Origin of the sequence: Salinarimonas sp. NSM (assembly GCF_052380005.1) — a bacterium.
Taxonomy (GTDB): Bacteria; Pseudomonadota; Alphaproteobacteria; order Rhizobiales; family Beijerinckiaceae; genus Salinarimonas.
On sequence record NZ_JBQTCJ010000031.1, the window covers coordinates 1 to 53,340 of the forward strand.

Genomic DNA, 53,340 nt, shown 5'->3' on the forward strand with positions numbered 1-53,340 from the left:
GCCCGCGCCCGCCGAGGAGCCCGCGCCCGCCGAGGAGCCCGCGCCCGCCGAGGAGGCCCTTCAGGAGGAGCCCACCTCCGCGGATTCCGTAGCGGAGGAGCCGGCCGCGGAGGAGCCGACCGCAGAGGAGCCGACCGCGGAGGAGCCGGCCGCGCAGTCGCTGACGGTCGAGGAGCCCGCGTCCGCGGCGCCTGCGGCGACGGAGCCCGCCCCGGCGACCGCACCCGCACCGGCACCTGCGCCCACCGCCGCTCCGGCTCCTGCCCCCGCCCCCACCGCCGCGCCGCCGCCCGCCGCACCCGCTGCGACCGGTCCCGCCCCCGTGCTGCCGGCGGAGCCGACGGCCCCCAGCGCCGAAGGCCTCGGTGCGCTGTTCGGCATCCTCGAGCAGGGGGCGCGCGGGCTCGCCGACGTGCGACGCCAGCGCGAGGAGCGCGTCATCGACGGGCGCACCGTCATCGTCGAGCCCGGGGCGCGCACCATCGTGCGCGAAGGCGACCGGATCATCATCTACAATGACGAGCGAGAACGTCTCGATCGCTACTATGACGACGTGCGCGTGATCGAGCGCGGCGAGCGGCGCATCCTGATCGCGGAGCGCCCCGGTGGCTGGCAGGTGATCACCGAGACGGACGGCCGGGGGAACCTGCTGCGCCGCATCCGCCGCGCACCCGACGGCACCGAGACGGTGCTCATCGACAACCGGCCCGACCGTTTCGCCGACGACGCCGTCTGGCTGCGCGACGAGGAGCTGCGCGGCGATCGGCGGCGGGCTCGGCTTCGCCCGAACGAGCAGCCGTTCCTCGAGGACGAGTGGTCGCTGGCTCTCCCGCCACCGCCGGTCTCGATCCCGCAAGACGAGTACGTCGTCACGTTGGAAGAGGTGGACGCCGGGCTCGTCGGCCCGCCGCCGGAGGTGATCACCGCCTTCAGCGCGCCGCCGGTGGCGCCGCCGCCGCGGACCTACAGCCTCGACGAGGTGCGCTACAATTCCAACCTGCGCGACTACATGCGCCGGGTCGACCTCGACGTCGTCACCTTCGCCACCGGTGCCTGGCGCCTGTCGCAGGATCAGGTGGCGGCGCTCGCCCCCGTCGCGCGGGCCATGCGCCAGGTGCTGGCGCAGGACATGAACGAGATCTTCCTCGTCGAGGGCCACACTGACGCCGTCGGGCCGCAGATCGACAACCTGTCGCTCTCCGACCGCCGCGCCGAGAGCGTCGCCTTCGTCCTCTCGGAAGCCTACGGCATCCCGCCCGAGAATCTCGTCACGCAGGGCTACGGGGAGGAGTTCCTGAAGGTGGCGACGGAGAGCGCCGAGGAGCGCAACCGCCGCGTGGCGATCCGGCGGATCACCCCGCTGATCGAGCAGGCGGCGCGCTGACGCCGGCGCGCCGACGGAGCAGGCAGAGCGACGGGGGAGCGCCGACGACGGCGCTTCCCCGCGCACGCGAGACCTGCGATCCTGACGCGCGCACACCCCCGCTCGCGAGAGGACGCCCGCCCATGCCCCACGATCCCGGCCCCGCCTTCCGCGCCCTGCACCGCCCGGGCGACCCCTTCGTGCTCGCCAACGCCTGGGATCTCGGCTCGGCCCGGATGCTGGCGGCGCTCGGCGCGCAGGCGCTCGGCACCTCGTCGGCGGCCTACGCCTTCACGCTCGGACGCCCGGACATGGGCCACGTCTCCCGCGACGAGATGCTCGCGCACGCGCAGGACCTCGTGTCGGCGACGCCCCTGCCGGTCTCGGCGGACCTCGAGAACGGCTACGGTGACGCACCGGAAGACGTAGCGCGCACCGTGCGGCTCGCCTGCGAGGCGGGGCTCGCCGGGCTCTCGATCGAGGACGTCGCGCCGCCCGCGGGCGAAGCCTACCCGTTCGACCTCGCGGTGGAGCGCATTCGCGCCGGTGCGGCGGCGGCGCGGGCCTGTCCGCGCGACATCGTGCTGCTCGCCCGGGCGGACGGCGTGATGACCGGGGCCTACGATTTCGCCGAGGGCATCCGGCGCCTCCAGGCCTTCGCGGATGCGGGGGCTGACGGCGTCTACCTTCCGGCGCCAGCGTCCCTGGACGACGTGGCGCGCATCTGCGCGAGCGTCGCCGTGCCGGTGAACGCGCTCGCGGCGGGGGGCTTCACCCGGCACACCCGTGCGGACTTCGCCGCGGCGGGCGTGGCGCGGATCTCGCTCGGCTCGGCGCTGGCGCGCGCGACGCACCGGCTGATCAAGGACGCGGCCGAGGCCATGCTCGGGCCGGCGGGGGATTTCTCCCCGCTGTCGCGGAGCATCGCGGGCACGCAGGTCGACGCGCTGCTCGCCTCCGGAGGCCGCGTCAGGTCGGCTTCGTGATCGACGGCAGCCCGCGGCGGGTCGCGCCCGCCTCCTCGCGCACCGGCTGCTTACCTTGGATGAGGTCGCGGATCTCCTGCCCGGTCAGCGTCTCGTACTCGATCAGCGCACGGGCCATGGTCTCGAGCTGGTCGCGCTTCTCCGTGAGGATCCTCCGCGCCTCGGAGAGGCCGTTCTCGACGAAGCGGCGCACCTCCGTGTCGATCTTGCGCGCGGTCGCCTCGGAGACGTGCTGCTGCCGGCCCACCTGCATGCCGAGGAAGACCTCGTCCTGGTTGTCGCCGTAGGAGACCGTGCCGAGCTCCTCCGAGAAGCCCCAGCGGGTCACCATCATCTTGGCGAGCCGCGTCGCCTGGTCGATGTCGGACTGGGCGCCCGACGTCACCTTGTCGCGTCCGAAGATCATCTCCTCGGCCACGCGCCCGCCCATCATGATGGCGAGGCGCGATGTCATCTGCTCGAAGGACATCGACAGCTTGTCGTGCTCGGGCAGCTGCATGACCATGCCCAGCGCGCGCCCGCGCGGGATGATGGTGGCCTTGTGCACCGGGTCGGTCGCCGGGACGTTGAGCGCCACCACCGCATGACCGGCCTCGTGATAGGCGGTGAGCTTCTTCTCGTCCTCGGTCATGACGAGGGTACGGCGCTCCGCGCCCATCATGACCTTGTCCTTGGCGTCCTCGAACTCCTGCATCGTCACGATGCGCTTGCCGCGCCGCGCGGCGAGCAGCGCCGCCTCGTTGACGAGGTTCATCAGGTCGGCGCCCGAGAAGCCCGGCGTGCCCCGCGCGATCACCTTGGTGTCGACGTCGGGCGCGAGCGGGACCTTGCGCACGTGCACCCGCAGGATCTTCTCGCGGCCGGTCACGTCGGGGTTCGGCACGACGATCTGCCGGTCGAAGCGGCCCGGCCGCAGCAGCGCGGGATCGAGCACGTCCGGGCGGTTCGTCGCGGCGATGATGATGACACCCTCGTTCGCCTCGAAGCCGTCCATCTCGACGAGGAGCTGGTTCAGGGTCTGCTCGCGCTCGTCGTTGCCGCCGCCGAGCCCGGCGCCACGGTGACGGCCGACCGCGTCGATCTCGTCGATGAAGATGATGCACGGCGAGTTCTTCTTCGCCTGCTCGAACATGTCGCGCACGCGGCTCGCGCCGACGCCGACGAACATCTCGACGAAGTCCGAGCCCGAGATCGTGAAGAACGGCACGTTCGCCTCGCCCGCGACGGCGCGGGCGGTCAAGGTCTTGCCGGTGCCGGGCGAGCCGACGAGCAGCACGCCGCGCGGGATGCGCCCGCCGAGCCGCTGGAACTTCTGGGGATCGCGCAGGAACTCGACGATCTCCTGGAGATCCTCCTTGGCCTCGTCGATGCCCGCGACGTCGTCGAACGTCACCTTGCCGTGCGCCTCGGTGAGGAGCTTGGCCTTCGACTTGCCGACGGACGTGAGCCCGCCCGCGCCGCCGGCGCCGCCCCCACGCATGCGCCGGAGCAGGAAGAAGAACAGGAAGACGAGCAGCAGGATCGGCAGGAGGGCGCCGATGAGCGAGCCCGCGCCCTCGCTCGGCGGCGGCTCGGCGACGATCTCGACCCCGTTCGCGCGCAGCGCGCCGACGATGTCCGCCCCCTCTGGGACGAAGGATTCGAGCTGGCGGCCCGAGAGCGTCACCGCCTGCACCTCCTGCCCGCGGATGCGCACCGACGTCACCTCGCCGGTCTCCACCGCGGAGACGAACTCCGAGTAGGAGACCTCGGCCGCGTGGGACCGCGACGGCGCGAGCGCGAAAGCAGCCGCGACGAGCGCGGCGGCGAGGAGGGCGACGACGACGCGTCCGCCGGGGATCTTCGATCTGTTCATGCTGCCTTCGTATCCGGGCGCGCCGCCCGGGGGAAGGCGGCATCCAAGTCGTTCCTCGTCGTCTCGCACGTGGTGCCGCGCCGCGGGGGCGTCAAGGCGCGGCTGCCGCGACCAAGACGCACCGGGACGCACCGGGACACGTGCCGAGCCGGGCGTGCGCGCCTCAGCGCGGTCCACGCGGGCGCCGCCGCTGGGCGTACCAGATGGCGACGACGGCGAGCACCACGATGACGACGACCCACCACCACGACTCCAGGCCACCCGTCGTCGGCCCCGGCGCCGCGATGCCCGGATCGTCGGACGTCACGGTCTGGGAGAGCGCGACGGCGGCCCCGGTCATGATCGTGGCGAAGGCGACGAGCGCCTGCAACATCCGGGTCTGCACGGAGCACGCCGCGTGCGTGTCGCCGCTGGAGCGGTTCTCTGCGTCTCGCATCGGGCATCCCTCCCGTGGCGGCGCGCCGCGTGTCGGCGCCTCGCGAGCCCAACGCACCGGGAGGCGATTTCGATGCACCGGCCCGAGGCCGGCGTCTATGCACGGCGCCTTCGCGGGGCCGGCCCCGTCGAGGCCCGCACCACGAGCTCGGTGGCGAGCGGGCCGCTCGCCGATGTCTCGCGCCCGGCGAGCGTCGCCAGCATCGCTTCCGCCGCGACACGGCCGAGATCGCGGCGGGGCTGGCGCACCGTGGTGAGCGCCGGGCGGCACATGGAGGCGAACTCGATGTCGTCGAAACCCGCGACCGAGACGTCCCCCGGCACGGCGAGCCCCGCCTCCTGGAGCGCGCCGACGAGGCCGATCGCCATCGTGTCGTTCGAGGCGAACACCGCCGTCGGGGGCCCCGGGTCTCGCGCGCGGGCGTCGAGGAGCCGCGACGCCGCCGCGACGCCCGCCTCGAGCGTGTAGTCGCCGGGCCAGACGAGATCGGCGTCGTGGGCGATCCCCGCGTCGCGCAGGCCCTCCTCGTATCCGGCGGCGCGCTCGATCTCGAGCACGTTGCCCTCCGGCCCCGCGAGATGGGCGATGCGCCGATGCCCGAGCCCGACGAGATGCGCGACGACGCGCCGCGCGGCCGCGCGGTTGTCGATGACGATCTGCGGGATCGCCGCGTCGGGGATGGCCTCGCACAGTGCGATCGTCGGCATGTCCTGCGCCTCGGGCCCGAGGCGGCGGCCGTTGAGCAGGACGACCCCGTCGACCTGACGGCGCGCGAAGGCGGCGAGCGCGCCGGCGCGCGGCGAGGCGGGCCCGAGATCGGCGATGATCATGCCGTAGCCCGCCGCCGCCAGAGTCTCCTCGATGCCGCGCAGGATGCGCGAGAAGAACACGTTCTCGAGGTCGGGCAGCACGACGAGGACCATGCGCGTCTTCTGCGAGCGCAGCGTGCGCGCCGCCGGGTTCGGCACCCAGCCGAGCCGCGCGACGGCCTCCTCCACCCGCGCGCGCGTCGCCGGTGCGACCCGCTCGGGATGTGCGAGCACGCGCGAGACGGTGGCGGTCGAGACGTCGGCGAGGCGCGCGACGTCGGTGATGCGCACCGGCGCGAGCGCGGGCGAGCCCGGCTCCACCGGTCCCCCGGTCCTCGCCCGCACCGTCGTGCCGCGCTCGTCCATCCCGCCCGCCGCCTCCGGGATCTCTTCGCCTCGTTCAGCGTTTGACAGACGCGCCGACCCGGTGCAAGATCGATGTAATCGATTACACGACCTCGCCAACGAGGCGTCTCCGGGAGGAAGCAGCATGCGATAAGGCACCACGGCCGCCTGACATCCCCCTTCGCGATCGCCGCGGCCCGCGGGCGCACCCCGCCCGGAGGCCGCTCCGCCGTCACGGACCGGGGGGAAGACATGGCGCCCATCCTCAGCGCACGCGACATCTCCAAGTCCTTCGGCCCCGTCGAGGTCCTCGGCGGCATCGACCTCGACCTCGAGCCCGGCCGCGTCCACGCGGTCATCGGCGAGAACGGGGCGGGCAAGTCGACGCTCATGCGCATCCTGTCGGGCCACCTGGCGGCGATGCGCGGGCGGCTCGTTCTCGACGGCGATGAGGTGCGCTTCTCCGACCCCGTCGCGGCGGAGCGGGCGGGCATCGTCCTCGTCCACCAGGAGATCCTGCTCGCGCCCGACCTGACGGTGGCGCAGAACCTCTTCCTGGGACGCGAGCCCCGCCGCGGCCTCTTCGCGGACGACGCCGCCATGGAGCGCCGCGCCGCCGCGGCGCTGGCCGAGCTCGGTGCCGACATCGCGCCCGATACGCCCGTGCGCCGGCTCTCGATCGCGGAGCGCCAGCTCGCGCAGATCGCCCGCGCGCTGGTCGAGCCCTACCGCGTCGTCATCCTGGACGAGCCGACGGCGGTGCTCACCCCGATCGAGTCCGAGGCGCTGTTCTCCGCCATCGACCGCCTGCGCGGGACAGGCGTCGCCATCCTCTACATCTCCCACCGCCTCCCCGAGGTGAAGCGCATATCCGACACGGTCACCGTCCTGCGCGACGGGCGGCACGTGACGACCCGCCCGGCGGCGGAGCTCGAGCCGCTCGACATGGCGCGCCTCATGGTCGGCCGCGAGCTGACGCAGCTCTTTCCCGAGAAGGCCCCGCCCGCGCCCGACGCGCCCGTCCTCCTCGACGTCGAGCGCGTGAGCGTCCCCGGCTTCGCCGAGGACGTCTACTTCCAGGTGCGGGCAGGGGAGATCCTGGGCTTCGGCGGGCTGATCGGTGCGGGGCGCACCGAGCTGCTCGAGGGCGTCATGGGCCTGCGCAAGCGCACGGGCACGGTGCGGATCGACGGACGCGCGCTCCACGCCCGCGGCGCCGGCGAGGCGCTCGACGCCGGGCTCGCCTACCTGTCCGAGGATCGCAAGGGCAAGGGGCTGCTGCTCGATCAGAGCCTGGCTGCGAACCTCACGCTCGCCGCCCTCGCCCGCTTCACGAAGGGCGCCTTCATCGACGCGGGCGCGGAGCGCGCGGCGCTCGACCGCGCCTTCGCGGAGTTCGACATCCGCGCCGGCTCGCGCGAGCTGCGCGCGGGCGAGCTGTCGGGCGGAAACCAGCAGAAGCTGCTCATCGCCAAGATGATGCTCACCGAGCCGCGTATCGTGGTCTTCGACGAGCCGACTCGCGGCATCGACATCGGCACCAAGCAGCAGATCTACGCCTTCGTCGCGGCCCTCGCGGCGGAGGGCGAGGCGGTCGTGGTGATCTCCTCGGAGATGCCCGAGCTGATCGGGCTCGCGCACCGGGTGATCGTGATGCGCCACGGCCGGATCGCCGGGGAGGTCGCCGGCGCGCGGCTCACCGAGGAGGACATCGTCACGCTCGCCACGGGCGTCGGCACGGGCATCGGGAAGGGGGCGGCCGCGGCCGCGTGATGCGCATGGAAGCGACGAGGACGGACGAGACGAGGCCGCACGAGACGACGTCGGTCGGGCCGGGAACGAAAGGCGGGTCGCCGGCGCGCAAGCCGGCGCGGCGCCGGCGCATCGACATGCGGGCGCTCTCGCCCTTCATCGCGCTCGCTGTGCTGCTCGTGCTCGGCGCCCTCACGAGCCCGGTCTTCCTCAGCGTGGAGAACCTCACCAACGTGGCGACCCGCGCCTCCTTCATCGCCATCATCGCGGTGGGCGCGACCTTCGTCATCGCCGCGGGCGGGCTCGATCTCTCGGTCGGCTCGATGGCGGCGCTCACCGCGGGCGTCATGATCCTCGCCATGAACGCGGTTGGCGGCGCCGACGTCTCCACCATCGCGGTGGGCATGGCGGTGGCGCTCGGCGTCGCGCTCGCCTGCGGGCTGTTCAACGGGCTCGTCGTCACCTTCGGGCGCATCGAGCCCTTCATCGTCACGCTCGGCGGCATGGGCATCTACCGCGCGCTCGTCGTGTTCCTCGCCGCCGGCGGCACGATCACGATGACGGACTGGGACCTGCGCGAGACCTACCGCCCGATCTATTTCGGCGACGTGCTCGGCGTGCCGATCCCCGTGATCGTCTTCCTCGTCGTCGCGGCGATCGCGGCCGTCGTCCTCTACAAGACGCCCTTCGGCCGGCACGTCGTCGCCATCGGCTCGAACGAGGACGTGGCACGCTTCTCCGGCGTGCCGATCCGGAGGGTGCGCACGCTCACCTACGTCATCCAGGGCCTGTGCGTCGGCATCGCCATCCTGGTCTACGTGCCGCGGCTGGGCTCGGCCACGCCGACGACGGGGCTCCTGTGGGAATTGCAGGCGATCACCGCCGTCGTCATCGGCGGCACCGCGCTCAAGGGCGGCACGCCCTTCGTGTGGGGCACGGTCGTCGGCGCGCTCATCCTCGAGCTCGTCGCCAACATCATGGTGCTCTCGGACTTCGTCTCCGAATACCTCGTCGGGGCGGTCCAGGGCGCGATCATCATCATCGCCATGCTGGTGCAGCGCTCGCTCCAGCGCGGCCGGTGAGACGCCCTGCCGGCGCGAGCCCGCCGGCCGGGCGGCACGACCCGAGGCTCGAAAGAAAGAACGGGAGAACGCTCACGATGAGGAAGCTCGCGATCACGGCCATCGCCGCGACCGGCGTCGCCTTCGGCGGCGCGGCAGCGGCACAGGACCAGACCTACAAGATCGGCGTCTCGATCCCCGCCGCGACCCACGGCTGGACCGGCGGCGTCGTCTTCCATGCCGAGGAGGCGGCGCAGATGCTCGAGAAGGCCTACCCGGGCCTCGACGTCGTGGTCCAGACCTCGCCGGACGCCCCGTCCCAGGCGAGCGCCATCGAGGACCTCGCCGCGCAGGGCATCGACGCCCTCGTCATCCTGCCCTTCAACTCCGACGAGCTGACCGGGCCCGTCGGGGCGCTCGCCGGCCGCGATGCCGATTTGTTCGTCACCGTGGTCGACCGCGGCCTCGCCGACCCGTCGATCCAGGATCTCTACGTCGCCGGCGACAACCCGGGCTTCGGGCGGGTCGCGGGAGAGTACTTCGTCGAGAACCTCGACGACGGCGCCCAGGTCGTGGTGCTGCGCGGCATCCCCACCGTCATCGACGACGAGCGCAACGAGGCCTTCCGCGCCGCGCTCGAGGGCTCGGGCGTCGAGATCGTGGACAGCCAGTACGCCAACTGGAACCGCGACGACGCCTTCCGGGTGATGCAGGACTTCCTGTCCAAGCACGACCGGATCGACGCCGTCTGGGCCTCGGACGACGACATGGCGCTCGGCGTCATCGAGGCGATCCGCCAAGCGGAGCGTGAGGACATCCAGTTCGTCGTCGGCGGCGCCGGCATGAAGCAGATGGTCCAGCGCGTCATGGAGGGCGACCCGATGATCCCCGTCGACGTGTCCTATCCGCCGTCGATGATCGCCACCGCCATGGCGGTGACCGCCGGCTCGTTCTACTCGCAGGCCCCGGTGCGCGGCACCTACGTTCTCGACGCAGAGCTGATCACCCGGGAGAACGCCGAGCGGTTCCTCTTCGAGGATTCGCCGTTCTGAGGGTAAGCTGAGCCATGAGGGCGTCGGGGGTGGTCGCGCGGCGGAAGCCGCTCGCTCTTCCCCGGCGCCCCACACCCCCGACCCCTCTCCACGAGGGAGAGGGGAGACCGTCGCGCTCGACGTCGACGCTGCGAGCGAGCCTTCGATTGAAAGCCACGACGGCGGACGCACACGCCGACCGACTCCCCTCTCCCTGGTGGAGAGGGGCTGGGGGTGTGGGGCGTGCAGGATAGAACGCGCGGTCGATGCCGGTCACCATTGTCCCGGCACGAAGAGAACGACAGGGAGGACGACCATGAAGACGATGAAGGGCCCGGGCCTGTTCCTCGCCCAGTTCGCGGGCGACGAGGCGCCGTTCGACTCGCTCGACGCGATCTGCCGCTGGGCGGCATCGATCGGCTACAAGGGCGTGCAGATCCCCACCTTCGACCCGCGCCTGTTCGACCTGGAGAAGGCGGCGACGTCGGACGCCTACGTCGACGAGGTGAAGGGCATCGTCGCCGCCCACGGTCTCGCGATCACCGAGCTGTCGACCCACATGCAGGGCCAGCTCGTCGCCGTGCATCCGGCCTATACGGACGCCTTCGACGGCTTCGCGCCCCCGGCGGTGCGCGGCAACCCGGCGGCCCGCACCGAATGGGCGGTTCGCCAGATGAGGCTCGCGGCCGAGGCCTCGCGACGGCTCGGGCTCTCGGCGTCGGTGAGCTTCTCGGGCGCGCTCGCCTGGCCCTACGTCTATCCCTGGCCGCAGCGCCCCGCCGGGCTGATCGAGACCGCCTTCGAGGAGCTGGCGCGCCGCTGGCGGCCGATCCTCGACGCCTACGAGGACGCGGGCTGCGACGTCTGCTTCGAGCTCCATCCCGGCGAGGACCTGCACGACGGCACGAGCTTCGAGCGGTTCCTCGAGGCGGTGGGCGGGCACGCCCGCGCCTGCATCAACTACGACCCGAGCCATTTCCTGCTGCAGGGGCTCGACTACGTCGCCTTCATCGACATCTACCACGAGCGCATCAAGGCCTTCCACGCCAAGGACGCGGAGCTCAACCCGACGGGCCGCCAGGGCGTCTACGGCGGCTATGCCGGCTGGGTCGAGCGTGCCGGCCGCTTCCGCTCGCTGGGCGACGGGCAGATCGATTTCGGGCAGATCTTCTCCAAGCTCGCGCAGTACGACTACGACAGCTGGGCCGTGCTGGAATGGGAGTGCGCCTTGAAGCACCCCGAGGACGGCGCGCGCGAGGGGGCGCAGTTCATCGACGCGCACATCATCCGCGTCACGCAGAAGGCCTTCGACGACTTCGCCGGCGGCGGCACGGACCAGGCCGCCAACCGCCGCATGCTCGGGCTCGGGGAGGCGTGAGATGACGATCGAATCCTCCGGGCAAGACGGATCTTCCGGCACCCGTTCCCGCCGGCTGCGGCTCGGCATGGTGGGCGGCGGGCGCGGCGCGTTCATCGGCGCCGTGCACCGCATCGCCGCGCGCCTCGACGACCGCTGGACCCTCCTCGCCGGCGCGCTCTCCTCCTCCCCGGAGAAGGCGCGGGCGTCGGGCGCGGACCTGCTGCTGCCCCCCGACCGCGTCTACGACGACGCGGCCGCGATGGCGACGGCGGAGGCCGCGCGCGAGGACCGCATCGACGCGGTCGCCATCGTGACGCCGAACCACGCGCATTTCGAGCCGGCGAAGCGCTTCCTCGAGGCGGGCTTCCACGTCATCTGCGACAAGCCGCTGACGACGGGGCTCGAGGAGGCGCGCGAGCTCGCGCGGCTGGCCGGGGAGAAGGGCGTGATCTTCGCGGTCACGCACAACTACACCGGCTATCCCTTGGTGCGCGAGGCGCGCGCGCTGGTACGCTCGGGCGCGCTCGGCGCGATCCGCGTCGTGCAGGTGGAATACGCGCAGGACTGGCTCGCCACCCGCCTCGAGGAGGAGGGCCAGAAGCAGGCCGCTTGGCGCACGGATCCCGCGAGGTCGGGGCCCGCGGGCGCGGTGGGCGACATCGGCTCGCACGCGTTCAACCTCGCGGAGTTCGTCGCGGGTGTGAGGGTGGAGCGGCTCTGCGCCGACCTCACCGCCTTCGCGCCGGGGCGCCGCCTCGACGACAACGCCCACATGCTGCTGCGCTTCGCGGGCGGCGCGCGCGGGGCGCTGTGGTGCTCGCAGGTGGCGGTGGGCGAGGAGAACGCGCTCACGCTGCGCGTCTACGGCGAGACGGGCTCGCTCTCCTGGGCGCAGGAGAACCCCAACATTCTCGTGCACACGCCGCTGGGCGAGCCGCCCCGGCTGATCCGCCGCAACGGCGCCGGCGCGAGCGCGGTCTCCCAGCGCGTCAGCCGCACGCCGTCGGGCCACCCGGAAGGCTATCTCGAGGGCTTCGCCAACCTCTATTCCGACATCGCCGACCAGATCGAGGCCCGCCTCGCCGGTGCGAGCGCGCCCGAGGCGGCCCTCGACGTGCCGACCGTCGACGACGGCGTGCGCGGCGTCGCGTTCATCGAGGCCGCCGTGCGCTCGGCGCGGGCGGACGCCCGCTGGGAGACGATCGAGGGCGGCTGACGCGCACGGTCGACGCGGCCGGGGACGGCCTCAGGCCAGGAACCCCTCGAAGACCATCTGGTCGGCGTGCTCGGTCGCGAGGGTCCGGGCCGCCTCGTCGCGCACGGTCCAGGCTGTGACCGGGATGCCGAGGCGGCGCAGCAGGAAGGGCGGCCCCTCGACGAGGTCCGCCACCTGCCACGACAGGAAATGCGGGCGGGTATCGTCGAAATGCAGCAGGTTGGCGAGCGCATGCTTGCGCTCGGGCGACAGGAAGGCCCAGTCCGGATGGACCCAGCGGGTCTCCGCGACGATCCCGCGCGGAACCCGCGGCGCGACGCGGCGAACTTCGGCCACGACGTCCGGATCGAAGCTCTCGACCACGTACGGCCCGTCGTAGCCCGCCAGCACCTCGAGCGTGCGATGCGTCAGCCGCATGTCTGCGTCGAAGCGGCTCTTGATCTCGACGACGAGCCCGACGCGCCCCGCCACCAGCGCGAGGAACTCGGCGAGCGTCGGCGGCCCCTCGCCGTCGGCGGCGCCGACGAGCGGCATCGCCGCGAGCGCCGCCGCGTGCATGTCGTGGACGCTCCCATCGCCGCCGACGAGGCGGGCGAGGTCGTGGTCGTGGAAGACCACCGCCTCGCCGTCGGCGGTGAGCTGGACGTCGAGCTCGATCGCGTAGCCGCGGGCGATCGCCGCGCGGGCGGCGGCGCGGGAGTTCTCGATCACGCCCGCGGCGCGGTCGTGCAGCCCGCGATGGGCGATGGGGCGCGCGACGAGCCAGCCCGGCGCGGCCTCCAAGGGGGAGGCGCGACCGGCGCTCATGCGTGCGACCGGACCTCGAACATGCCCTCGACCTCGACCGCCGCGTCCATCGGCAGCTCGGCCACGCCGATGGTCGAGCGGGCGTGGCGACCGGCCTCGCCCATGGCCTCGACCATCATGTCGGAGGCGCCGTTCATCACCTGGGCGATGGCGGCGAAGTCGGGCCTGGCGTTGATGAAGCCGCCGAGCCGAACGCAGCGCACGACCTCGTCGAGATCCCCCACCGCCGCCTTGAGCTGGGCGATGAGGTTGAGCGCGCACAGCCGCGCCGCCGCCTGGCCCGCCTCGAGCGACACCTCGCCGCCGAGCTTGCCGAGATGCTCGGGGGCGATCTTGCCGTCCGGCCCGAGGCAGATCTGCCCGGAGACGATGACCAGGCTGCCCGTCCGGACGGCGGGAACATAGTTGGCGACCGGCGCCGCCGCCTGCGGCAGCGACAGGCCCTTCTCGGCCAGGCGGTCCTCGATCCGGCTCATGCGGCTCTCCTCGGCTGTCCCGCGCGCGGGCTCGCGCGCTCGTGTCCGCGCCGATCTGTCACGATCGCGCGGGCGCGCGCAAGGGGCCGGACGGGCGTCCGGGACGACGGGCGCGCATTGCGCGGCGCGCCCGCGGCTTCTACACAGGGGGACGAGTTGCGGGGCTCCGCGAGAGGTCTGGGCATGCGAAGGATCGGTTGCGTCATCGGCGTATCGATGGGCTTGTGTCTCGCGCTGCCGGCAACGGCGGCCACGGCCGTCCCCCTCGCGCAGCACCGCGCGGTCTACGACCTCACGCTGGCACCGGGCGCAGACGGCGTCGAGGCCGCGCGCGGGCGCATCGCGATCGAGTTCTTCGGCTCGGCCTGCGAGGGCTGGACGACCCGCGTACGTCAGGTGACCGCGCTCGACCTCGGGGAGGGCCAGACCCGCACGCTCGATTCGAACAGTGCCACGTTCGAGGAGCCCGACGGCGCGCTCCTCCACTTCCGCTCTGAATCGCGAGCGAACGGGCAACCGCTGAACGCGGTCGACGGCACGGCACGCCGGGTCGCGGGCGACACGCGCATCGTGATCGAGGCGCCGGAGCCCGAGACGATCGTCGAGCCCGGCGCGCCGCTGTTCCCCACGCAGCACATCGCGCGGCTGATCGGCGAGGCGCAGATCGGCGCACCGCTGTTCGCGGCGCGCGTCTTCGACGGCACCGGCGACGGGCGCACCATCTACGACACGCTCGCCGTGATCGGGCCGCCGCTCGCAGCGGCGGAGGCGGACGAGGGGGCCGGCCCGGACGACGTCGGCCCGGAGGCGGCGCTCGGCGACATGGAGCGATGGCCGGTGCGCCTGTCCTATTTCGAGCCCGGCCCGGGCGAGCGCACGCCGGACTACGCGATCGGCTTCACGCTCTTCGCCAACGGCGTCTCCAGCGACCTCAGCCTGGAGTTCGACGGCTTCACGCTGCGCGGCGAGCTCGCCGCGCTCGAGCTGTTCGACCCGCAGGAGTGCCGGTTGTAGAGCATCATCCCGGCGCGTGGAGGCCGGTTGCGGAGGACTGATCGGACGAGGCGAGACGCTGGAGCGCCCGAGCTGATCCCGTCCAGTCGAATGGCGCTCGGTGCGCTACGGCCCGTCGAAGTCCGGCGTGTGAACGACGTGAATCTTGTTGCCTTGCGGGTCGCGAAAATAGGCGCCGTAGTACTCCGGTCCGTAGTGCGGCCGCGCGCCGGGCGGGCCCTCGTCCGTGCCGCCGGTGTCCATCGCCGCCGCGTAGGCCGCGTCCACCGCCGCCCGGCTCGGGGCGATGAAGGAAACCTGGACGCCGTTCCCGGCACGGGACGCTCGGCCGTCGAAAGGACCCTGTGCCCAGAATTGCGGCCAGCTCGTTCCCGTCCGCGTCCAGCATGCACCGGGCCGATTGGTCTCGGACGCTTCGAGGTCGGTGTGGTAGCGGGCGAGGCCGAGCGGCGCGAACACCGCGTCGTAGAAGGCGATGGCGCGCCGAACGTCGTCGGTGCCGACCATCACGTGGCTGAAGATGTCGGTCATGCCATCTGCCTCAGGGTCTCGCGGGCGATGACGAGGCGCTGGATCTCGCTCGTGCCCTCGTAGATGCGGGTGATCCGCGCGTCGCGCGCATGGCGCTCGACGGGATAGTCGCGGCAATAGCCGGCGCCGCCGTGGAGCTGGATCGCCGTGTCGGTGCAGCGATGCGCGGCCTCCGAGGCGAACAGCTTCGCCATCGAGGCCTCCTTGGCGAAGGGCTCGCCCTCGTCCTTGAGGTGCGCCGCCTGCAGGATCAGGAGCCGTGCGGCGGCGAGATCGACCTCGCGGTCGGCGATCATCCATTGCGGGCCCTGCATGTCGGCGATGCGCTGGCCGAACTGGCTGCGCTCGACGCAATAGGCCTTGGCCGCGTCCATCGCCGCGCGCGCGATGCCGAGCGAGAGCGCCGCGACACCGATGCGCCCGCCCGCGAGCTCGCCCACCGCGACGCGGAACCCGTCGTTCTCGCGCCCCATCAGGGCGGAGCCCGGGACGCGGCAGCCCTCCAGATGCACGACGTTCGTCGGCGAGCCGTGCTGGCCCATCTTCTCCTCCGCCCGCCCGACGACGAGCCCGGGCGTACCGGCCTCGACGAGGAAGCAGGAGATGCCCTTGCCGGGCCGCGCGTTCGGATCGGTGACCGCCCAGACGACGAAGATGCCGGCGTACTCGGCCGACGTGATGTAGATCTTCTGCCCGTCGATCACCCAATCGTCCCCGTCGCGGCGCGCGCGGGTGCGCATGGCGGAGGGGTCCGAGCCCGCCTGCGCCTCGGTGAGGCAGAAGGCGCCGGCGGGGTAGGTGCCGTCGGCGAGGCGCGGCAGATGGCGGGCCTTCTGCTCGGGCGAGCCCACCGCCTGGATGACCTCGCCGACCATGTTGGTGACCGAGGTCGAGACCGCGGTGGAGGCGCAGGCGTAGGCGAGCTCCTCGATCGCCAGCGCGAAGGCCACCGTCCCGGCCTGCGAGCCGCCGTGCTCGGCCGAGACGTTGAGCGCGGAGAAGCCGTTCTGCGCGAGCAGGTTCAGGTTCTCCAGCAGCCGCGCGCGCCCCTCCCCGCGGTCGAGCGCCTCGGCGTTCGGCGCGAGCCGATCGCGCGCGATCCGCCGCGCTGCCTCGCGGATCATCTCCTCTTCTTCGGTGAGCGCGAAGTGCATGGGCGACCTCCCGGGTCTCTGGTTTCGCGGGAGATTAGGGAGGACGGAGGCGGGGGGCAATGCGGTCGAGCGACACGACCTTGCCGCGCATGAAGATGCACTTTCTTCCCGAGCGCGCATCGACGAGGCTATAGGAAAATTGCTATAGACAGGAAGGGGAGATGCGCAGCATCGAGTGGGTCGGCTCGTCGCGGCGGGACCTCATGGCGTTGCCGCTCGAAGTTCGGCGGGAATTCGGCCATGCGCTATGGCTCGCACAATCCGGCGAGATGCCTCGAGCGGCGAAGCCGCTCTCCGTCTTCGGCGGCGCGCAGGTCGTCGAAATCGTCGAGGACGAGGGAGGCGACACGTTTCGTGCCATCTACACGGTGCGTTTCGCCGGCGTCGTCTATGTGTTGCACGTCTTCCAGAAGAAATCCCGACGGGGCGTCGCGACGCCCAAGCACGAGATGGACGTCGTGAAGGCGCGGCTGAAGCTGGCCGCGGCGCATCATCATCGAACCCATGATGGAGATGGGTCATGAAGGACGACGAAAACGAAGGCGGCTTCACCGAGACCGTCGAGCGCGGGAGCGGCAACGTCTTTGCGGATCTGGGTTTCGACAACCCCGAGGAGGAGCTGCTCAAGGCACGCATCGTCGCTCATCTTGGCGCGCTGCTGGAGGAGCGTGGTGTCACCCAGACGCAGGCCGCGGATCTCCTCGGCCTGCGACAGCCGGACGTCTCGCGCCTGCTCAGGGGCCGCACCGGAGGCTACACGATCGAGCGGCTTCTTCGTCTCGTGCGCTTGCTGGGCGAGGACGTGACGATCACCGTCGCCAAGCCGGGCGAGCCGCGGACGCGCGGACGCCTCGATCTCGCGATCGGCTAGCTCGACTCCCGCCGATCGGTCCCAAGTCTCCAACCACCGCCCGCTCAGAACCAGTACGGCACCCCGTAATACCCATACACGTTGCGCCCGTATTCCGGGTCGGCCCACGGCGTCTCGTCGCGGCCGTAGCTGGGGGCGGTCTCGAGGTCCTTGGCGTCGAGGTCGACGACGTAGCCGCCCAGCCGGGCGTCGTAGTCGAGCTTGTCCCAGGGCAGCGGGTGGTACCGCTCGCCGATGCCGAGGAAGCCGCCGAAGGACATCACCGCGTAGGCGACCTTGCCCGAGTACTTGTCGACCATGAAGTTGAAGACCGAGCCGAGATGCTCGCCGGCCTCGTTGTAGACCGCCGTGCCCTCGACCTTGTCGGACGCGATCAGGCGCTCGGTCTCGTTCTTGGGGACGTCGCCGCGGGGGCCTGTGACGCTCGTGCCCGCCATGTCGGTCTCCTCTCGCCTCGGGCCTGGAGCCCATCGAGCGGAGGGAACGGCGGGTCGCGGGCGGGGTTCCGACGCCCGCCTTGCCGGCGGCCTCACGCCTGGCCTCAGGCCTGGCCCATCAGCGCCTGCACGTGGGCGGCCACCGATCGGGCCAGCCCCTCGAGGTCGTAGCCACCCTCGAGCAGCGAGACGACGCGGCCCTTGGCCCGGCGCTCGGCGATGTCCATGAGCTTGAGCGTCGCCCACTGGAAGTCGGCCTCGGTGAGCATGACGTTGCCGAGCGGATCGCGCCAATGCGCGTCGAAGCCCGCCGAGATCACGATCAGGTCGGGCCGGAACGCGTCGATGCGGGGCAGCACGCGGGTCTCAAGCGCCTCGCGGAACACGTCCGAGCCGTCGCCGGCGGAGAGCGGCGCGTTGACGATCGTGTCGTGCTCGCCCCGCTCGGAGAGCGCCCCGGTGCCGGGGTAGAGCGGCATCTCGTGGGTGGAGGCGTAGAGGACGGACGGGTCGTCCCAGAAGATGTCCTGCGTGCCGTTGCCGTGGTGCACGTCCCAATCGATGATCGCGACGCGCTCGGCGCCGTGCCGCGCCTGCGCCCGGCGTGCGGCGATCGCGGCGTTGTTGAAGAAGCAGAAGCCCATCGCCCGGGCGCGCTCGGCGTGGTGGCCCGGCGGGCGCATGGCGGCGAAGGCGTTGGTGACCGTGCCGGCCATCACCTCGTCGACCGCCTGGACCGCGGCGCCGGCGCTGCGCAGCGCCGCCTCCAGCGTCCCCGGCGAGAGCACGGTGTCCGAATCGATGGCGACGAGCCCCTCGCGGGGCGAGGCCTGGACGATCGCGTCCACGTAGCGTCGCGGGTGGACGAGGGCGATCGTCTCGTGCTCGGCGCAGGGCGCCTGCTCGCGCACGAGGGTCATGAAGCGCTCGTCCTCGAGCGCGCGCTCGACCACGCGGATCCGGTCCGGCCGCTCGGGATGCCCGAGCGGCGTCTCATGGTCGAGGGCGGCGGGATGGCACACGTAGAGGGTCGGCATGAGCGGCGATGTCCTCGGGCGAGCGGCCTGTTCGGCTCTTGTCGCCGGCATCGTCGCAGCCGCCCCGAAGGCTGTCCATCCCCCGCGGGTTATTCCGCATGGCCGCCGGGCGGAATAGGCCGGCGGCGCGCTGCGGGCGACCTCCTCAGGCCGTGAACGCGCGACCGAACCGGTCGAGGTCCTCCGGGAGCGTCGGCTTCGCCGCCGCCTTCGTCTCGCAGGCCTGCTTCGTCAGCAGGACTCCCTTGAGCGCAGGGAGCGCGATCGGCTTGAAGGCGGTGCCGCGGGCGGGCGCGGCGGGACGAGGTCGGGGGTCGGCTTGGTCGGGCATGATCGGTCCGTTGCTTGCGCGGCGTGCTGTCGGCCGCAGGTCGACGTCTGGCGTGCGAACCGTCCCAGCCTGTGGCGCGATTGTGGCGACGGCTGGGCCGGGCCCGCGTGCATGCCGATCCAGGGTCGACGTGCCTTTTCTGCAACGAGTTCCCCATGGCGCCACCGTGCAATCGGCGGCGCCTCCCGGCATCAGGGGCGCGCCGCCGCGGCCTTGGTCCCGCGGTGCTCGGCCACGTGCGCGGCGAGGTCGACGGCGATCTTGAGGGCGACGAGCAGCGCCAGCGCCAGGATCGGGGCACCGGAGGCCTCGACGGCGAAACCGCCGAAGATGATCGTGACGTGCAGGACCACGACGCGCCCGTAGGGCGCGGCCATCAGGCCGCCGAGCGTCGCGCGGTCCATCTCGCCGCCGACCACGAAGTTGACCATGAAGGAGAGCCCGTGGCTCGCCGCGAGCGCCGCGAGCGGCAGCGCGAGGCCCGGCGCCAGGAGGAGCGCGAAGCCCTCGATGGGCGAGGCACCGGGCGGTCCGAACAGCGTCACGAGGAAGATCCCGTGCACCACGGTGAAGATGCCGTAGTGAAGGGCGAAGAACCCCGCCAAGGCGAGGCCGCCCCGCTCCCCGCGCAGCGACACCAGCGCCATGCGCGCGATGTTGAGCAGGCCGATGACGACGTTCTCCGCCCAGAACAGCATCAGCACGTCGAACACCCGCCAGCCGCCCGCGAGCACGCCGGCGAGCGGAATGAGGTTGGCGAGGACGAGCGCCGCCGAGGAGATCAGGAGCGGGCGGCGCGTTGGGCTCTGCATGCGGGTCTTCCGCTCGGGCGACACGTGTGCCGGCGCGCGGGCGACGGCACACCGCATTTCACCCGCGATCGTCCCGCCTGTCGACGCCCCGCGCCGCGAAAGCGGGGGACGACGTGCGGATCAGCCCTCCGCGAGGTAGCGCTTGGCGAGCACCTTGCCCTCCTCCACCGCCGGCTGGTCGAACGGATCGACGCCGAGCGCCCAGCCGGTGAGGATCGTCTCCAGCATGAAGTGCATGAGGAGGTGGCCCATCGCGCGCTCGTCGAGCGGGTCGACATGGATCGTGCGCACCGGACGGTGGTTGGCCGCGAGCGTGTCCGCCGTGGCGCGGCCCTGCGCCGCGACGAGGTCGCCGATGGTCTTCCCGGCGAAGCCGGGCTGGCCGCCGCGCTCGGCGAGGCCGGCGTCGATGCGCGGTCCCTTCCCAGCCGTTCCGGTCGTGATGACCGTGAAGACCTTGTCATTGGGGCCGCCGAGATAGAGCTGGAGCTGGCTGTGCTGGTCGACCGGGCCGATCGCGGCCACCGGCTGCGAGCCCTTGCCGTCCTTGCCGAGGCTCTCCGCCCAGAGCTGCACCCACCACCGGGTGAAGCGCTCGAGCCGATCGGCGTAGGCCATGACCACCGAGATCGGCTTGGCCTCGAGCGCGAAGGCGATGGCGAAGGCCGCGCCCTCGCCGATCGGGCTGTCGGCCCCGCCCTGCGCGTCCATGACCGGAGCCAGCGCATCGGCGGCGCCGGCGCGGATCGCGGCGATGTCGAGGCCCATCACCGCCGCGGGCAGGAGGCCCACGTTGGTGAGGACGGAATAGCGACCGCCGATGCCGGTGTGGTGGGCCAGGATCGGCGCGCCGACGGGTTCCAGCAGGTCGCGCAGGGCGTTCTTGCCGCCCGCCGGCCGCGGCTCGGAGATGCCCGTGAAGCGCTCGCCCGCGTCGAGGCCGGCAGCCTCGAGGGCGGCGAGCACGGCCATCGTCTGCATCAGCGTCTCGCCGGTGCCTCCGGACTTGGAGATCGCGACGAAGCGCGTCGTCTCGAGCGGCAGCGCCTCGATCAGGCGGCCGAACGTGACGGGGTCGAGGTTGTCCATGAAGTGGATGCGCGGACCCTCGGCGAGACGCCCGACGCCCGGCACCGCGAAGTCCTTCAGCTGCGCCAGCGTCTGCGCGCCGAGCGAGGAGCCGCCGGTGCCGAGGAAGACGACGTCGCTCGCGCCCTCGCGGATGCGGGCGGCGGCCGCGCGGATCTCGTCGAGGTCGCCGGTCTCGCCGGGGATGCCGAGCAGCGGGAGGGCGCCGGAGGCGGCCTCCTCGCGCAGGCGCTTCATCCCGGTCGCCGCCAGCGTCTTGCCCGCCTCGATCGCCGTCTCCGGCACGCCGGCCCCGCCGATGCGCCGGCCGAGCGCGAGGTCGATCGCGTGCTTGAAAGCCATTGCCGTCTCCCTGTTGCCTGTGCGCCGACAGATACGCCGGACGCGGGCCGCGCACCAGCCCCGCGGGCCGATCGCGCGCGGCGATCTCGCGCGTCAACGCGCGAGGCGCGCATCGGGGTGCAAGGAGACGTCGCGGGGCGGCGCAGCGGGGACGACGCTTCAGTTCGGCGCGCCCGCCGTCATGTCGACCACCTGCACGAGGTGATCCGAGTTCCCCTCCGGGTCGAGGCTGCGAAATCGGTCGACGCGCAGGGCGTTGGCGACGAGGAACCAGTCGTTCCGCCACAGCTTCGGCAGCTGGCCGCCGACCCGCCAGGTGGCGGGATAGAGGATGCCGCTCGTCGCGGCCGCGTCGCGGGTCACCGCGAGAAGGCCGCGGTTGTCGCCCATGGCCGGGCTCGTGTTGAAGTCCCCCGCGATGACGAGCGGGTTCGGGTTGCCCGCGACGTCCGCGGTGAGCACGTCGAACTCGTCCTTGCGGATATAGTGGCGCCGGCGGATCTCGGTGTAGAAGCGCGCGCCGAACCAGTCGTCCTCGATGATCAGCTGCACCGGCATGTGGACATTGTAGGTCGACATCACCCCGTCGCCCGCCCGTACGTCGACCCGCAGGGCGTAGGGCGGGGGCGGCAGGAAGATGTCCGAGTCGCTGTCGGGGTTGACGACGGCCCGCTCCACGATGGGCAGGCGCGAGAGCGTCAGCAGCGTGCCGGCCTTGGCCCATTCGTACTCCGGGAACACCGCCTCCAGGTCGGAGAAATCGTCGACGGGGATGGCGAGGTCGCCGTCGCGCAGCATGTGCTCCTGGAGCAGGTAGACGTCGGCGTCGAGCCCGCGCAGGTAGGCGAGCATCGCGTCCCTGTCGCGCGGATCGGTGAGGGTGCCGTCGCGCATCTGGCCCCAATAGTCCGTGTTCATCTGCACGACGCGGATCGAGGCCGGGGACGCGACCGCCACGTCGCGCGGGAGCAGCGCCTGGTAGTTGATCCCCGTCGACTGGTGCGACACCGCGAAGGCCGCGAGCGCCATGACGATCACCGGCAGCCGGCGGCGCCGCAGGAACAGGCCCGCGACGAGCAGGAGCGCGGGGATCGCCGCGAACAGGATCGGCGGAGCCATCCCGGGGATCACCCAGAGCCAGAAGCGCCCGGTCAGCGCCTCGTGGAGGACGGCCCACAGGAGCCAGAGGCCCGACAGGACCAGGATCGCGTTGGGGACGATGCGGTTCGACATGTCGTGGTTCCGTTTCTCGAGCGACGAGGGGCGCGCTCAGAACACCCGGGTCAGAACACCTTCTTGGCGAAGGCGAGCGCACCCTGCTTCCAGGGCTGACCGCTGGTGCGCCCGCTCTTCGCGCTCTCGTGACCGGCCACCGCCTTCTGGGCGCGCCACCAGCGGAAGGTCTTCAGGATCGCGTCGCGGCTCGAGTGCCGCGGCGCGAAGCCGAGCACCCGCTGCGCGCGGTCCGTGCTCACGTAGGCGTCGCGGCTGAGCTTGTAGATCAGCCGCTTGTAGACCGGCGAGACCCGCAGGATCTCGAGCAGCCTGAGCGCCCCGATCGCCGGCCCGGTCGGGAGCGCGACGATGCGCTTGCCGTGGCCGGCCGCGTCGAGCACGGCCTGGAAGTCGTCGTGCACCGTCGTGAACTCGGTGGCCGCGATGTTGAAGGCGTCGTTCACCACCGCGTCGGGCAGCGTCATCGCCGCGAGCGTGGCGTCGACGAGGTCCTCGACGTCGAGCATCTGGCTGCGGAAGTGCCCGCCGCCGATGAGCGGGAAGTGGTGGCCCTCGTCCGCCCACTCGAACAGCATCGCGAAGATGCCCAGCCGATGAGGGCCGAGGAAGGTCTTCGGCCGCAGGATCGGCACGCACATGCCGTCTCGGCGATGGCCCTCGACGATCAGCTCGGCGTCGATCTTGGCGATGTTGTAGGGATCGACCCGCTCGCGCGGATAGGCCTCGGTCGTCGGCACCACGTCCGGCAGGCCGTAGACCGCCGAGGACGAGACGTGGATCACCCGGGCGATCCCCGCCTGCGCGCAGGCGGCCATCACCGTGCGCGTGCCGCCCACCGAGATCGAGCGGATGTCCGCGGGCCTGTAGCTCGGCAAGGCGGCCGCGCCGTGCACGACGACGTCGGCGCCGGCGATCGCCGCGCGCACGGTGTCCTCGTGGCGGATGTCGCCGATGATCTGCCGGCAATTCTTCATCTCCGGCATGGATGCGAGATCGAGGCTCGTCACGAGATGGCCGTCGGCGACGAGCCGCTCGATCAGGTTCCGGCCGAGGACGCCGGCGCCCCCGGTGATGGTCACGCGCATGGTCTCACCTGTTCGTGTTCGTGCGCCCGTGCGGGCGGGAGGCGATGCGGGGCGGGCGGCTCATCGCCGCTCCCCCAGGGGAACCGGCGCCGCGCGGTCCTCGCGCAGCATGGCGGCCTTGGAGAGGCGTGCGAGCAGCATCGCGTAGCGATCGATGCAGCCGTCCGCGCCGTAGAGGCCGCGCGCGAGCTCGGCGAGGCGCTCCTTCTCGGCCGCGGGGAAGGCGCGCATCTCGACGAGCGCGGCGGCGATCGCCGGCACGTCGCGCGGGCGCGTCAGGCGGCCGAAACCCGTCTGGAGGACGGGCACCCGCCCCCCGGCGAGATCCGAGCCGACCACGGGCAGCCCGCACATCATGGCCTCCGCCTGGACGATGCCGAAGGATTCCGCCACCGAGGTGAGCGCGAACGTGTCGAGCGAGGCATAGAGGTCGCGCGTTCCCGCCCGGTCGAGCGGACCGAGGAAGCGGACGCGGTCGTCTCCGTCGGCGAGCGCGCGCAGCTGCGCGATGTTGCTGCCGCCGGCCACCGTGTCGTGCTCGCCGGCGAGCAGCAGGCGATCCTCCGGCGCCGCCACCCGCCGGAAGGCCTGGATGAGGTACTCGATGCCCTTGTCGGGCACGATCCTGCCGAGGAAGCCGACGTGGTGGCCAGGCCCGTCGCGGAAGCGCGGCGTGCCCCCGCGCGGGTCGAGGCAGGGTGCGGGGATCGAGGACCACTCCCCCGAGGCGATCGCCGGCCACAGCACCGAGCCGCGCGCCTGGTCGTCGCTGTTGACGACCACGTGGTCGCTGCGGCGCATGGCGAGCTTCGCCGACAGGTTCACGCCGGCGATCTGGAGCCGGCTCGTGAGCGAGGGCGCGAGCCAGATGTCGATGTGGTAGGTCGAGACGATCGGGATGCGCGGCGCGAACGCCGTGATCGCGGCCGCCTCGAGCATCGGCAGGTGCAGGTTGAGCGTGCGCGAGCGCGCGGCGATGCGGCGCGCCAGCGGCACGAAGCCGGGGCTGATCGGCCCGCGCCCGATCTTGAACAGGATCGGCGCGCGGAACACCCGGACGCCGCGCACGAGCTCCTCCGTCGGCAGGCTCGGGTCGTGACGGGTCGTGACGACCGCCACCCGCCAGCCGCGGTCGGCGAGGCCCTCGGCGACGATGCGCGCGGTCTCGGTGAGGCCAGACACGTATGGGGCGTAGTAGTTCAGGACGACGGCGACGTCGAAATCGTCAGGCGTCATGGAGGGCTCCTTTCGGTTCGGGGGCGGGGCTCGCGCGGCCGAGCAGGAGCGCCGCCGCCCCGGTGCCGATGACGTCACCGGCGACGACCATGGCGCGGCTGAGAAGCGCGAGCGCCAGCGCGTCCGCCGGCTCGAGCCGGGCGGCGAGGATCGCGAGCAGCACGCCGTCGCGCACGCCGAAGGCGCCCGGCAGGACGGCGAAGACGATGCCCGCGATGGCCGAGAAGGCGTAGGCGGACACGAGGAAGGCGGCTCCCGCGTCGGAGGCGGCGCCCAGCACGGCGAGATGCGTCCCGCTGATCGTCCAGGCGAGCGCCATGATCGCGGTCGCGGCGGTGAAGGCGAGGGGTGGCGGCACGCCGATGCGCGCGAGCGTGCCGGGCAGGATCGGCCAGCGGCCGAGCGCGCAAGCGAGCCCGAGCCCCACGAGCGCGGCGAGGGCCGCGGCGGCGGTCCAGGCGACGGGCACGCCCTCGATCATCGCGGCGATCGCGGGGAGGCCCACGAGGGTGGCTGCGAGGCAGGCCGCGAGCGCCGTGCCGGCGAACACGCGCACGAGCAGCACCATGCCCGCGCGCTCGCCCTGCAGCAGCCGATGCTGGATCGCGAAGGCGAGCACGCCGCCCGGCGTGTACTTGCCGATGCCCGAGCGCAGGTAGACGAGGATGCCGCGCCGGGCCGTGACGCCCGGCAGGTCGCGCGACAGCAGGCGCTGCCAAGCCCAAGCGCCGGGCACGAGGCCGGCGAGGACGCTCCCCATCGCCAGCGCGATCGTCCCCGCGTCGAAGCCCGCGATCGCGTCGGCGATGTCGCCGCGGTGCTCGGCGAAGAACGTCGCGATCCAGACGAGCGCGACGATCGTCAGCGCCGTGCGCGCGACGAGGAGGCCCGTGCGCAGGCCGGGCAGCCGGCGCGCCGCGGAACGGATCGTCGCGCGCGCCCCGCTCACGACAGCGCCCCCCCGGCCTCGAGCGCGACCCAGCCGTCGAGCATGACGTCCCCCAGCATCGCGGCGACGACGAGGGCGGCTGCCCAGGCGGCGAGGACGACGTGGGTGACGCGGTCGCCGAGAAGGAGGCGCGTCGGGTTGCCGGTCCCCGTCCCCGCGAAGGCGAGGAGCAGGTAGCGCTGGAACAGGTAGATCACGAAGGGCAGGCTGACGAAGACCAGCGCCGGGCGGTTCACGGAGTCCAGCGTGTCGACGAGCACCGCGAGGCTCGCGGCGAAGCAGGCGATGCCGGCGACGAGGAGGTAGGCGTCGAGCAGCGGCTGCGAGTAGTGCGCCAGCACCGGACGATGCTCGGCGGAATCGTGGGCGCGCTGCAGCTCCGCCCGGCGCTTGCCGATCGTCAGCAGCAGGCTGCCGGCGAGCACGGTGGCGATCACCCACGGGTGGGGCACGAGGCCGAAGGCGACGTAGCCCGAAGCCGTGCGCAGCGCGAAGCCCGCCGCCACGATCAGCATCTCGACGATGGGCGTGTGCTTGAGCGCCAGGCTGTAAGCCAGATTGCAGACGAGGTAGAGGCCGACGATCATCCCGATGAGCGGCGGCAGGGCCACCGCGAGCGCGACCATGCAGGCGGCGAGCCCGGCGAGCATCCACAGCGCCGTCGCCGGCGCCACCGCACCCGACGCCAGCGGGCGCAGGCGCTTCTTCGGGTGCAGGCGGTCGCGCTCGATGTCGGCGAGGTCGTTGACGACGTAGACCGCCGACGAGGCGAGGACGAAGAGCGCGATGGTTCCCGCGAGCGTGACGAGCGTGGGCAGCGTCGCCTGACCGAGCATCAGGGCGGGCCCGATCGAGATCGCCACGAGCGACTTCGCCGCGTGCGTCGGCCTGAGCAGAGCGAGGTGGTCGCCGACGCGCCGGACCAGGTGGTCGACGGGATGGCGGACGGGGTGGAGGTCACGAATCATGCGCCTTGTGCTCCGATCCTGCGTCGGCGGGCGACGGAGGCGCGCCGTACGCGCACACCTCACCCACCGCGTGTTGTGCGGTGCGAAAGCCGAACGACGGCGGCGGACCGTCGACCGTCGTGCGACACGAACGAGACTCGCGCCCATGGGCGCTTCGTGGCACGGGCGGCGGCCCGCGCGCCGGACATGGCCGACCGGCTCCCCGGGGAGCCGGGGCGTCGCCGCGCCTCCGGCTTCCCGGAGCGGCGCGACTGCGACGCGAGGCGGCCACCACGGCCTTGATGTTGTTTTTCTACCAACGGGTTCGCGGCGCCCCACCGGTGGCGTCCGGTGCACGTGGAGCCGCGACGGAGGACATGGCCGCAGCGGACGCGGGGATGCGCCGCCGAACCGGACCATGCGTCCCGCACGCCCCACTACCACAACCCCTGGAGCGGTTCGTACGGTCCGGCAACCCGAGACGGCCCTCGCGGCCGCCCCGTCCAGTTGCCGATACGCCGCGATCTCCCCTTGCGTCGATGCTGCGATGCGGCAATGCTGAGGGGCAAAGACACGTTTGGATAGCGCGCACGGATGAGGGGGGCTTGTCGGAAATGAAAAACCTCAGCCTCGACGATCTGCTCGTCTTCATCGTGATCGCGGAGTGCGGGACGATCTCCGAGGCCGCCCGCAAGCTCGATTCGTCGCCCGCGACGTTGGGGCGGCGCATGGCGCAGCTCGAGGACGCGATCGGGCTGCGGCTCTTCCACCGTCATCGCAGCGGCTACGAGCTCACCCGCGACGGGCGCTGCGTGCTGAAGGAGTTGCAGCCGATGACACGCGGCTGGCAGGCCTTCGAGCGCTGGCTCGGCGGGCGCGCCTGCAAGCCGCGCGTCCGGCTGTGCGGCGACGCCTGGACGATGCGCTTCCTGGCTCAGCGCTTCGCCGAGCTCTCACGCAGCGAGGACCCGTTCGACGTGATGTTCCTCGCCAGCGAGGCGCGCATGAACATCGAGCAGCGCGAGATCGACATCGACGTGCGCGCCGCGCCGCCGACGGCCGCCAACCTCGCCAGCCGGCGTCTCGCCGCCGTGGCGCACGCCGCTTTCGTCCACCGGGACCGCGCGGGGGAGCGCGGCCTCCCCTGGATCGGCATCGAGCCCGACCACGTCGTGCCGCGCACCGGCGTGTGGGTGCTCGAGCGCCACGCCGCCGACATCGCCGCCTACGCGGCGAGCCCGCAGACGCTCCTCGACCTCGCGGTCGCCGGGGTCGGCATCGCCGTCCTGCCCTGCTTCGTCGGCGACGCCGTCCCGGCGCTGTGCCGCCTCGGCCCGGTGATCGACGAGCTCACCGAGGTCCAGCACATCGTCTTCCACAACGAGGCGCGCTACCACCCCCACATCCGCGCGGTGGGCGACCGGATCATCCACGTCGTGATGCAGAACGCGGACCTGTACGAGGGACGGCGCTGCGCGAGCGCGTGACGGGTCCGCGCCCTACCCCCGGACGAACACGCCCGGCAGCTCGCCCTCGGTGCTCTCGTCGAGCGGGGCGTAGCGACCGAGGCTGCCCGCGCGGGGGCGGCCCCGGCGGCGGGTCACCTCGCGCTCGAAGGCGACGTACGCGACGACCGTGCCGTTCTCGTCGCGAAGGGGTCGGACGTCGATCTCGCACAGGTACGGCTCGCCGCCGCGCCGGTGGTTGGTCACCACGCCGTGGAAGCTCCCCTCCTCCCGCAGCGCCCGGGAGAAGGCGGCGAGCGCCACGCGGCTCGTGCCGGGCCCCTGCAGCACGCGCGGGTCACGGCCGACGAGCTCGTCGGCCGTGTAGCCGGTGAGCGCGAGGAAGGCGCGGTTGGCGAAGCGGATCGTCGGGCCGGGCGGCGCGAGGTCTGGGCCGGTGACGAGCACCGCCGTGGAGAGCTTCTGGGACAGGATGGCGACGAGGTCTTCGGCGAGCATCGCGGGCCGGCTGGCTGGTGGTCGATCGAGCATATGCACGATGACCGCCGGCTTCCGCAACATGCCTTCTGAATGTCTAGCGAGCTTCCCTGGGCAAGCCGTTACGGCAGATCCGCTCGGGGCGGGCCCAGCGCCTCGTCGAAACCGCGCTTGATCACGCCGTGGCACTCGCAGGAGAAGCGCTGCAGCGCCGCACGGTCGCGGATCTGCATGTGTCCGCGCGCGTACACGATCGCGCCGGCTTCGGCGAAAGCGCTGCAGATCTCGCTGATCGTCGCCCGCCGGGCGCCCAGCGCCTCCGCCAGCGTCGACTGCTTGAGGAAGAGCGCGTCGCCCTCGATGCGGTCGTGCGCCTGGAGCAGCCAGCGTGCCGTGCGCTGCTCGATCGTGTGCACCGCGTTGCAGGCGGCGATCTGGAGCGCGGCGTCCTGCATCGCCTGGGAGAGCTTCATGTAGACGTTGCGCGCGTCGAAGTTCGTTCGGATCGCGGCGTCGAGCCGCACGAGCGGCACGAAGATCGCGGTGCCGGCGACCCGCACGACGTAGGCGCGAGTCGCGACCTGGCGCATCAGCAGGCTCGACGCGCCGATGGTGCTCTCGTTGCCGATCGTCCCCGATTCCGCCATGCGCCCATCGGCGAGCACGGTCATCTCGGAGACGACACCGGTCTCGACGAAGACGGAATGGGTGAAACGGTCGCCTACATCGTAGACGCTCTCGCCCACCTCGATGCGGTAACGCTGCGCGTGGGCGAAGATCGCGACGCGGGCACCCTCCGGGAGGGCCGCGAGGAGGCGGCTCCCGATCCTCGCAGGCGCTGCTGCCTCGTCTGCCACGGCACCTTCCCAGTCACCGGCGCGGGACGGCCGGCGCGGACGCATGCCGGAACGTAGCCCCCCGCCTCGTCGAACGTCAAGGAAGCGATGATGACGGGTTGCGGTCTTGTATGTACGCTACAGTAATTAAAAATTTGAACTCGCCAGCGCAAGCACCCTGGGAGAAATACATATGTTCGTCCAGATTCCGTGTTCCGCGGTCAGCTGATTCGCGGGCCGGATCGACACCCCACTGTTTCGCAGAGCGAATTAGACCGGCTATGCAGACACGCGTACTCGTCTACGGCTATCTAGGGACGTACATATTCACTTCACACTCTTTAAGGTTAAACATATACTTTCGAGAATAAATAAGGTGCAGAGAAATATTCTGGAATTAAGACCCAATAAACTAATCGCCCAGCATATTCCCCTCCGGCAGAAAGTGCGCTCGCGTACACGAAAAGGCCGCCGTGAGCGCTCTGCCACGCATCTTGGATCCGCGGGCCACGCCCGCTCCCACCAGCGTTTGCTCCCCCTTCCTTCGGAGACCAGCATGCTCGGGTTCCTCCCCAACCTCTCCCTGCGCGCGAAGATCGCGGGCGCCTTCGCGCTCGTGCTCGTCGCGCTCGGCGGCGTCGCCGCGAAGACCACCTGGGCGCTCTTCGAGGCCGGGAGCGACTTCCACACCTACGCCGAGGTCTCGCGCGTGTCGGCGAGCATCGCGGAGATGCAGGAGGAGATGCACGCCTCGCGCGTCTCCGCCGAGAGCTTCCTGCTCACCGGGGACGCCGCGCACGTCGCGCTCGTCGACGAGCACTTCGCGGCGGCGCGCGAGGCCTACCGGCGCGCCCAGGCGATCGTCGAGACCGACGAGCTGAGCGGGCTGATCCAGGGCCTCGAGGCCGGCCTCGTCGCCTATCAGGCGCACTTCGAGAGCGTGCGCGATGCGCCCCCGGGCGAGACGGAGGCCTACGCGCGGCTGCGCGATCTCGGCCGTGCCGCCATACCGCCGATGGCGCAGGCGGACGCCGCGCTCGACGAGATCCGCGAGCGCATCGGGCCGCAGATCGAGGCGGGGCTGTACGCCGCCGAGATGCTGGCCATCGTGGTAACGTCGATCGCCATCCTCGTGGGCATCGCGATCGCGATCCTGCTCGGGCGCGCCATCGCCCGGCCGATCTCGGGCATGACCGAGGCGATGCGCGCCATTGCCGGCGGCGACCTCTCGGCCGACATTCCCGGCCGCGGGCGTGGCGACGAGATCGGTGCCATGGCGGGCGCGCTCGGCGTCTTCCGCGACGCGCTCGCCGAGAATCGCGCCATGGAGGAGGCCGCGCGCGAGCGCGACGCCCAGGCGGCGGAGGAGAAGCGCCGGGCGAGCCGCGCCATGGCCGACGCCTTCGAGGCGAAGCTCGGCGGGCTCGTGCTTTCCCTGTCGGACGCCGCGACCGAGATGGAGGCGACTGCGCGGTCGATGTCGGCCACCGCGAAGACCACGAACGAGCAGTCCTCCGCCGTCGCCTCGGCGGCCGAGCAGACCTCCGCCAACGTCCAGGCGGTCGCCTCCGCCACCGAGGAGCTCGCGGCCTCCGCGGGCGAGATCGGCGGGCAGGTGTCGCAGTCGGCGGCGAGGTCCGCGAGCGCCGTCGAGGAGGCGCGGCGCACCAACGCGCTCGTGCAGGAGCTTTCCGACGCCGCCCGGCGGATCGGCGACGTCATCGGCATGATCAGCGAGATCGCCGGCCAGACCAACCTGCTCGCGCTGAACGCGACCATCGAGGCGGCGCGCGCCGGCGAGGCCGGCAAGGGCTTCGCGGTCGTCGCGGCGGAGGTGAAGTCGCTCGCCGACCAGACCGGCAAGGCGGCCGACGAAATCACCCAGCAGATCGCGCAGATCCAGACCACGACCGGCCGCGCCGTCGGCGCCATCGAGGGCATCGGCGCGATCATCGGCGAGATGAACCAGATCGCCACCGCCGTGGCATCCGCCGTCGAGGAGCAGCAGGCGGCGACCGGCGAGATCGCCCGCAACGTCAGCGAGGCGGCGCAGGGCACGGGGCACGTCACCGGCACGATCGTCCACGTGCGCGAGGCCGCCGCCCAGACCGGCAGCGCCTCGGCGCAGGTCCTCTCGGCGGCGAACCAGCTCTCGCGCGACGCCAACGTGCTGCGCGAGGAGCTGCGCGGCTTCCTCGACGGCATCCGCGCCGCGTGAGGATCCGACACGTGGAACGGGCCCGCGGCCGACGGCGCGCGGGCCCGCTCTCGTTTTCCCGCGCGGGCGAGGCGTCAGGCGCGGAAGAGGTCGCGCTCCACCCCCGCGGTCTCGAACAGCCAGTCGCGGCTCGCCTCGAGCTCGCCGCGCAGCCGGTCGAGGTCGTGGCCGAGGAGGCGCCCGCGCCACTTGCGCGGCACCCCCGCCACCAGCACCGTGTCGACGTTCGAGCGCTCCATCAGCGTGACCACGGCGCCGGGCACGTGGTTGAGCGGCGCGACGTTGATGGCGCGGGCGTCGAGGAGCACGATGTCGGCCTCCTTGCCCGGGGTGAGGGAGCCGGTCTTCCCATCGAGCTTGAGGCCGCGCGCGCCCTCGATCGTGGCGAAGCGGATCGCGTCGCGGGAGGTGAGGAGCGTCGGGTAGTCCTCTCCCGCCAGCGCCTTGGCGTTCGCGAACATGCGCTGGAGCGTCATGACGCTGCGCATCTGGGTGAACATGTCCGCCGTCATCGTGCACTCGACGTCGGTCGAGAGCGAGGGCTGCATGCCGAGATCGAGCGCGGTCTGGGTCGGCGGTGTGCCGTGGCGCATCTGCATCTCGATCGGCACGGAGAGGGAGACGTGCGCCCCCGCGTCCGCCGCCCAGCGCCAGCCGGCCTCGCTCATGCCGGTCATGTGGATGAAGATGTTGTCGTCGCCGAACATGCCCGCCGCGCCGAGCTCGTCGAAGGTCGGCTGCATGCCGAAGGTGCCCACGACGTGCAGCGCGATCGGCAGGCCGAGCTCGCGCCCGAGCGCCCAGGCGGCCTCCCAGCCGGGGATGTAGATCTCCCCGCCCATCACCATGCTGAGGAGCTGGTCGTCCGAGGCGAACCAGCGCTCCTTGATGCGCCGCGCGTCCTGCGGGTAGCGGGCGCGCTCGCCCCAGCCCTCGAAATAGCCGAAGACGGCGCGCCGGCCGGCGTCGCGCAGCGCCTCGATGGCGGCGTCCGAATGCTCGGGCGAATGATGGATCTGGCTCACGTCCATGACGGTGGTGACGCCGGCGTCGATCTGGGCGAGCGAGCCGTAGAGCTCGTTGATGTAGACGTCCTGCGGCCGGTATATCGGCGCGAACGTCTGCAGGACCGTGTCGTAGTAGTTGATGGCGTTCGCCGGTCGCGCGTCGTTGACGAGGATGCCGTCGGCGAGGAAGCTGCGCAGCGCCGTCTCGAACTGGTGGTGGTGCGTGTCGATGAAGCCCGGCATCACGATCATGCCCGACGCGTCGATCACGGCGGCGTCGGCGGCCTCGAGGCTCGGGCCGACCGCGACGATGCGCGCGCCCTCGAGGAGCACGTCGCCCGGCGCGAAGTCGCCGACGGTAGGGTCCATCGAGAGCACGTACCCGCCCTTGATCAGCACGCGGCGTCCGGCACCGCCCATGCCGTCCGGCGGACCGTCGGTCTCGGGCTGGGCGGCGGCGGGCGTCCCGGCGAGGCCGATGCCGGCGCCGGCGGCGACGGTGGTCACGAGAAGGTCGCGGCGCGTCGCGCCGACGGGCTCGGGGGAGGTCTCGGTGGCGCTCTCGGCGGCGGCGCGGGCGGCGGCCTCCTCGCACAGCTTGCACATGGCAGCGTCTCCTCTTTCTGCTGGCGGAGATTTTTTCGGTAAGCGAATACGAATGACGACCGTGCGCGGGGCGGATCGCCTGCGCTGGGACGGTCAGCGTCCCTTCAGGACGGAGGCGAGGACGGGGAAGCGCGCGGTCGCCTCGGCGAGCCGCGAGGCCGCCATGCGCAGCTCGGGCAGGCGCCCGGCGACGAGCTGGTCCGCCGTCACGAGGCCGCTGTAGCCCGACGAGTTGAGCGCGGCGATCGTCGCCCCGCCGTGGCGGATCGGCACCGCGAGCGCGGTGATGCCGTAGTCGAGCTGATCCACAGTCGTGGCGTAGCCGAGCTCGCGCACCTTGTAGACGAGGCGGCGCAGCTCCTCGCGGTTCGTCACCGTCTTCGAGGTCAGCGGCACCGGCCGCACGGTCTCGAAGTAGCGGTCGAGCTCCGGGTCCGGCAGGGCGGCGAGCAGCACGCGGCCGAGCGACGTCGCGTGCGCGGGATACCGCGCGCCCACCACCGCGCTCGCCCGGCGCGCCCGCTGCACGGAAAAATGTGCGACGTAGATGACGTCGTGCCCGTCGAGCGTCGCGACCGACGACGCGTCCCCGAACGTCTCCACCACGTGGCGCAGCTCCGGCAGCAGGATCTCGTCCATGCGCGCCGAGAAGTAGAAGGCGGAGCCCAGGCTCATGACCTTCGGCGTGAGGTGGAAGCGCTTGCCCGACTGCCCGACGTAACCCAGCGCCGCCAGCGTGATCAGGCTGCGCCGCGCCGCCGCCGGAGAGGTGCCGACGCGCTGGGCGACCTCGGAGAGCGTCATCTCGAGGTGGGTGCCGTCGAAGCACTCGAGCACGGCGAGGCCGCGCGCGAGGGCCTCGACGAACTCCGAGGGCCTCTCCTCCTCGTCGACGGGGACGCTCAGGGCGGTCATCTCCCTCAGCCCTCCGGCGCGAGCACGAAGTCGAAGACGAACTTCGCGTCCGGACGGCGCTCGAGATCGTAGTCGAACACGTCCGACTTCCTGACAGGTTCGACCTTGGCGATCAAGGATTTTCGCACACCGAAAACGGCGTCGTTGTCGAGATATTCCGTGTTCTCGAAGAACACTTCCGTCGTGATCGCGCGCATGCGCGCGGCGCGCACGATGAAGTGCACGTGCGCGGCGCGCCAGGCGTGGCGCTCGCCGGCGCGCAGGAGCCGGCCGACGGGGCCGTCGTAGGGCACCGTGTAGGGCTTCGGGAGCACGGTCGTGTAGTAGTACGCGCCGCTCTCGTCGGCGGTGAGCTTGCCGCGCAGGTCGTACTTGTCCTGGCCGCGCTCCTGCTCCTGGATCGGGTAGGTGCCCGAGGAATCCGCCTGCCAGGTGTCGACGACGGCGCCGGGCAGGGGATTGCCCAGCGTGTCGCGCACCTTGCCGTGGACCAGCACGCACACGCCCTCGCGCCCGCGGCCGAGATCGCCTCCGAGCCGCAGCTCCGGTGCGTCGTCGAGGTAGAACGGCCCGAGGTTCGAGCCCTCGGTCGCGCCGCCGCGTGTGTTGATCATGTCGACCAGCGCCGAAAAGCCGAGCACGTCCGAGAGCAGGATGAATTCGTGGCGCTCGGGCGTCGAGATCTTTCCGCAATCGTAGAGGAAGTTGAGGATCCCGATCCACTCGTCCTGGGTGAGGTTCACCTCGCGCGTGTAGTCGTGCAGGTGCTCGATGAACGTGTCCAGCAGGAACTTGAAGCGGGTTCCCTCCGGAGCCTTGAAGGAAGCCTTCACGGCCTCCGTCACCGTGTATTGATTGACGTCGCGCATCCGTCTCCTCCGCTCCCGAGCGTTCGTCACTCCCGCAGCGCAGCATAGCCTGCCGCGATTTTCCGGGTTGACCAGAGACTAGAACGCGCAATAATCTCCGACAAGAGAAAAAACTTTCGCTCAGCGAAAATAAGTGGAGCCAGCATGCGGATCGGGAAACAGGATCAGGCCTTCACGGCCATCGCCACGTCGGACGCGGCGAGCATCACCGTGCGCGGGCACGACCTCTGCGGCGAGCTGATCGGCCACATCGACTTCACCGATTACTTCTGGCTCCTCGTCACCGGCGCTCGGCCGACCCCCGCGCAGAAGGCGATGCTCGACGCCTGCCTCGTCTCCATCGCCGAGCACGGCCTGGTACCGAGCGTGCAGGCGGCGCGGATGACGCTCGCCGCCGCGCCGGAGGCCTGGCAGGGCGCCATGGCCGCGGGGCTGCTCGGCATGGGCAGCGTCGTCGCCGGCTCCTCGGAGGTCGCCGGACGCTACCTCGTCGAGATCGTCGAGGCCGCCGAGCAGGCCGGCTCGATCGAGGCCGCCGCGCGCGCCAGCGTCGAGGAGCTGAAGGCGAAGCGCCGCAAGGTGCCCGGCCTCGGTCATCCGCAGCACAATGCCGGCGATCCGCGCGCGGACCGGCTCCTCGCCATCGCCGACGAGCTCGGCGTCGCGGGTCCGCACGTCGGTGCGCTGCGGGCGCTCGGTCGCGTGGGGCCCGGCATCATGGACCGGCCGCTGCCGATCAACATCTCGGGCGCCATTCCCGCGGTGATACTCGACGCCGGCTGGCCGGTGGAAGCGCTGAAGGCGGTGCCGCTCCTGGCGCGCGCCGGCGGGCTCGCCGCGCATCTCCTCGAGGAGAGCCGCCGCTCGATCGGCTTCATCATGTCCCACGCGGCGGACCAGGCGATCTCCTACGACGGCGCGCCCGCGGGCGCCGCGGCATCGGGAGACGCCTGATGGTCAAGATCCTGCGCGACATCCGCGTCGTCGAGATGGGGACCTACATCACCGGGCCCGCCGCCGCGATGCAGCTCGGCGACCTGGGCGCCGACGTCGTCAAGGTCGAGCGCCCCGGCGAGGGCGACCCGTTCCGCGCCTTCAAGGGCGGGCTCTACTCGCCGCACTACCAGACCTACAACAGGAACAAGCGCTCGATCGCGCTCGACACCAAGAACCCGGACGACCTCGCGGTCTTCCACGAGCTCGTGCGCGGCGCCGACGTCTTCATCCAGAACTTCCGCCCCGGCGTCGCCGAGAAGCTGGGTGCGGGCGAGGCGGAGCTGCGCGCGCTCAACCCGCGCCTCGTCTACTGCGCCATCTCCGGCTTCGGCACGAGCGGGCCGGCGCGCGACCGCCCGGCCTACGACACCGTCGCCCAGGCCGCGAGCGGGTATCTGCGGCTCGTCACCCCGCCGACGAACCCGCGGGTCATCGGCCCGGCGATCGCCGACGCCGTCACGGGGCAATACGCCGCGCTCGGCATCCTGGCAGCGCTGGTGGAGCGCGCCGGGACGGGCGTCGGACGCCGGCTCGACGTCTCGATGCTCGAGGCGATGACGCACTTCAACCTCGACAGCTTCACGCACTATTTCAGCGTGGGCGAGATCATGGGCCCGCTGTCGCGCCCCGTCGTGTCGCAGTCCTACACGTTCGAATGCGCGGACGGGAAGTGGGTCGCGATCCACCTCTCCTCGCCGACCAAGTTCTGGAACGGCCTGCTCGAGGCCACGGGCCAGACGGCGCTCGCGGAGGACCCTCGCTTCGCCGAGCGGCTCGAGCGCATCCGCCATCAGGACGCGCTGATCGAGATCCTCACACCCGTCTTCAAGACCGCCACCCGCGACGACTGGTGCGCGCGGCTGCTCGCGGCCGAGGTGCCGCATTCGCCCGCCTACGACTCGAACGAGGCGCTGGAGGACCCGCAGGCGAAGCACCTCGCCCTCGCCGTCACCGCCGAGCATCCGCAGATGGGCACCTTCACCACCGTGCGCCCGCCCTACGGCTTCGACGGCGCCGTCGACCGCGACGTGCGCCCGCCGCCGACGCTGGACGAGCACGGCGCCGAGATCCGCGCGGAGGTCGCCGAGGCCGTCGCGCGCCGACGCACGGCCTGACCGCCAGGAGAGTGCCATGAGCGAGACGAAGGCCCCCGACGCACTCCCCGTCGCCGAGGTGAAGGCGGCGAGCGCGGCCATGCTGCAGATGCAGCTCTACGCCGTCACGACGATCCCGACGAACGGGCTCGGCCCCGTCCTCGCCGGGCTGGAGGAGCATCTCGCCTTCCAGGTCGCGCTGGAGCGCGAGGGCGTGCTCTTCGCTGCCGGTCCGCTCTGGAGCGACGACCAGACGGAGTGGCGGGGCGAGGGGCTCGTGATCCTGCGCGCCGAGAGCCGCGCCGCCGCGATCGCCATCGCCGAGCGCGATCCCATGCACGCCTCGGGCGCGCGCCGCTTCGCGGTGCGGCCCTGGATGATCAACGAAGGCTCGCTCGGCATCCGGCTGGACCTCTCCAGCCGGCGGCTGACGCTCACCTGAAGAACGAAAGAGGGAGGACACGCCAATGAGGAAGACCATCGCCGGCCTGGCGCTCGCCGGGACCATGCTCGCGCCGCTCGCGGCGCAGGCCCAGGAGACGATCGACCTGACCGTCGCCTCGAGCCACCCGACCACGATCCCCTGGATCGGCATGATCCAGACCCATTTCATGACGGAGGTCGACCGCATCCTCGCCGAGGCGGGCGACTACGAGATCGCCTGGAACGAGGCCTTCGGCGGCACGCTCTACAAGGCGAACGCGACGCTCACCTCGGTCGAGCAGGGCATCACCGACATCGGCTGGGTGTTCTCCTACCTCGAGGGCGCCAAGATGCCGCTCAGCCAGGTGACCGGCTACACGCCGTTCTCGACGAACGACGTGCCCGTCCAGCTCGAGACGATGATGGAGCTCTACGAGTCCGTTCCGGAGTTCCGCAACGAGTGGGAGCAGTACAACCTCGTCTTCCTCGGCGCGACCGGCGCCGACAGCTACGACCTCTACACCAAGCAGCCGATCGACAGCCTGGACGACCTCCAGGGCATGAAGATTTCCGCGCCGGGCGTGCTCGGCACCTGGCTGCGCGGAACGGGCGCCAACGCCGTCGACGGCGCGCTGACGACGTTCTACACGGACATCCAGACCGGCGTCTCCGACGGCGTGCTCTCGCTCGCCATGGGCGTCCTGCCCGCGAAGCTCTACGAGGTGGCGCCCTACATCACCCGCGTCGACATGGGCGTCGTGTTCTCCGGCGGCCTCGCCATCAACCGCGACACCTGGGACGGCCTGCCCGAGCCCGTGCAGCAGGCGCTGCTCGAGGCCGGGGACTTCTACTCGAAGGCGCATGCGCAGGACCTGATGGAGCGCCACGAGGTCGCGCTCCAGCGCATGGTCGAGATCGGCGCGACGCAGGACCCGCCGGTCACGCTGACGCCGATGGACCCGGCCGAGCGCCAGCGCTGGGTCGAGGCGCTGCCCGACCTCGCCGGCGAGTGGGCGCAGGCCGCCGAGGCGCGCGGGCTTCCGGGCCGCGCGTTCCTCACGGCCTACATGGAGGGCCTGCGCGCGCGTGGCGAGACGCCGGCGCGCGACTGGGACCGGGTCGAGTGAGCGCGGACGGCGGGCGCTCATGACCATGCACGCGACACGGCGCGCCTGGAACGCGCTCGTGGACGGGCTCGCCGCGGTGGGGACGCTCCTCATCGGCGTCCTGATGATCATCATCTGCAGCGACGTCGTCGCGCGCAACCTGCTCGGGGCCTCGCTCCCGCTCGTCTCCGAGCTCGGCGCGCTGACGCTGGTGATGATCGTCTACCTCCAGCTCGCGGCGGCGATCCGCCACGACCGGCTGGCCCGCACCGAGCTCGTGTTCGGCGCGCTCAGGGCGAGCCGGCCGCGGCTCGGCGCGGCGCTGTCCGCCGCGTTCGACCTCGTCGGCGCGGCGGCGCTCGCCGCGCTCGCCTGGTCGACGATCTCCATCCTGGAGCGCGACCTGCGCTCGGGGCAGTTCATCGGTGTCACCGGCGTGATGACGGCGCCCACCTGGCCGTTCCGGGTGCTGATCGTCCTCGGCCTCGCCGTCTCGGCGATCCAGTTCGCCATCCAGGTCGTGGAGGCGCTGCGCGCCGTCGCGGCGCCGCGCGAGGAGAGCGCGTCATGAGCGGGGTCGAGATCGGGACCGCCGCCATCGTGGCGCTGATCGGGCTGATCTGGATCGGCATGCCGATCGGGGTCGGCATGCTGCTCGTCTCCTTCGCCGGCGTCGCCGCGATCCGCAACGAGGGCGTGGCGCTGCGCATGGCGGGCGCCGTCGCCAACGACGCGCTGCGCGAGTACCTCTTCGCCGTCGTGCCGCTGTTCGTGCTGATGGGGCTGCTCGTCACGATCTCGGGCGTCGGCAAGGACACGTTCGACGTCTTCCAGCAGGCGCTGCGGCGCCTGCGCGCGGGGCTCGGCGTGGCGACCGTGTTCGCCAACGCCGTGTTCGCGGCGATCACCGGCGTGTCGATCGCCTCGGCCTCGGTCTTCAGCCGCGTCGCCGTGCCGGAGATGACCCGCCACGGCTATACCAAGACCTTCGCCACCGGCGTCGTCGCGGGCTCGTCCGTGCTCGGCATGCTGATCCCGCCGTCTCTGTTGATGATCGTCTACGCGGTGCTCGCGGAGGAATCGGTCGGGCGCATGTTCCTCGCCGGCATCCTGCCGGGCCTGCTGCTCGCGGGCGTGTTCTCCGTGACGATCTTCCTGCTCGCCACCTTCCGACCGGGCTTCGTCTTCTCCGGCGGCGCCGACACCGCCACCGACGAGCGCCTCGGCGCCGGGCGGATCGTCGCCAAGAGCGTGCCGATCGTCGTCCTCGTCGTCCTCGTGCTCGGCGGCCTCTACGGCGGCTTCCTCAACCCCACAGAGGCCGGCGCCGTGGGCGCGCTCGGCGCGCTCGTGATCGCGCTCGCGCGCCGCTCGCTCAGCCCGAGCGGTTTCTGGCGGCTCCTCGTCGAGACCGGGCAGATCACCGTCGCGGTGCTGTTCCTGATCATGGCGGCGACCTTCTTCAGCCGCATGCTGGCGATGTCGGGCCTGCCGGCGGCGCTCGCCGACGTGCTGCTGTCGGGGCCGCTCGGGCCTTACGGGTTCCTGATCGTCTTCCTCCTCGTGGTGATCCTGCTCGGCTGCATCATCGATTCGATCTCGATCATGCTCATCCTCCTGCCGATCGCGCTGCCGGTCGTGCAGGCGGCGGGGTTCGACCTCGTCTGGTTCGGCGTGCTGACCGTCGTCGCCGTCGAGATCGGCCTCCTCACCCCGCCCTTCGGGCTGTCGGTCTACACGATCAAGTCCGCCATGAACGATCCGGACCTGAGCGTGGGCGATATCTTCCGCGGCGCGCTGCCCTTCGTCGTCGCGATGGTCCTGACCCTCGGCGTCCTCATCGCCTTCCCCGCGATCGCCACCTGGCTCGCCTACCTGTGAGATCGACCCCCCATGCGTCTCCTCGGCCTCTCCGGCAGCCTCCGGCGCGCCTCTTCCTCCACCGCCTTCCTGGAGGCCCTGTTCGCGCGGCTCCCGGAGGGCGTCGAGCGGGCGCGCGCCGACATCCGGGCGCTGCCGCACTACGATGCGGACATCGACGGCGGGGCGCCGGTCGCGGGGCTGATCGAGGCGATCCGCACCGCCGACGGGCTCGTGATCGTCACGCCGGAGTACAATTATTCCATCCCCGGCGTGCTCAAGAACGCCATCGACTGGGCCTCGCGCCCGTCCTACCGCTCGGTCTTCGCCGGCAAGCCCGTCCTCGTTGCATCCGTCTCGGGCGGCGCGCTGGGGGGCGTGCGGGCGCAGGCGCATCTCAAGTACGTGCTCGACGGCATGCTCGCCGAGGTCTTCCCCCACCAGGAGATCGTCGTGCCCCACACCAACGCGAAGGTGACGGACGGCGTCTTCTCGGACGAAGCGACGCTCGCCTTCGCGCTCGGGGCGCTCGAGCGCTTCCGCCGCGGGTCGCGATCCAGCGGCGGCCCCGCCCCGCGGGGCTGAACCGCCGGAGCCCCGCGCGCCGTCAGCGGGTGCGCGTCACCTTGCTCAGGTGCGCCGGCGCGTCCGGATCGTGCCCGCGCCGACGGGCGACGGCCTCGATCACGCGGTAGAAGGCGGCGAGTCCGAGCAGCGGATCGAGCAGCGGCGTGCCGGTCGTCGCGGTGCGGAGCCCGGCGAAGGGCAGGCGGCCGGTCCCGATCACCAGCGGGCGGCCACCCTGCGCGGCGAGGGCATCCAGCGTCGCGAGGCTCGTCTCGCGGGCGGCGTCGTCCGGCACGAAGGCGAGGACGGGAAAACCCTCGCCGACGATCTGGCGGGGGCCGTGCTGGACCTCGGCGAGGGAGAGCGCCTCCGCGTGGAGCGCCGCCGTCTCCTTGGCCTTGAGCGCCGCCTCCCGAGCCACCGCGAAGCCCGGCCCGCGGCCTACGACGAAGAGCGATCGCGCATCCGCGAGCGCGTCGACGAGGGCGGCCGCGTCGCCCTCGCTCGTTTCGCCGGCCACCGCTTCCGCGAGCGCGTCGGGCAGGGCGTCGAGGCCCGCGCGCAGGCCGGCGTCGTCCGCCGCCTCGGCGACGAGCGCGGCGAGGAGCGCGGCCGAGGCGAGGCAGGTCTTGGTGGCGGCGACGCTGCGCTCCGGCCCCGCGTGGAGCGGGATCACCACGTCGGCGGCGGCGGCGAGCGGGGAGGCGGTCTCGTTGACGAGCGCCACCGTCAGCGCGCCGCCGGCGCGCGCGGCCTCCTGCAGCGCCAGGATGTCCGGGCTCGCGCCCGATTGCGACACCGAGACGTGCAAGGCCCCCTCGAGCCGCAGCCGCGCCCCGTAGGCGGACGCCACCGAGGGGCCGATCGAGGCGACGGGGATGCCGAGCGCGATCTCGCACAGGTACTCGAAGACGCCGGCCGCGTTGTCCGAGGAGCCCCGCGCCGCCGTGGTGATCACCGGCGGCGGCCGGACGGCGATGCGCCGGCCGAGCCGCGCCAGCGTATCGCGCTCGGCGGCGAGCGCGCGGGCGACGACGGCGGCCGCCTCCTTCGTCTCGCGCAGCATCAGGCTTTCCATCGCGTACCCTCCTCGGATCTCGCCCCGAGACGGGCGGCGCGGGCGTCGCGGTGCAGGATGACGACGATCAACGCCGCGCCCGCGACCATGGTCCAGCTCGGCCGCTCGCCGAAGACGACGAAGCCCGTCGCGGCGGCGAAGACGATCGAGAGATAGCCGACGGGCGCGAGCACGCTCGCCGGTGCGGCGCGGTAGGCGCGCAGGAAGCAATATTGCCCCGCCTGCGCCAGCAGCCCCGCGCACAGGATCGCAGGGACGTCGTCGGCCGCGACCGCGACCCAGGAGAACGCCGCGAAGGGGGCGGTGAGCACGGCGAGGCCGAGCGTGTAGAACACCATCATGACGGTCGGGCTCTCGGCACGCAGCGCCCGCGTCTGCACCGCCGCGAGCGATCCGAACAGGACGGAAGCCGCGGCCGCGAGGAGCCCGACGTTCCACACGGCCCCGCTCGGCGCGACCATGACGAGGACAGCCGCCAGCGCGGCCGCCGCGTGGAGCCAGCGCGTGCGCGCGACCCGCTCGCCGAGCAGCGCCACGGACAGCGCCATCGCCACCAGCGGGCGGGTGAAGCCGATCGCGGTGACGAGCGCGAGCGGCAGCGCGGCGAGCGCCGCGAAGTTGCCGGTGAGCGCGATCGCGTTGCAGGCGACACGCAGCACGTGCCGCCCCGCCCGACGCGTCCCGATCACCTCGGCCCGGTGCCGCCAGACCAGCGGCGCGATGGCGAGGAGCCCGATCACCGCGCGCAGGAAGACGAGCTGCACCGCCGGGTAGGTCACGCCCTGCGCCTTGACGATCGCCGCCATGACGGACACGAGCGTCATGTCGGCGAGGAGCCAGGCGATGCCCGCGCGGGTGTCGTCCGCGTCCTCCCGCGCGAGGCTCGGGATCGGTTCCGGCTTCGAGTCAGGCATGGCGTCACGCCGCCGGCTGGACGAGGTTCGCCATCAGCCGAAAGGCGCCGGGCACGAGCCGGTCGAGCTGGTGGTGCAGGACGAGGCTCGTGTGGGTGTGCCGCCCGCGCCCGATCCGCGCCGACACGAGCGCGCCGTCGAGCGGCGCCTCGCCGGGATCGCTCATGGCCAGCAGCGGCTCGTAGGCGTCGTCGCGCTCGGCGGCGAAGTAGAGCCCGCGCTCCTTGTCCCAGCCCTCCCAGTCGGCCTCGCCGATGCGGTTGGGGCCGGCGAGCAGCGGGTGCTCGGGGGCGAGCACCGTGACCGGCGCCGCCGGGTTCGTCACCCGCCAGCGCAGCGAGGGCGAACCGATGGCGAGCCGGCGCGGCGGGGTCGCCGCCGGGTCCCAGCCGTCGCTCGGGCGATGATAGAGCGTCACGAGATGCCCGCCGCGCTCCACGAACGCATGCAGCCGCGCCGTCGCGGCCGCGAGGTCCGGACGCAGCCCGAAGGCGAAGATACCGACCACGATCGTCGTGAACCGCGCGAGATCGCCCGCGAGGTCCGCCGCCGAGAGCGCGACGACGTCGAGCCCCATGCGCTCGAGCCAGGTGCCGACACGGTCCGCGCCGCCGCCGACATAGCCGACCCGGGCACCTTCGGGGAGCGTCAGGTCGACGGCGAGCAGCCGGAACTGAGCCGGCTCACGATAGGCCGTCGCGCCGACGTGCGGGTAGCGGATCGGGATCACGCGCCAGGCGGGGCCGGCCTCGCCGCGGGCGGGGAAGACGTGGAGGCCCGGCGCGAGCGCGCCCGTCGCCTCGACGCGCCAGCGCCCCTCCCCGCCGGACACGCGAAACCCGTCGGGCGCGTCGAGCGCGATCTCTGGGCCCTCGGCGGAGAGCGTCCAGGCCCGGCGCGGGTCGCCGAGCGGCGCGACGACGGCGTCCGGCGAGAGCGCTACGGAGGCGCCGGGCGCGATCGCGAAGGGCGCATCGAGATCGAGCCGCACCCGCACGAGGCGCCCGCCGATCGTCGCCTCGACGATGGGGACGAGCGGGCCGTTGCCGCCGAGGGCGTCCCAGGCGGGCGGATACAGCGGCGAGAGCGGCGCGTCGGCCGCGGCCGCGAGCGCGAAGCGAACGACGTCGTCGGCGGCCTCGTCGTGGCGAACGGCGTCGAGGCCCGGCGGCGTCTCCACCGTGACCGACGGCTCGGCGGCCGCACCGCGCTCGGCGATGCGCACGTGGAGCGTCCCGCCCTCCCCCGGCGCGAGGCGCGTCGGTCGGGCCTGCGCGCGGACGTCGAGGCCGCTGGCCTCGACGAGGGCGGCGTCGAGCGCATCGGCGGTACGGGCGAGGCGGTGGCCGTGGAGCGCGACGAACCCGGCGTCCGCCGCGGCTCCCGCGCGGTCGAGCGCATCCGCCGCCGCGGCGAGCGCCTCGCCGATCCGCCCGCGGTGCGGGAAGGCGGCGCGCGCCGCGTCCACCGCGTATTGAGCCGCGACGAGGTCGCGGGCGGCGGCGTCCGATCCGGCGAGCGGGGCGAGGTCGGCGAGCGTCGCCGGCAGGCCCTGGAGGAGATGCGTCTCGCGCCCGCCCCGGCCGCCGGGACCGTCGACGAGGTGGAGCGCGAAGGCGCGCCGGGGAGTCTCGCGCCAGGCGCCCATGCCCTGGCTCGCATGGTAGAAGCGGGAGTATTCCCCGATCCGGTCGTAGTCCGCGCCGCTGATCGGCTCGCGACCGGGGATGGCGATCGCGAGCGTCGCCTCGGGCGGGGGCGTCTCGTCGTCGTAGGTGTCCCCGCCGCCCGACCAGGCGGGGAGATAGGCCTTCCCGACGCGCCAGGGGGCGAGCCCCTCGAGCACGTGCTCCGGATAGGCGTCGCCGTCCGCGGCGAGCGGGATCGCGGCGAGCGCCGCGCGGGTCATGGCACGGTGGTGGCCGTGCTGGCCCGGCACATCGAGGAATGTGGGCAGCACGATGTCGGGGCGCCACTGTCGATACGCGCGCACCAGCCGCTCGACGATCCGCTCCTCGCCCCAGCGCGCGAGCGTGTCCTCGCCGTTCTTGGAGAAGCCGAAATCGTGGACCGGGTCGCCCGGCCCGTGGCCGAGCCAGAGGACATCGGCGTCGAGCGCGCGGGCTGCCTCCTCCATCTCGCGGGTGCGCAGCACGGCGAGCGCGCCGACGCGCTCGGGCCCGAGCGCGTTCTGCCCGCCCTCGCCGCGGGTCGAGCAGGCGACGGCGATGCGCATGCCGAGCCCGTAGCGCAGGAAGGCGAGGAGCCCGGACTGCTCGTCGTCGGGATGCGCGCCGGTGTTCATCAGCGACGCGACCGAGCCGAGCCGCGACAGGCGGCGGTGCAGGCGCAGGATCGCGGGATCGGCGCGGTCGCGCGCGAGGCGCTCGCGGGCGTCCGGTTCGTATGCGCTCGTCATGGCTGGAGGCGGCCTTCTTCCGGTGGGGGCGTGAGCGGAGGCGGCGTGCGCGCGGCGACGGGCGCGCCGGCGCTGGCGGTATCGAGCTTGGGCGTGAGCGTGTCGAAGACCGGCAGCGAGGCGGCGCCGAGCGCAGCGGTCAGCCGCCCGGTCTGGCCGCGCACGACCCGCGGCAGCGCCCGAGCCCGCCGGCTCGCCACCGACACCGGCAGCGGATCGAGCGCGGCGATGAGCGCATCGGTGAGGGCGTCGGGCAGCGCGCCGCCGACGACGATCGTCTCGGGGTCGAGGATGTTCTCCAGCGTGGCGATCATCGGCGCGAGATGCGCCGCCGCCTCGGCGATCCAGGCGGCGAGCGTCGGGTCGCCGGCGGCGTGGAGCCGCGCCAGCGCCGCCGGATCGGGCGCGGCGATCCCCGCCGCGGCGAGGCGCTCGCGCAGGGCCTGGAGCGAGGCGTACTGCTCGAGGCAGCCGCGCTGCCCGCACTGGCAGGGCCGCCCGCCCGGCGCCACGACCGCGTGGCCGATCTCGCCGGCGTTGCCGAAGGCGCCGCGGTAGGGCCGTCCTTCGTGCATGATGCCGAGCCCGAGGCCGGCGCCGAAATAGAGCTGGCAGAACGTCTGCAGGTGCCGGCCCGCGCCGAACAGCCGCTCGCCCACCGCGGCCGCGGTCGCGTCGTTCTCGACGACGACGACGCGCCCGATCGCCTCCGCGAGCGCCTTCGCCGGCGTGATCCCGTCCCAGCCGGACAGCGTGGTGGGCCCCACCGAGGACATGCCCTCGATCTCGAAGGGACCAGGCATCACCACGCCCACGCCCAGGATCGCGCTCTCGCCCGCCCCGTCGGCACCCGCGAGCGTCGCCTCGAGCGCCGCGATCTCGGCCGCGACGAGCGGTAGCACGACATCGGGAATGGTGTCGGCGAGCGGCGTCACCCGCTGCCCACGCAGGCCGCCGGCGAGGTCGAGGGCCACGGTGGTGACGTGGTCGGCGGCGATCTCGACGCCGATCGTCACCGGGCCGTCCGGGTTCACCGCGAACTGGATCGGCGGCTGGCCGCGGCCGCGGCGCAGGCGCCCGGCCTCGACGAGGAAGCGCTCGGCGACCAGCTCCTCGACGATGTTCGCCACCGCCTGCGGCGTCAGCCGCGCGAGCTCGGCGATGCGGGTGCGGCCGACCGGCCCGTGCACGCGCACGACGTCGAGCACGACCCGGCGATTGTGGCTGCGGTTGCGCTCGGGATTGCTGCCGATCGCCACCCGGTTCCCGCCCTGCGGCCTGCCTCTCATCGCGACGCTCCTCGCCCGCAGCATCCGTCACGCTATCCAATAACTCAAGTGGATTATTTTATTGACAGGAGCCGAGCCGGCTTGTGATCCTGTGAGACGAGCGGGCCCGCGGCCGCGCTCGGAACGAGGGAAAAGCCCGGCGGGCCCGTGCGGCCGAAGCCGGTCCACGTGGAGGACGAGATGCGCACCACCCTTCTGAAGGCCGGCCTCCTCGCCGGCGTCGGCCTCTTCGCCGCCAATGCGGCCCAGGCGGTCGAGATCGAGTACTGGCAGTACGTGTTCGATGCGCGCGTCAAGGCGATGGACCAGCTCATCGAGAATTTCGAGGCCGCCAACCCCGGCATCACGGTCGAGCACGTCACCTTCCCCTACGCCGACTACCAGACCCGCGTCGTCGCGGCCCACGCCGCGGGGCGCGGCCCCGACGTGGTGCAGCTGTTCTACGGCTGGACCGACAACTTCGTCGACGGCGGCATCCTCCAGCCGCTCTCGCAGGAGGCCTTCCCGCACGCCGAGATCGAGGAGGCGTTCTTCCCGATCGTCACCGCCATGAAGCGCGACGGCGAATACTACGGCCTGCCCACCGCGGTGCGCTCGCTCGCCCTGTTCTACAACAAGAACCTCTTCGAGGAGGCCGGCCTCGATCCGGAGAGCCCGCCGCAGACGCTCGACGAGTGGGTCGCCGCCGCCGAGGCGACGACGAAGCGCGACGGCGCCGGCAACATGATCTCGGCGGGCACCACGCTCGACATGGCCGGGCAGGATCACCATTGGTGGCGCGAGGTGCTCGTGCGCCAGTTCGGCGGCGCGCCCTACACCGACGACTACCGCACCGTGACCTACGACGGTGAGGCCGGGCAGGCGGCGCTCGAGTGGTACACGAACCTCCAGCTCGAGAAGGGCGTGGGTGCCGCCGGCTTCATGGACGAGGGCCAGGCCGCCTTCCGCGCGGGCCTCGCCGCCATGACGATCGACGGCACCTTCCGGCTCGGCGCCTTCCGCTCGATCGAGACCTTCGAGTGGGGCGTCGCCGAGCTGCCCGCCGGACCGGACGGCACGCGCTCGAACTACTCGAGCTACTTCGCCAACGGCATCGGCGCATCCGCCGAGGGCGAGGAGCTCGAGGCGGCCGAGAAGTTCCTCGCCTACATCTCCTCCCCCGAGGCGATGGAGATCTGGCTCGAGACGGTGGGCGAGCTCCCGGCCCGCCGCGAGGTGGCCCTCACCGAGACGAACCTCGCCGACCCGATCTACGGGCCGTTCCTGCGCGGGCTCGACTACGCCCACACCACGCTGTTCGTGGACGAGGCGGCGCAGCGCCAGCTCATCATCGACGCCACGAACCGCATCCTGCTCCAGGGCCAGTCCCCGGCGGGCGCGCTCGATCAGGCTGCGTCGGACGAGCAGGCGCTGATCGACGCGCGCAACTGAGCCGCCGCGACACGGAGGAGGGAGAGCGACGATGGCGCGAACGAGCGATCCCGGCGCCGCCACGGCGTCGCCCTCCCTCTCCTCGGCTCCCGCCGGCCCCGGTGCCCTTCCCGAGGCGCCGCCCCGGGGCTGGCATCGGCTCTCGATGAGCCAGAAGCAGGTCGTCTGGGCGTGGGGCTTCCTCGCCCTGCCGATCCTGTTCTACGCCGGCATCCGCTTCTACCCGACGCTCGACGCCTTCTGGCTGTCGCTGACGGACTGGAACCTGCTGCGGCCCGCCCGCTTCATCGGGTTCGACAACTATGCGCGCCTCGTCGCGGACCCGCACTTCTGGCAGGTGTTCAACAACACCTTCGCCTACCTGCTGATCGGCACACCGACGAGCATCGTCGTCGCGTTCGTCATCGCCTATTACCTGGACCGCGTGCGCTTCATGCACGGGCTCATCCGGGCGCTCTACTTCCTGCCCTTCCTGACGACGGCTGCGGCCATGGCGTGGGTCTGGCGCTGGTTCTATCAGCCTCCGCCCATCGGCGCGATCAACGGCTTCCTAGGCAGCTTCGGCATCCCCGCCCAGCCCTTCCTGCGCTCCACCGAGCAGGCGCTGCCGGCGATCATGGTGACCGCGATCTGGGCCGGGCTCGGCTTCCAGATCATCATCTTCATGGCGGGCCTGCGCGCCATTCCCTCGACCTACTACGAGGCCGCGCGCATCGACGGGCTCGGCGAATTCGCCATCCTGCGCAAGATCACGCTGCCGCTGCTCAAGCCGACGACGGTGTTCCTCGTCGTGCTCTCCTCGATCGGCTTCCTGCGGATCTTCGACCAGGTCTACAACATGACCACGAACGATCCCGGCGGCCCTCTCGGCTCGACGAAGCCGCTCGTGCTGCTGATCTACCAGAGCGCCTTCTCCTCCTACGAGATGGGCTATGCCGCGGCGCAGACCGTGGTGCTCTTCACGATCCTCCTCGTGGTCTCGCTCCTGCAGCTCTGGATCCTGAGGGAGAGGACATGACGGCGAAGACCGACCTCCTCGACGCACCGGCGGGCCCGCGCCCCCTGCGCCCGGGCCGCATCGTCGCCTGGACGCTGCTGTTCATCGGCGGCGTGATCATGGTGACGCCGCTGCTGTTCATGTTCTCGACCTCGCTGAAGACGGCGGGCCAGGTCTACGACCTGCGGCTCATCCCGGCGAACCCGACGCTGGCGAACTACGTCGAGGTCCTCTCCGACGGACGCTTCCTGCGCTGGTTCCTCAACTCGACGCTCGTCGCCGTCGCGGTGACCCTGTCGAACCTGTTCTTCGACAGCCTCGTCGGCTACACGCTCGCCAAGTTCCGCTTCCGCGGCCGGATGATCGTCTTCATCGCGATCCTCTCGACCCTGATGATCCCCACCGAGATGCTCGTCATCCCCTGGTACCTGATGGCGAGCCAGCTCGGCTGGCTCGACACCTACTGGGGCATCATGTTCCCGGGCATGATGACGGCCTTCGGCACCTTCCTGATGAAGCAGTTCTTCGAGGGCGTGCCCGACGACTTCCTGGAGGCGGCGCGCATCGACGGGCTCAACGAGTTCCAGATCTGGTGGAAGGTCGCGATGCCGCTCGTCACCCCCGCCCTCTCGGCGCTCGCGATCTTCACCTTCCTCGGCAACTGGACCGCCTTCTTCTGGCCGCTGATCTCGGTGACGAGCCGCGACCTCTACACGCTCCCCGTCGGGCTCTCGAGCTTCGCCGTCGAGCAGTCGATCCAATGGGAGATGATCATGACGGGCGCCGCGCTCGCCACCATCCCGACGCTCCTCGTCTTCGTCGCGCTCCAGCGCTACATCGTGCGCGGCGTCATGCTGGCGGGGCTCAAGGGATGAGCGGGATCTCCACACCACAGGCGCGAGACCGATCCGTCTTCCCCGATCCGGTCTATGCCCGCACCGTGCTGGCCCCGCTCTTCGACGCGGCGAAGACCTCCCACGTCGAGGGCTTCCGCGCCATCGACGCCGCCCATTGCGTCATGCTCGCCGAGACCGGCATCCTGACGCGCGAGGAGGCCGGCGCCATCGCCCGCGCGCTCGCCGCGATCGAACGCGAGATCGATCCCGCGACCCTCGTCTACACGGGCGAGGTGGAGGACTATTTCTTCCTCGTCGAGCGCGAGCTCAAGGCGCGCGTCGGCGCCGATCTCGGCGGGCGGCTCCACACCGCGCGCTCGCGCAACGACATCGACCACACGCTCTTCAAGCTCGCTCTCAAGGCGCGCCTCGATGCGATCCTCGCCCGCGCGCGCACGTTGCTCGACGCGCTGATCGAGACGGCGGACCGCGAGCGCGCGACCATCATCGTCGCCTATACCCACGGCCAGCCGGCGCAGCCCACGACCTTCGGGCACTATCTCGCCGCGATGATCGAGGTGCTCCTGAGGGACCTCGCGCGGCTCGAGGACGCGCGCAGCGTCGTCGACCTGTGCCCGATGGGCGCCGCCGCGATCACGACGTCGGGCTTCCCCGTCGACCGCGCGCGCATGGCGCGCCTCCTCGGGTTCGCCGCGCCGCTCAGGAACTCCTATTCCTGCATCGCCGCCGTGGACTACCAGACGGCGACGTTCTGCGCGCTCGAGCTGCTCTTCCTGCATCTGGGCCGGCCGATCCAGGACTTCCAGGTCTGGTCGAGCTTCGAGGTCGGGCAGCTCTACGTGCCCAACGCGCTGGTGCAGATCTCCTCGATCATGCCGCAGAAGCGCAACCCCGTGCCGATCGAGCACCTGCGCCATCTGGCGAGCCAGGTGGTCGGGCGCGCGCGGGCGATGCGCGACGTGATGCACAACACGCCTTTCACCGACATGAACGATTCCGAGGGCGAGACCCAGGAGATGGGCTACCAGGCCTTCGCGGTCGCCGAGCGCGCACTCGACCTGCTGGCCACCCTCGTGGCGCAGGTGAGCATCGATCCCGCGCGGGTCGCGACCAACATCGCGCGCTCGTGCATCACCATCACCGAGCTCGCCGACACGCTGGTGCGCCGCGAGGGGCTCTCCTTCCGCGAGGCGCACGAGATCGCGGCGGCGACGGCGAAGGCGGTGGTGGCCGCCGGCGGCGATCTCGGCGCGAACGGCTACACGCCCTTCGCCGAGGCCTTCCGCCATGCGACGGGACGCGACACGGCGCTCGACGCGGCGGCGTTCGCGAGGATCGTCTCGCCGGAGCACTTCGTCGCCGTGCGCGACCGGTTCGGCGGGCCGGCGTCTGCCCCGATGCAGGAGGCGCTTTCCGCCTACCGTGCCGCCTCCGACGGCCTCGCCGCGCGGGCGGCGGCGCGCGCGGCGCGCGAGCGGGAGGCGGCGGCGGAACGCGCGCAGGCCTTCGCGGCCCTGATGGAGGTGAGGTGAGATGGCGACGATCGAGCTCGAGAACATCGTCAAGCGCTTCGGGTCGGCGACCGTCGTCCACGGCCTCGACCTCTCGATCGCCGACGGCGAGTTCGTCGCCCTCGTCGGGCCGTCGGGCTGCGGCAAGTCGACGACGCTGCGCATGATCGCGGGGCTGGAGGACGTCTCCGCCGGCACGCTCCGGATCGGGGGCGTCGTGGTGAACCACCACGAGCCCAAGCGCCGCAACGTGGCGATGGTCTTCCAGAACTACGCCATCTACCCGCACCTGACCGTGCGCGAGAACATCGCCTTCGGCCTCTACACGTCGGGCCTGCCCAAGGAGAAGAAGGCGGCGCGGGTCGACGAGGCGGCGCGCATCCTCGGGCTCGAGGACCTGCTCGGGCGGCGGCCCGCGGCGCTCTCGGGCGGCCAGCGCCAGCGCGTCGCCATCGGCCGCGCCATGGTGCGCAACCCCTCCGCCTTCCTCTTCGACGAGCCGCTCTCGAACCTCGACGCGCAGCTGCGCAACCAGATGCGCATCGAGATCAAGCGGCTCCACCAGCGCATCGGCGCGACCACCGTCTACGTCACCCACGACCAGGTCGAGGCGATGACGATGGCCGACCGAATCGTCGTCATGCGGGACGGCCGCATCCTGCAGATCGGCACGCCGAGCGATCTCTACGATGCGCCCGCCGACGTCTTCACCGCGCGCTTCATCGGCACGCCGGCGATGAACCTGCTGCCGGCTGCGAACGGGCCGGACGGGCTCGCCGTCGAAGGCGCCGTGGCGCCGATCCGCGCGCCGGCGCCGGCGGCGGGCGTCGCGCGCCTGCTCGTCGGGGTGCGACCGCAGGATCTCGTCTGCATCGCCGCGGGCGCCGCCGTCGATCCCGGCGCACTCGCGATCGCGGGCACGATCACTGCCGTCGAGCCGCTCGGGCCGGAGACCCACGTCCACCTCGACACCGCCGGCGGCCCGGTGATCGCGCTCGCGGCCGACCGCACGGCGCCGCCCGTCGGAGCTTCGGCCACCGCGGTCGCGCGCCCGCGCGCGCTCCACCTCTTCGACGCCGCGACCGAGCGGGCGCTGGGCCGCGCCCCCGAAAGCGCCTCGGAGCATCCATGATCGAGCGCGACCGACGGACCGGCGCGGTCCTCAGCGTGGGGCGGATCTACTGCGATCTCGTCTTCACGGATCTCGACGCATTCCCGGCGCTGGGCCGCGAGGTCTACGCCCGCGATCTCGCCATCGTCGCGGGCGGGGGCGCCTACATCGCCGCCGCGCACCTCGCGGCGCTCGGGCGGCCGACCGCTCTCGTGGCGCGGCTCGGGCTCGACCGGCTCTCCGCGGGGCTCGACGACGAGCTCGGCGCGAGCGGCGCCGACCTGCGGTTCCTCGACCGGGCGGCGGAGGCCGGCCCGCAGGTGACCGTCGCCGTCGCCACGCGCGACGAGCGCGCCTTCCTCACCCGCCGCGCCGGCCGCGCCCGCCCCGCGACGCTGGAGCGAGCGCTCGCCTGGGGCGAGGCCGTGCACCTGCACATCGCGGAGTACGCCACGCTCGCCGAGATCCCCGACCTCGTCGCCCGCGCCCGCGACCACGGGCTCACCGTCTCGCTCGACCCGAGCTGGGACGACGCGCTGATCCGCTCCGGCGGCCTGATCGAGGCCTGCGAGGGTGTCGACGTGTTCCTGCCGAATCTCGAGGAGGCGCTCGCGATCACCGGCGAGGCGCGCGCCGAGGCCGCGCTGGAGGCGCTCGCGGCGCGCTTTCCCGTCGTGGCGCTCAAGGCGGGCGCCGACGGCGCGCTGCTCGCCGCGGGCGACGTG

At 72.1% G+C, this 53,340-nt stretch carries 51 protein-coding genes; 25 read left to right on the top strand and 26 right to left on the bottom strand.

Translation table 11 applies throughout. From position 1 onward, the window contains the following. Together ACTZWW_RS12470 and ACTZWW_RS12475 are read left to right on the top strand one after the other, a co-directional pair. The coding region (locus tag ACTZWW_RS12470) for an OmpA family protein (RefSeq protein WP_444781279.1) at nt 1-1,384 on the top strand (1,384 nt) is incomplete at its 5' end. Nucleotides 1,385-1,506: 122 nt separating this feature from the next. Next, entirely contained in the window at nt 1,507-2,349 is an 843-nt protein-coding gene (locus ACTZWW_RS12475; RefSeq protein WP_444781280.1) for an isocitrate lyase/PEP mutase family protein, read from the top strand. Here ACTZWW_RS12475 and ftsH read toward each other — a convergent pair. The 3 genes from ftsH to ACTZWW_RS12490 all read right to left on the bottom strand — a co-directional run bounded on the left by ftsH (nt 2,333) and on the right by ACTZWW_RS12490 (nt 5,815). Further along, on the bottom strand, nt 2,333-4,204 hold the full coding sequence (ftsH, locus tag ACTZWW_RS12480) for an ATP-dependent zinc metalloprotease FtsH (protein WP_444781281.1): 1,872 nt from the start codon (nt 4,202-4,204) through the stop codon (nt 2,333-2,335). The genes ACTZWW_RS12475 and ftsH overlap by 17 nt on opposite strands. A 163-nt stretch (nt 4,205-4,367) precedes the next feature. Then, entirely contained in the window at nt 4,368-4,640 is a 273-nt protein-coding gene (locus tag ACTZWW_RS12485) for a hypothetical protein (RefSeq protein ID WP_444781282.1), read from the bottom strand. A gap of 95 nt (nt 4,641-4,735) precedes the next feature. Continuing rightward, nucleotides 4,736-5,815, bottom strand: coding sequence for a LacI family DNA-binding transcriptional regulator (locus ACTZWW_RS12490; RefSeq protein WP_444781283.1), 1,080 nt, complete (start codon nt 5,813-5,815; stop codon nt 4,736-4,738). Nucleotides 5,816-6,046: 231 nt separating this feature from the next. On the opposite strand from ACTZWW_RS12490, the gene ACTZWW_RS12495 reads away from it, so the two are divergent. The 5 genes from ACTZWW_RS12495 to ACTZWW_RS12515 all read left to right on the top strand — a co-directional run bounded on the left by ACTZWW_RS12495 (nt 6,047) and on the right by ACTZWW_RS12515 (nt 12,214). Then, on the top strand, nt 6,047-7,567 hold the full coding sequence (locus ACTZWW_RS12495; RefSeq protein WP_444781284.1) for a sugar ABC transporter ATP-binding protein: 1,521 nt from the start codon (nt 6,047-6,049) through the stop codon (nt 7,565-7,567). A 116-nt stretch (nt 7,568-7,683) separates the two neighbouring features. After that, nucleotides 7,684-8,628: an ABC transporter permease gene (locus ACTZWW_RS12500; protein ID WP_444781327.1), complete on the top strand. Its 945-nt coding sequence runs from the start codon at nt 7,684-7,686 to the stop codon at nt 8,626-8,628. Between the two features lie 77 nt (nt 8,629-8,705). After that, a complete protein-coding gene (locus tag ACTZWW_RS12505) occupies nt 8,706-9,659 on the top strand; it encodes a substrate-binding domain-containing protein (protein ID WP_444781285.1) in 954 nt (317 codons plus the stop codon). A gap of 295 nt (nt 9,660-9,954) precedes the next feature. Continuing rightward, on the top strand, nt 9,955-11,016 hold the full coding sequence (locus ACTZWW_RS12510) for a sugar phosphate isomerase/epimerase family protein (protein WP_444781286.1): 1,062 nt from the start codon (nt 9,955-9,957) through the stop codon (nt 11,014-11,016). A 1-nt stretch (nt 11,017) separates the two neighbouring features. After that, nucleotides 11,018-12,214: a Gfo/Idh/MocA family protein gene (locus ACTZWW_RS12515; protein ID WP_444781287.1), complete on the top strand. Its 1,197-nt coding sequence runs from the start codon at nt 11,018-11,020 to the stop codon at nt 12,212-12,214. A gap of 30 nt (nt 12,215-12,244) precedes the next feature. Here the strand turns inward: ACTZWW_RS12515 and ACTZWW_RS12520 are convergent, their stop codons facing one another. Continuing rightward, on the bottom strand, nt 12,245-13,021 hold the full coding sequence (locus ACTZWW_RS12520) for a glycerophosphodiester phosphodiesterase family protein (protein ID WP_444781288.1): 777 nt from the start codon (nt 13,019-13,021) through the stop codon (nt 12,245-12,247). Then, entirely contained in the window at nt 13,018-13,497 is a 480-nt protein-coding gene (locus tag ACTZWW_RS12525) for a RidA family protein (RefSeq protein WP_444781289.1), read from the bottom strand. The genes ACTZWW_RS12520 and ACTZWW_RS12525 overlap by 4 nt, the downstream gene beginning before the upstream one ends. A 183-nt stretch (nt 13,498-13,680) precedes the next feature. Here ACTZWW_RS12525 and ACTZWW_RS12530 point away from each other — a divergent pair, with 183 nt between their 5' ends. Beyond that, on the top strand, nt 13,681-14,511 hold the full coding sequence (locus tag ACTZWW_RS12530; RefSeq protein ID WP_444781290.1) for a cell envelope integrity EipB family protein: 831 nt from the start codon (nt 13,681-13,683) through the stop codon (nt 14,509-14,511). Between the two features lie 105 nt (nt 14,512-14,616). On the opposite strand, the gene ACTZWW_RS12535 is transcribed toward ACTZWW_RS12530, so the two are convergent. Beyond that, nucleotides 14,617-15,042: a VOC family protein gene (locus tag ACTZWW_RS12535; RefSeq protein WP_444781291.1), complete on the bottom strand. Its 426-nt coding sequence runs from the start codon at nt 15,040-15,042 to the stop codon at nt 14,617-14,619. After that, on the bottom strand, nt 15,039-16,196 hold the full coding sequence (locus ACTZWW_RS12540) for an acyl-CoA dehydrogenase family protein (protein ID WP_444781292.1): 1,158 nt from the start codon (nt 16,194-16,196) through the stop codon (nt 15,039-15,041). The genes ACTZWW_RS12535 and ACTZWW_RS12540 overlap by 4 nt, the downstream gene beginning before the upstream one ends. Before the next feature lie 161 nt (nt 16,197-16,357). Between ACTZWW_RS12540 and ACTZWW_RS12545 the strand changes: the two genes are divergently transcribed. Beyond that, nucleotides 16,358-16,720 (top strand): type II toxin-antitoxin system RelE/ParE family toxin, encoded by a 363-nt coding sequence (locus ACTZWW_RS12545; protein ID WP_444781293.1) that lies wholly within the window; start codon nt 16,358-16,360, stop codon nt 16,718-16,720. Next, nucleotides 16,717-17,067: a helix-turn-helix domain-containing protein gene (locus ACTZWW_RS12550; RefSeq protein WP_444781294.1), complete on the top strand. Its 351-nt coding sequence runs from the start codon at nt 16,717-16,719 to the stop codon at nt 17,065-17,067. Before ACTZWW_RS12545 ends, ACTZWW_RS12550 begins: the two co-directional genes overlap by 4 nt. A gap of 44 nt (nt 17,068-17,111) precedes the next feature. Here the strand turns inward: ACTZWW_RS12550 and ACTZWW_RS12555 are convergent, their stop codons facing one another. The 10 genes from ACTZWW_RS12555 to ACTZWW_RS12600 form a co-directional block, all read right to left on the bottom strand. Further along, nucleotides 17,112-17,504, bottom strand: a complete 393-nt coding sequence (locus ACTZWW_RS12555; protein ID WP_444781295.1) for a PRC-barrel domain-containing protein — start codon at nt 17,502-17,504, stop codon at nt 17,112-17,114. 104 nt (nt 17,505-17,608) lie between these two features. Further along, complete coding sequence (locus ACTZWW_RS12560; protein ID WP_444781296.1) at nt 17,609-18,541, bottom strand: histone deacetylase family protein; 933 nt, start codon at nt 18,539-18,541, stop codon at nt 17,609-17,611. A 145-nt stretch (nt 18,542-18,686) separates the two neighbouring features. Then, the gene (locus ACTZWW_RS12565; RefSeq protein ID WP_444781297.1) at nt 18,687-18,872 is read right to left on the bottom strand and encodes a hypothetical protein; all 186 of its coding nucleotides are present in this window, start codon (nt 18,870-18,872) and stop codon (nt 18,687-18,689) included. Nucleotides 18,873-19,063: 191 nt separating this feature from the next. Further along, the gene (locus ACTZWW_RS12570; RefSeq protein WP_444781298.1) at nt 19,064-19,684 is read right to left on the bottom strand and encodes a DUF6498-containing protein; all 621 of its coding nucleotides are present in this window, start codon (nt 19,682-19,684) and stop codon (nt 19,064-19,066) included. Between the two features lie 120 nt (nt 19,685-19,804). Then, nucleotides 19,805-21,115: a glucose-6-phosphate isomerase gene (locus ACTZWW_RS12575; RefSeq protein WP_444781299.1), complete on the bottom strand. Its 1,311-nt coding sequence runs from the start codon at nt 21,113-21,115 to the stop codon at nt 19,805-19,807. Nucleotides 21,116-21,274: 159 nt separating this feature from the next. Beyond that, the gene (locus tag ACTZWW_RS12580) at nt 21,275-22,348 is read right to left on the bottom strand and encodes an endonuclease/exonuclease/phosphatase family protein (protein WP_444781300.1); all 1,074 of its coding nucleotides are present in this window, start codon (nt 22,346-22,348) and stop codon (nt 21,275-21,277) included. A gap of 50 nt (nt 22,349-22,398) precedes the next feature. After that, nucleotides 22,399-23,436, bottom strand: a complete 1,038-nt coding sequence (locus ACTZWW_RS12585; protein ID WP_444781301.1) for an NAD-dependent epimerase/dehydratase family protein — start codon at nt 23,434-23,436, stop codon at nt 22,399-22,401. A 60-nt stretch (nt 23,437-23,496) separates the two neighbouring features. Then, nucleotides 23,497-24,672: a glycosyltransferase family 4 protein gene (locus ACTZWW_RS12590; protein WP_444781302.1), complete on the bottom strand. Its 1,176-nt coding sequence runs from the start codon at nt 24,670-24,672 to the stop codon at nt 23,497-23,499. Further along, a complete protein-coding gene (locus ACTZWW_RS12595; protein ID WP_444781303.1) occupies nt 24,662-25,621 on the bottom strand; it encodes a hypothetical protein in 960 nt (319 codons plus the stop codon). Before ACTZWW_RS12595 ends, ACTZWW_RS12590 begins: the two co-directional genes overlap by 11 nt. After that, nucleotides 25,618-26,589 carry a UbiA prenyltransferase family protein gene (locus ACTZWW_RS12600; protein WP_444781304.1) on the bottom strand — a complete coding sequence of 324 codons (972 nt, stop codon included), beginning with the start codon at nt 26,587-26,589 and terminating at the stop codon, nt 25,618-25,620. The genes ACTZWW_RS12595 and ACTZWW_RS12600 overlap by 4 nt, the downstream gene beginning before the upstream one ends. Nucleotides 26,590-27,182: 593 nt before the next feature. On the opposite strand from ACTZWW_RS12600, the gene ACTZWW_RS12605 reads away from it, so the two are divergent. Continuing rightward, a complete protein-coding gene (locus ACTZWW_RS12605; protein ID WP_444781328.1) occupies nt 27,183-28,055 on the top strand; it encodes a LysR family transcriptional regulator in 873 nt (290 codons plus the stop codon). A 12-nt stretch (nt 28,056-28,067) separates the two neighbouring features. Here the strand turns inward: ACTZWW_RS12605 and ACTZWW_RS12610 are convergent, their stop codons facing one another. Together ACTZWW_RS12610 and ACTZWW_RS12615 are read right to left on the bottom strand one after the other, a co-directional pair. After that, nucleotides 28,068-28,532, bottom strand: a complete 465-nt coding sequence (locus ACTZWW_RS12610) for a PAS domain-containing protein (RefSeq protein WP_444781305.1) — start codon at nt 28,530-28,532, stop codon at nt 28,068-28,070. Between the two features lie 101 nt (nt 28,533-28,633). Next, complete coding sequence (locus ACTZWW_RS12615) at nt 28,634-29,368, bottom strand: Crp/Fnr family transcriptional regulator (protein ID WP_444781306.1); 735 nt, start codon at nt 29,366-29,368, stop codon at nt 28,634-28,636. A 535-nt stretch (nt 29,369-29,903) separates the two neighbouring features. Here ACTZWW_RS12615 and ACTZWW_RS12620 point away from each other — a divergent pair. Beyond that, nucleotides 29,904-31,565, top strand: a complete 1,662-nt coding sequence (locus tag ACTZWW_RS12620) for a methyl-accepting chemotaxis protein (RefSeq protein WP_444781307.1) — start codon at nt 29,904-29,906, stop codon at nt 31,563-31,565. A 74-nt stretch (nt 31,566-31,639) separates the two neighbouring features. Here ACTZWW_RS12620 and ACTZWW_RS12625 read toward each other — a convergent pair whose 3' ends face one another. From ACTZWW_RS12625 to ACTZWW_RS12635, 3 genes are all read right to left on the bottom strand, one after another. Next, the gene (locus ACTZWW_RS12625) at nt 31,640-33,178 is read right to left on the bottom strand and encodes an amidohydrolase family protein (protein ID WP_444781308.1); all 1,539 of its coding nucleotides are present in this window, start codon (nt 33,176-33,178) and stop codon (nt 31,640-31,642) included. A gap of 93 nt (nt 33,179-33,271) precedes the next feature. Then, a complete protein-coding gene (locus ACTZWW_RS12630) occupies nt 33,272-34,093 on the bottom strand; it encodes an IclR family transcriptional regulator domain-containing protein (protein WP_444781309.1) in 822 nt (273 codons plus the stop codon). 5 nt (nt 34,094-34,098) lie between these two features. Beyond that, the gene (locus tag ACTZWW_RS12635) at nt 34,099-34,962 is read right to left on the bottom strand and encodes a dioxygenase family protein (RefSeq protein ID WP_444781310.1); all 864 of its coding nucleotides are present in this window, start codon (nt 34,960-34,962) and stop codon (nt 34,099-34,101) included. A 144-nt stretch (nt 34,963-35,106) separates the two neighbouring features. Between ACTZWW_RS12635 and ACTZWW_RS12640 the strand changes: the two genes are divergently transcribed. The 7 genes from ACTZWW_RS12640 to ACTZWW_RS12670 are packed head-to-tail and all read left to right on the top strand — an operon-like array spanning nt 35,107 to nt 41,026. After that, nucleotides 35,107-35,916, top strand: a complete 810-nt coding sequence (locus ACTZWW_RS12640) for a citryl-CoA lyase (RefSeq protein WP_444781311.1) — start codon at nt 35,107-35,109, stop codon at nt 35,914-35,916. After that, nucleotides 35,916-37,073 carry a CaiB/BaiF CoA transferase family protein gene (locus tag ACTZWW_RS12645; protein ID WP_444781312.1) on the top strand — a complete coding sequence of 386 codons (1,158 nt, stop codon included), beginning with the start codon at nt 35,916-35,918 and terminating at the stop codon, nt 37,071-37,073. Before ACTZWW_RS12640 ends, ACTZWW_RS12645 begins: the two co-directional genes overlap by 1 nt. A 16-nt stretch (nt 37,074-37,089) precedes the next feature. After that, nucleotides 37,090-37,494 carry a YciI family protein gene (locus ACTZWW_RS12650; RefSeq protein WP_444781313.1) on the top strand — a complete coding sequence of 135 codons (405 nt, stop codon included), beginning with the start codon at nt 37,090-37,092 and terminating at the stop codon, nt 37,492-37,494. A 25-nt stretch (nt 37,495-37,519) separates the two neighbouring features. Beyond that, entirely contained in the window at nt 37,520-38,602 is a 1,083-nt protein-coding gene (locus ACTZWW_RS12655; protein WP_444781314.1) for a C4-dicarboxylate TRAP transporter substrate-binding protein, read from the top strand. 19 nt (nt 38,603-38,621) lie between these two features. After that, on the top strand, nt 38,622-39,152 hold the full coding sequence (locus ACTZWW_RS12660) for a TRAP transporter small permease subunit (protein ID WP_444781315.1): 531 nt from the start codon (nt 38,622-38,624) through the stop codon (nt 39,150-39,152). Then, nucleotides 39,149-40,462 (top strand): TRAP transporter large permease, encoded by a 1,314-nt coding sequence (locus ACTZWW_RS12665; RefSeq protein ID WP_444781316.1) that lies wholly within the window; start codon nt 39,149-39,151, stop codon nt 40,460-40,462. The genes ACTZWW_RS12660 and ACTZWW_RS12665 overlap by 4 nt, the downstream gene beginning before the upstream one ends. Before the next feature lie 12 nt (nt 40,463-40,474). Next, complete coding sequence (locus ACTZWW_RS12670) at nt 40,475-41,026, top strand: NADPH-dependent FMN reductase (protein ID WP_444781317.1); 552 nt, start codon at nt 40,475-40,477, stop codon at nt 41,024-41,026. A 22-nt stretch (nt 41,027-41,048) separates the two neighbouring features. Here ACTZWW_RS12670 and ACTZWW_RS12675 read toward each other — a convergent pair whose 3' ends face one another. From ACTZWW_RS12675 to ACTZWW_RS12690, 4 genes are read right to left on the bottom strand one after another with little or no spacing between them, the layout of a single operon-like run. Then, nucleotides 41,049-42,086 (bottom strand): SIS domain-containing protein, encoded by a 1,038-nt coding sequence (locus tag ACTZWW_RS12675; protein ID WP_444781318.1) that lies wholly within the window; start codon nt 42,084-42,086, stop codon nt 41,049-41,051. Continuing rightward, entirely contained in the window at nt 42,074-43,000 is a 927-nt protein-coding gene (locus ACTZWW_RS12680) for a DMT family transporter (protein ID WP_444781319.1), read from the bottom strand. The genes ACTZWW_RS12675 and ACTZWW_RS12680 overlap by 13 nt, the downstream gene beginning before the upstream one ends. A 4-nt stretch (nt 43,001-43,004) precedes the next feature. Continuing rightward, a complete protein-coding gene (locus tag ACTZWW_RS12685) occupies nt 43,005-45,419 on the bottom strand; it encodes a PIG-L family deacetylase (protein ID WP_444781320.1) in 2,415 nt (804 codons plus the stop codon). Then, nucleotides 45,416-46,708, bottom strand: coding sequence for an ROK family protein (locus ACTZWW_RS12690; protein WP_444781321.1), 1,293 nt, complete (start codon nt 46,706-46,708; stop codon nt 45,416-45,418). The genes ACTZWW_RS12685 and ACTZWW_RS12690 overlap by 4 nt, the downstream gene beginning before the upstream one ends. 180 nt (nt 46,709-46,888) lie before the next feature. Between ACTZWW_RS12690 and ACTZWW_RS12695 the strand changes: the two genes are divergently transcribed. The 6 genes from ACTZWW_RS12695 to ACTZWW_RS12720 all read left to right on the top strand — a co-directional run. After that, nucleotides 46,889-48,139: an extracellular solute-binding protein gene (locus tag ACTZWW_RS12695; RefSeq protein WP_444781322.1), complete on the top strand. Its 1,251-nt coding sequence runs from the start codon at nt 46,889-46,891 to the stop codon at nt 48,137-48,139. Nucleotides 48,140-48,284: 145 nt separating this feature from the next. After that, nucleotides 48,285-49,157: a carbohydrate ABC transporter permease gene (locus ACTZWW_RS12700; protein ID WP_444781329.1), complete on the top strand. Its 873-nt coding sequence runs from the start codon at nt 48,285-48,287 to the stop codon at nt 49,155-49,157. Then, nucleotides 49,154-50,011, top strand: coding sequence for a carbohydrate ABC transporter permease (locus ACTZWW_RS12705; protein WP_444781323.1), 858 nt, complete (start codon nt 49,154-49,156; stop codon nt 50,009-50,011). The genes ACTZWW_RS12700 and ACTZWW_RS12705 overlap by 4 nt, the downstream gene beginning before the upstream one ends. Then, complete coding sequence (argH, locus tag ACTZWW_RS12710; protein WP_444781324.1) at nt 50,008-51,525, top strand: argininosuccinate lyase; 1,518 nt, start codon at nt 50,008-50,010, stop codon at nt 51,523-51,525. Before ACTZWW_RS12705 ends, argH begins: the two co-directional genes overlap by 4 nt. A gap of 1 nt (nt 51,526) precedes the next feature. Further along, nucleotides 51,527-52,636, top strand: a complete 1,110-nt coding sequence (locus ACTZWW_RS12715; protein ID WP_444781325.1) for an ABC transporter ATP-binding protein — start codon at nt 51,527-51,529, stop codon at nt 52,634-52,636. Then, the coding region (locus ACTZWW_RS12720) for a carbohydrate kinase family protein (protein WP_444781326.1) at nt 52,633-53,340 on the top strand (708 nt) is incomplete at its 3' end. The genes ACTZWW_RS12715 and ACTZWW_RS12720, both read left to right, overlap by 4 nt.

Bases quoted from the DNA above. Each gene is read 5' to 3' on its own strand.
- ACTZWW_RS12475 (WP_444781280.1), top strand. From the start codon at position 1,507: ATGCCCCACGATCCCGGCCCCGCCTTCCGCGCCCTGCACCGCCCGGGC.
- ftsH (WP_444781281.1), bottom strand. From the start codon at position 4,204: ATGAACAGATCGAAGATCCCCGGCGGACGCGTCGTCGTCGCCCTCCTC.
- ACTZWW_RS12485 (WP_444781282.1), bottom strand. From the start codon at position 4,640: ATGCGAGACGCAGAGAACCGCTCCAGCGGCGACACGCACGCGGCGTGC.
- ACTZWW_RS12490 (WP_444781283.1), bottom strand. From the start codon at position 5,815: ATGGACGAGCGCGGCACGACGGTGCGGGCGAGGACCGGGGGACCGGTG.
- ACTZWW_RS12495 (WP_444781284.1), top strand. From the start codon at position 6,047: ATGGCGCCCATCCTCAGCGCACGCGACATCTCCAAGTCCTTCGGCCCC.
- ACTZWW_RS12500 (WP_444781327.1), top strand. From the start codon at position 7,684: ATGCGGGCGCTCTCGCCCTTCATCGCGCTCGCTGTGCTGCTCGTGCTC.
- ACTZWW_RS12505 (WP_444781285.1), top strand. From the start codon at position 8,706: ATGAGGAAGCTCGCGATCACGGCCATCGCCGCGACCGGCGTCGCCTTC.
- ACTZWW_RS12510 (WP_444781286.1), top strand. From the start codon at position 9,955: ATGAAGACGATGAAGGGCCCGGGCCTGTTCCTCGCCCAGTTCGCGGGC.
- ACTZWW_RS12515 (WP_444781287.1), top strand. From the start codon at position 11,018: ATGACGATCGAATCCTCCGGGCAAGACGGATCTTCCGGCACCCGTTCC.
- ACTZWW_RS12520 (WP_444781288.1), bottom strand. From the start codon at position 13,021: ATGAGCGCCGGTCGCGCCTCCCCCTTGGAGGCCGCGCCGGGCTGGCTC.
- ACTZWW_RS12525 (WP_444781289.1), bottom strand. From the start codon at position 13,497: ATGAGCCGGATCGAGGACCGCCTGGCCGAGAAGGGCCTGTCGCTGCCG.
- ACTZWW_RS12530 (WP_444781290.1), top strand. From the start codon at position 13,681: ATGCGAAGGATCGGTTGCGTCATCGGCGTATCGATGGGCTTGTGTCTC.
- ACTZWW_RS12535 (WP_444781291.1), bottom strand. From the start codon at position 15,042: ATGACCGACATCTTCAGCCACGTGATGGTCGGCACCGACGACGTTCGG.
- ACTZWW_RS12540 (WP_444781292.1), bottom strand. From the start codon at position 16,196: ATGCACTTCGCGCTCACCGAAGAAGAGGAGATGATCCGCGAGGCAGCG.
- ACTZWW_RS12545 (WP_444781293.1), top strand. From the start codon at position 16,358: ATGCGCAGCATCGAGTGGGTCGGCTCGTCGCGGCGGGACCTCATGGCG.
- ACTZWW_RS12550 (WP_444781294.1), top strand. From the start codon at position 16,717: ATGAAGGACGACGAAAACGAAGGCGGCTTCACCGAGACCGTCGAGCGC.
- ACTZWW_RS12555 (WP_444781295.1), bottom strand. From the start codon at position 17,504: ATGGCGGGCACGAGCGTCACAGGCCCCCGCGGCGACGTCCCCAAGAAC.
- ACTZWW_RS12560 (WP_444781296.1), bottom strand. From the start codon at position 18,541: ATGCCGACCCTCTACGTGTGCCATCCCGCCGCCCTCGACCATGAGACG.
- ACTZWW_RS12565 (WP_444781297.1), bottom strand. From the start codon at position 18,872: ATGCCCGACCAAGCCGACCCCCGACCTCGTCCCGCCGCGCCCGCCCGC.
- ACTZWW_RS12570 (WP_444781298.1), bottom strand. From the start codon at position 19,684: ATGCAGAGCCCAACGCGCCGCCCGCTCCTGATCTCCTCGGCGGCGCTC.
- ACTZWW_RS12575 (WP_444781299.1), bottom strand. From the start codon at position 21,115: ATGGCTTTCAAGCACGCGATCGACCTCGCGCTCGGCCGGCGCATCGGC.
- ACTZWW_RS12580 (WP_444781300.1), bottom strand. From the start codon at position 22,348: ATGTCGAACCGCATCGTCCCCAACGCGATCCTGGTCCTGTCGGGCCTC.
- ACTZWW_RS12585 (WP_444781301.1), bottom strand. From the start codon at position 23,436: ATGCGCGTGACCATCACCGGGGGCGCCGGCGTCCTCGGCCGGAACCTG.
- ACTZWW_RS12590 (WP_444781302.1), bottom strand. From the start codon at position 24,672: ATGACGCCTGACGATTTCGACGTCGCCGTCGTCCTGAACTACTACGCC.
- ACTZWW_RS12600 (WP_444781304.1), bottom strand. From the start codon at position 26,589: ATGATTCGTGACCTCCACCCCGTCCGCCATCCCGTCGACCACCTGGTC.
- ACTZWW_RS12605 (WP_444781328.1), top strand. From the start codon at position 27,183: ATGAAAAACCTCAGCCTCGACGATCTGCTCGTCTTCATCGTGATCGCG.
- ACTZWW_RS12610 (WP_444781305.1), bottom strand. From the start codon at position 28,532: ATGCTCGCCGAAGACCTCGTCGCCATCCTGTCCCAGAAGCTCTCCACG.
- ACTZWW_RS12620 (WP_444781307.1), top strand. From the start codon at position 29,904: ATGCTCGGGTTCCTCCCCAACCTCTCCCTGCGCGCGAAGATCGCGGGC.
- ACTZWW_RS12625 (WP_444781308.1), bottom strand. From the start codon at position 33,178: ATGTGCAAGCTGTGCGAGGAGGCCGCCGCCCGCGCCGCCGCCGAGAGC.
- ACTZWW_RS12630 (WP_444781309.1), bottom strand. From the start codon at position 34,093: ATGACCGCCCTGAGCGTCCCCGTCGACGAGGAGGAGAGGCCCTCGGAG.
- ACTZWW_RS12635 (WP_444781310.1), bottom strand. From the start codon at position 34,962: ATGCGCGACGTCAATCAATACACGGTGACGGAGGCCGTGAAGGCTTCC.
- ACTZWW_RS12640 (WP_444781311.1), top strand. From the start codon at position 35,107: ATGCGGATCGGGAAACAGGATCAGGCCTTCACGGCCATCGCCACGTCG.
- ACTZWW_RS12645 (WP_444781312.1), top strand. From the start codon at position 35,916: ATGGTCAAGATCCTGCGCGACATCCGCGTCGTCGAGATGGGGACCTAC.
- ACTZWW_RS12650 (WP_444781313.1), top strand. From the start codon at position 37,090: ATGAGCGAGACGAAGGCCCCCGACGCACTCCCCGTCGCCGAGGTGAAG.
- ACTZWW_RS12655 (WP_444781314.1), top strand. From the start codon at position 37,520: ATGAGGAAGACCATCGCCGGCCTGGCGCTCGCCGGGACCATGCTCGCG.
- ACTZWW_RS12660 (WP_444781315.1), top strand. From the start codon at position 38,622: ATGACCATGCACGCGACACGGCGCGCCTGGAACGCGCTCGTGGACGGG.
- ACTZWW_RS12665 (WP_444781316.1), top strand. From the start codon at position 39,149: ATGAGCGGGGTCGAGATCGGGACCGCCGCCATCGTGGCGCTGATCGGG.
- ACTZWW_RS12670 (WP_444781317.1), top strand. From the start codon at position 40,475: ATGCGTCTCCTCGGCCTCTCCGGCAGCCTCCGGCGCGCCTCTTCCTCC.
- ACTZWW_RS12675 (WP_444781318.1), bottom strand. From the start codon at position 42,086: ATGGAAAGCCTGATGCTGCGCGAGACGAAGGAGGCGGCCGCCGTCGTC.
- ACTZWW_RS12680 (WP_444781319.1), bottom strand. From the start codon at position 43,000: ATGCCTGACTCGAAGCCGGAACCGATCCCGAGCCTCGCGCGGGAGGAC.
- ACTZWW_RS12685 (WP_444781320.1), bottom strand. From the start codon at position 45,419: ATGACGAGCGCATACGAACCGGACGCCCGCGAGCGCCTCGCGCGCGAC.
- ACTZWW_RS12690 (WP_444781321.1), bottom strand. From the start codon at position 46,708: ATGAGAGGCAGGCCGCAGGGCGGGAACCGGGTGGCGATCGGCAGCAAT.
- ACTZWW_RS12695 (WP_444781322.1), top strand. From the start codon at position 46,889: ATGCGCACCACCCTTCTGAAGGCCGGCCTCCTCGCCGGCGTCGGCCTC.
- ACTZWW_RS12700 (WP_444781329.1), top strand. From the start codon at position 48,285: ATGAGCCAGAAGCAGGTCGTCTGGGCGTGGGGCTTCCTCGCCCTGCCG.
- ACTZWW_RS12705 (WP_444781323.1), top strand. From the start codon at position 49,154: ATGACGGCGAAGACCGACCTCCTCGACGCACCGGCGGGCCCGCGCCCC.
- argH (WP_444781324.1), top strand. From the start codon at position 50,008: ATGAGCGGGATCTCCACACCACAGGCGCGAGACCGATCCGTCTTCCCC.
- ACTZWW_RS12715 (WP_444781325.1), top strand. From the start codon at position 51,527: ATGGCGACGATCGAGCTCGAGAACATCGTCAAGCGCTTCGGGTCGGCG.